Source organism: Amycolatopsis endophytica, from assembly GCF_013410405.1.
Classification (GTDB): Bacteria; Actinomycetota; Actinomycetes; order Mycobacteriales; family Pseudonocardiaceae; genus Amycolatopsis_E; species Amycolatopsis_E endophytica.
The window spans coordinates 2,316,369-2,372,964 of the sequence record NZ_JACCFK010000001.1; the positions used below are offsets into that span (position 1 = coordinate 2,316,369).

At 71.0% G+C, this 56,596-nt stretch carries 51 protein-coding genes, 1 tRNA gene, 1 pseudogene and 1 riboswitch (2 of these 54 only partly in view); of the genes and pseudogenes, 35 read left to right on the forward strand and 18 right to left on the reverse strand.

Annotation, left to right across the window (positions count from 1 at the left end):
• Positions 1-783, reverse strand: partial view of a Na+/H+ antiporter NhaA gene (nhaA, locus tag HNR02_RS11540; RefSeq protein WP_179773166.1) — the 5' portion only. It extends 408 nt beyond the left edge of the window; the window shows 783 of its 1,191 coding nt (coding positions 1-783); its start codon is at positions 781-783; its stop codon lies off the left edge, out of view.
• Positions 784-940: 157 nt separating this feature from the next.
• On the opposite strand from nhaA, the gene HNR02_RS11545 reads away from it, so the two are divergent.
• Both HNR02_RS11545 and HNR02_RS11550 read left to right on the forward strand, forming a co-directional pair.
• Positions 941-2,398 carry a peptide MFS transporter gene (locus HNR02_RS11545; protein WP_179773167.1) on the forward strand — a complete coding sequence of 486 codons (1,458 nt, stop codon included), beginning with the start codon at positions 941-943 and terminating at the stop codon, positions 2,396-2,398.
• An 86-nt stretch (positions 2,399-2,484) separates the two neighbouring features.
• Entirely contained in the window at positions 2,485-2,856 is a 372-nt protein-coding gene (locus HNR02_RS11550; protein ID WP_179773168.1) for a VOC family protein, read from the forward strand.
• Positions 2,857-2,858: 2 nt separating this feature from the next.
• On the opposite strand, the gene HNR02_RS11555 is transcribed toward HNR02_RS11550, so the two are convergent.
• The 3 genes from HNR02_RS11555 to HNR02_RS11565 all read right to left on the reverse strand — a co-directional run bounded on the left by HNR02_RS11555 (position 2,859) and on the right by HNR02_RS11565 (position 5,072).
• Entirely contained in the window at positions 2,859-3,557 is a 699-nt protein-coding gene (locus HNR02_RS11555) for a helix-turn-helix transcriptional regulator (protein ID WP_179773170.1), read from the reverse strand.
• A gap of 37 nt (positions 3,558-3,594) precedes the next feature.
• Positions 3,595-4,320, reverse strand: a complete 726-nt coding sequence (locus HNR02_RS11560; RefSeq protein WP_179773172.1) for a VIT1/CCC1 transporter family protein — start codon at positions 4,318-4,320, stop codon at positions 3,595-3,597.
• 80 nt (positions 4,321-4,400) lie between these two features.
• Positions 4,401-5,072: a DUF2848 domain-containing protein gene (locus HNR02_RS11565; protein WP_179773173.1), complete on the reverse strand. Its 672-nt coding sequence runs from the start codon at positions 5,070-5,072 to the stop codon at positions 4,401-4,403.
• Between the two features lie 115 nt (positions 5,073-5,187).
• Between HNR02_RS11565 and HNR02_RS11570 the strand changes: the two genes are divergently transcribed.
• Entirely contained in the window at positions 5,188-6,489 is a 1,302-nt protein-coding gene (locus HNR02_RS11570) for an MFS transporter (RefSeq protein ID WP_179773175.1), read from the forward strand.
• Here HNR02_RS11570 and HNR02_RS11575 read toward each other — a convergent pair.
• Positions 6,471-7,121 carry a GntR family transcriptional regulator gene (locus HNR02_RS11575; RefSeq protein ID WP_179773176.1) on the reverse strand — a complete coding sequence of 217 codons (651 nt, stop codon included), beginning with the start codon at positions 7,119-7,121 and terminating at the stop codon, positions 6,471-6,473. The genes HNR02_RS11570 and HNR02_RS11575 overlap by 19 nt on opposite strands.
• Before the next feature lie 121 nt (positions 7,122-7,242).
• A complete protein-coding gene (locus HNR02_RS11580) occupies positions 7,243-7,677 on the reverse strand; it encodes a DUF6319 family protein (protein WP_179773178.1) in 435 nt (144 codons plus the stop codon).
• A 447-nt stretch (positions 7,678-8,124) separates the two neighbouring features.
• On the opposite strand from HNR02_RS11580, the gene HNR02_RS11585 reads away from it, so the two are divergent.
• Positions 8,125-8,952 (forward strand): protein-sorting L,D-transpeptidase LdtCP, encoded by an 828-nt coding sequence (locus HNR02_RS11585; RefSeq protein WP_179773179.1) that lies wholly within the window; start codon positions 8,125-8,127, stop codon positions 8,950-8,952.
• Positions 8,953-9,086: 134 nt separating this feature from the next.
• Entirely contained in the window at positions 9,087-9,830 is a 744-nt protein-coding gene (locus HNR02_RS11590) for a choice-of-anchor P domain-containing protein (protein WP_312860976.1), read from the forward strand.
• 77 nt (positions 9,831-9,907) lie between these two features.
• Here the strand turns inward: HNR02_RS11590 and acs are convergent, their stop codons facing one another.
• A complete protein-coding gene (gene acs, locus HNR02_RS11595; RefSeq protein WP_179773182.1) occupies positions 9,908-11,872 on the reverse strand; it encodes an acetate--CoA ligase in 1,965 nt (654 codons plus the stop codon).
• Between the two features lie 110 nt (positions 11,873-11,982).
• On the reverse strand, positions 11,983-12,561 hold the full coding sequence (locus HNR02_RS11600; protein ID WP_179773184.1) for a GNAT family N-acetyltransferase: 579 nt from the start codon (positions 12,559-12,561) through the stop codon (positions 11,983-11,985).
• Positions 12,562-12,625: 64 nt separating this feature from the next.
• Here HNR02_RS11600 and HNR02_RS11605 point away from each other — a divergent pair, with 64 nt between their 5' ends.
• Positions 12,626-13,120 carry a phosphoribosyltransferase gene (locus tag HNR02_RS11605; protein WP_179773185.1) on the forward strand — a complete coding sequence of 165 codons (495 nt, stop codon included), beginning with the start codon at positions 12,626-12,628 and terminating at the stop codon, positions 13,118-13,120.
• Positions 13,117-13,842, forward strand: a complete 726-nt coding sequence (locus tag HNR02_RS11610) for a Fic family protein (protein WP_179773187.1) — start codon at positions 13,117-13,119, stop codon at positions 13,840-13,842. The genes HNR02_RS11605 and HNR02_RS11610 overlap by 4 nt, the downstream gene beginning before the upstream one ends.
• A 58-nt stretch (positions 13,843-13,900) precedes the next feature.
• On the opposite strand, the gene HNR02_RS11615 is transcribed toward HNR02_RS11610, so the two are convergent.
• The 6 genes and pseudogenes from HNR02_RS11615 to HNR02_RS11640 all read right to left on the reverse strand — a co-directional run bounded on the left by HNR02_RS11615 (position 13,901) and on the right by HNR02_RS11640 (position 21,959).
• Positions 13,901-14,824 (reverse strand): N-acetylmuramic acid 6-phosphate etherase, encoded by a 924-nt coding sequence (locus tag HNR02_RS11615; RefSeq protein ID WP_179773189.1) that lies wholly within the window; start codon positions 14,822-14,824, stop codon positions 13,901-13,903.
• Positions 14,825-14,847: 23 nt separating this feature from the next.
• Positions 14,848-15,840 carry a MurR/RpiR family transcriptional regulator gene (locus tag HNR02_RS11620; RefSeq protein WP_179773190.1) on the reverse strand — a complete coding sequence of 331 codons (993 nt, stop codon included), beginning with the start codon at positions 15,838-15,840 and terminating at the stop codon, positions 14,848-14,850.
• Positions 15,841-16,277: 437 nt separating this feature from the next.
• Positions 16,278-17,549: pseudogene (locus HNR02_RS11625) on the reverse strand (serine hydrolase domain-containing protein); the annotation flags it as partial.
• Between the two features lie 7 nt (positions 17,550-17,556).
• Positions 17,557-18,834 (reverse strand): exo-beta-N-acetylmuramidase NamZ family protein, encoded by a 1,278-nt coding sequence (locus HNR02_RS11630; RefSeq protein WP_179775858.1) that lies wholly within the window; start codon positions 18,832-18,834, stop codon positions 17,557-17,559.
• The gene (locus tag HNR02_RS11635) at positions 18,831-20,609 is read right to left on the reverse strand and encodes a glycoside hydrolase family 3 protein (RefSeq protein ID WP_179773193.1); all 1,779 of its coding nucleotides are present in this window, start codon (positions 20,607-20,609) and stop codon (positions 18,831-18,833) included. The genes HNR02_RS11630 and HNR02_RS11635 overlap by 4 nt, the downstream gene beginning before the upstream one ends.
• 507 nt (positions 20,610-21,116) lie before the next feature.
• Entirely contained in the window at positions 21,117-21,959 is an 843-nt protein-coding gene (locus tag HNR02_RS11640) for an HAD family hydrolase (RefSeq protein WP_179773195.1), read from the reverse strand.
• Between the two features lie 444 nt (positions 21,960-22,403).
• Here HNR02_RS11640 and ssd point away from each other — a divergent pair, with 444 nt between their 5' ends.
• From ssd to HNR02_RS11680, 8 genes are all read left to right on the forward strand, one after another.
• A complete protein-coding gene (gene ssd, locus HNR02_RS11645) occupies positions 22,404-23,477 on the forward strand; it encodes a septum site-determining protein Ssd (RefSeq protein WP_179773197.1) in 1,074 nt (357 codons plus the stop codon).
• A complete protein-coding gene (locus tag HNR02_RS11650; protein WP_179773199.1) occupies positions 23,474-24,637 on the forward strand; it encodes a TadA family conjugal transfer-associated ATPase in 1,164 nt (387 codons plus the stop codon). The genes ssd and HNR02_RS11650 overlap by 4 nt, the downstream gene beginning before the upstream one ends.
• Entirely contained in the window at positions 24,631-25,422 is a 792-nt protein-coding gene (locus tag HNR02_RS11655) for a type II secretion system F family protein (RefSeq protein WP_179773201.1), read from the forward strand. Before HNR02_RS11650 ends, HNR02_RS11655 begins: the two co-directional genes overlap by 7 nt.
• Complete coding sequence (locus HNR02_RS11660) at positions 25,422-25,994, forward strand: type II secretion system F family protein (protein ID WP_179773203.1); 573 nt, start codon at positions 25,422-25,424, stop codon at positions 25,992-25,994. The genes HNR02_RS11655 and HNR02_RS11660 overlap by 1 nt, the downstream gene beginning before the upstream one ends.
• 34 nt (positions 25,995-26,028) lie before the next feature.
• Positions 26,029-26,265, forward strand: a complete 237-nt coding sequence (locus HNR02_RS11665) for a DUF4244 domain-containing protein (protein WP_179773205.1) — start codon at positions 26,029-26,031, stop codon at positions 26,263-26,265.
• Positions 26,265-26,633, forward strand: coding sequence for a TadE family type IV pilus minor pilin (locus HNR02_RS11670; RefSeq protein WP_179773206.1), 369 nt, complete (start codon positions 26,265-26,267; stop codon positions 26,631-26,633). Before HNR02_RS11665 ends, HNR02_RS11670 begins: the two co-directional genes overlap by 1 nt.
• A 172-nt stretch (positions 26,634-26,805) precedes the next feature.
• Entirely contained in the window at positions 26,806-27,213 is a 408-nt protein-coding gene (locus HNR02_RS11675; protein ID WP_179773208.1) for an Rv3654c family TadE-like protein, read from the forward strand.
• A 361-nt stretch (positions 27,214-27,574) separates the two neighbouring features.
• Positions 27,575-28,201 (forward strand): bifunctional DNA primase/polymerase, encoded by a 627-nt coding sequence (locus HNR02_RS11680; protein ID WP_179773210.1) that lies wholly within the window; start codon positions 27,575-27,577, stop codon positions 28,199-28,201.
• Here HNR02_RS11680 and HNR02_RS11685 read toward each other — a convergent pair.
• Positions 28,183-30,564 (reverse strand): DNA 3'-5' helicase SftH, encoded by a 2,382-nt coding sequence (locus HNR02_RS11685; RefSeq protein WP_179775859.1) that lies wholly within the window; start codon positions 30,562-30,564, stop codon positions 28,183-28,185. The genes HNR02_RS11680 and HNR02_RS11685 overlap by 19 nt on opposite strands.
• A gap of 247 nt (positions 30,565-30,811) precedes the next feature.
• On the opposite strand from HNR02_RS11685, the gene HNR02_RS11690 reads away from it, so the two are divergent.
• The 3 genes from HNR02_RS11690 (at position 30,812) to HNR02_RS11700 (ending at position 34,569) form a co-directional block, all read left to right on the forward strand.
• On the forward strand, positions 30,812-33,106 hold the full coding sequence (locus tag HNR02_RS11690; RefSeq protein WP_179773211.1) for a sodium-translocating pyrophosphatase: 2,295 nt from the start codon (positions 30,812-30,814) through the stop codon (positions 33,104-33,106).
• 113 nt (positions 33,107-33,219) lie between these two features.
• Positions 33,220-33,834, forward strand: coding sequence for a hypothetical protein (locus HNR02_RS11695; protein ID WP_179773213.1), 615 nt, complete (start codon positions 33,220-33,222; stop codon positions 33,832-33,834).
• 147 nt (positions 33,835-33,981) lie between these two features.
• Positions 33,982-34,569 carry a hypothetical protein gene (locus HNR02_RS11700; protein WP_218903805.1) on the forward strand — a complete coding sequence of 196 codons (588 nt, stop codon included), beginning with the start codon at positions 33,982-33,984 and terminating at the stop codon, positions 34,567-34,569.
• On the opposite strand, the gene HNR02_RS11705 is transcribed toward HNR02_RS11700, so the two are convergent.
• Complete coding sequence (locus HNR02_RS11705) at positions 34,570-35,418, reverse strand: trypsin-like serine peptidase (protein ID WP_179773217.1); 849 nt, start codon at positions 35,416-35,418, stop codon at positions 34,570-34,572. It lies immediately after the preceding gene.
• Positions 35,419-35,650: 232 nt separating this feature from the next.
• Here HNR02_RS11705 and topA point away from each other — a divergent pair, with 232 nt between their 5' ends.
• The 5 genes from topA (at position 35,651) to HNR02_RS11730 (ending at position 43,398) form a co-directional block, all read left to right on the forward strand.
• Positions 35,651-38,419, forward strand: a complete 2,769-nt coding sequence (topA, locus tag HNR02_RS11710) for a type I DNA topoisomerase (RefSeq protein ID WP_179773219.1) — start codon at positions 35,651-35,653, stop codon at positions 38,417-38,419.
• A 58-nt stretch (positions 38,420-38,477) separates the two neighbouring features.
• Positions 38,478-39,269: a hypothetical protein gene (locus HNR02_RS11715; protein WP_218903806.1), complete on the forward strand. Its 792-nt coding sequence runs from the start codon at positions 38,478-38,480 to the stop codon at positions 39,267-39,269.
• A 111-nt stretch (positions 39,270-39,380) separates the two neighbouring features.
• Positions 39,381-39,887, forward strand: a complete 507-nt coding sequence (locus tag HNR02_RS11720; protein ID WP_218902793.1) for a hypothetical protein — start codon at positions 39,381-39,383, stop codon at positions 39,885-39,887.
• A 206-nt stretch (positions 39,888-40,093) separates the two neighbouring features.
• The gene (locus HNR02_RS11725; protein ID WP_179773224.1) at positions 40,094-42,193 is read left to right on the forward strand and encodes a bifunctional MFS transporter/dTMP kinase; all 2,100 of its coding nucleotides are present in this window, start codon (positions 40,094-40,096) and stop codon (positions 42,191-42,193) included.
• Positions 42,190-43,398 carry a DNA polymerase III subunit delta' gene (locus tag HNR02_RS11730; RefSeq protein WP_179773226.1) on the forward strand — a complete coding sequence of 403 codons (1,209 nt, stop codon included), beginning with the start codon at positions 42,190-42,192 and terminating at the stop codon, positions 43,396-43,398. The genes HNR02_RS11725 and HNR02_RS11730 overlap by 4 nt, the downstream gene beginning before the upstream one ends.
• 54 nt (positions 43,399-43,452) lie before the next feature.
• On the opposite strand, the gene HNR02_RS11735 is transcribed toward HNR02_RS11730, so the two are convergent.
• The gene (locus HNR02_RS11735; RefSeq protein WP_246338542.1) at positions 43,453-45,087 is read right to left on the reverse strand and encodes a hypothetical protein; all 1,635 of its coding nucleotides are present in this window, start codon (positions 45,085-45,087) and stop codon (positions 43,453-43,455) included.
• A 114-nt stretch (positions 45,088-45,201) separates the two neighbouring features.
• On the opposite strand from HNR02_RS11735, the gene HNR02_RS11740 reads away from it, so the two are divergent.
• The 5 genes from HNR02_RS11740 (at position 45,202) to glyA (ending at position 48,700) form a co-directional block, all read left to right on the forward strand.
• A tRNA-Thr gene (locus HNR02_RS11740) sits at positions 45,202-45,275 on the forward strand.
• A 90-nt stretch (positions 45,276-45,365) separates the two neighbouring features.
• Positions 45,366-46,142, forward strand: a complete 777-nt coding sequence (locus tag HNR02_RS11745) for a class I SAM-dependent methyltransferase (protein ID WP_179773228.1) — start codon at positions 45,366-45,368, stop codon at positions 46,140-46,142.
• A 67-nt stretch (positions 46,143-46,209) separates the two neighbouring features.
• Entirely contained in the window at positions 46,210-46,791 is a 582-nt protein-coding gene (locus HNR02_RS11750) for a TetR/AcrR family transcriptional regulator (protein WP_179773230.1), read from the forward strand.
• Positions 46,792-46,801: 10 nt separating this feature from the next.
• Positions 46,802-47,323: a gamma carbonic anhydrase family protein gene (locus HNR02_RS11755; RefSeq protein WP_179773231.1), complete on the forward strand. Its 522-nt coding sequence runs from the start codon at positions 46,802-46,804 to the stop codon at positions 47,321-47,323.
• A 5-nt stretch (positions 47,324-47,328) separates the two neighbouring features.
• A riboswitch (ZMP/ZTP riboswitch) is annotated at positions 47,329-47,414 on the forward strand.
• A gap of 17 nt (positions 47,415-47,431) precedes the next feature.
• Entirely contained in the window at positions 47,432-48,700 is a 1,269-nt protein-coding gene (glyA, locus tag HNR02_RS11760) for a serine hydroxymethyltransferase (protein WP_179773232.1), read from the forward strand.
• 96 nt (positions 48,701-48,796) lie between these two features.
• Here the strand turns inward: glyA and HNR02_RS11765 are convergent, their stop codons facing one another.
• Positions 48,797-49,312, reverse strand: a complete 516-nt coding sequence (locus HNR02_RS11765) for an inorganic diphosphatase (protein WP_179775861.1) — start codon at positions 49,310-49,312, stop codon at positions 48,797-48,799.
• Between the two features lie 164 nt (positions 49,313-49,476).
• On the opposite strand from HNR02_RS11765, the gene dacB reads away from it, so the two are divergent.
• From dacB to HNR02_RS11800, 7 genes are all read left to right on the forward strand, one after another.
• Positions 49,477-51,342: a D-alanyl-D-alanine carboxypeptidase/D-alanyl-D-alanine endopeptidase gene (gene dacB, locus HNR02_RS11770; protein ID WP_179773233.1), complete on the forward strand. Its 1,866-nt coding sequence runs from the start codon at positions 49,477-49,479 to the stop codon at positions 51,340-51,342.
• Positions 51,343-51,361: 19 nt separating this feature from the next.
• Complete coding sequence (locus HNR02_RS11775; protein ID WP_179773234.1) at positions 51,362-52,414, forward strand: Rv3626c family coenzyme F420 biosynthesis-associated protein; 1,053 nt, start codon at positions 51,362-51,364, stop codon at positions 52,412-52,414.
• On the forward strand, positions 52,411-53,370 hold the full coding sequence (gene tilS / locus HNR02_RS11780; RefSeq protein WP_179773235.1) for a tRNA lysidine(34) synthetase TilS: 960 nt from the start codon (positions 52,411-52,413) through the stop codon (positions 53,368-53,370). The genes HNR02_RS11775 and tilS overlap by 4 nt, the downstream gene beginning before the upstream one ends.
• 3 nt (positions 53,371-53,373) lie before the next feature.
• Positions 53,374-53,928, forward strand: coding sequence for a hypoxanthine phosphoribosyltransferase (hpt, locus tag HNR02_RS11785; RefSeq protein WP_179773236.1), 555 nt, complete (start codon positions 53,374-53,376; stop codon positions 53,926-53,928).
• Positions 53,929-54,064: 136 nt separating this feature from the next.
• Positions 54,065-54,433: a hypothetical protein gene (locus HNR02_RS11790; protein ID WP_179773237.1), complete on the forward strand. Its 369-nt coding sequence runs from the start codon at positions 54,065-54,067 to the stop codon at positions 54,431-54,433.
• 19 nt (positions 54,434-54,452) lie between these two features.
• Positions 54,453-55,787, forward strand: coding sequence for a WXG100 family type VII secretion target (locus HNR02_RS11795; RefSeq protein ID WP_179773238.1), 1,335 nt, complete (start codon positions 54,453-54,455; stop codon positions 55,785-55,787).
• 37 nt (positions 55,788-55,824) lie between these two features.
• Positions 55,825-56,596, forward strand: partial view of an ESX secretion-associated protein EspG gene (locus tag HNR02_RS11800; RefSeq protein ID WP_179773239.1) — the 5' portion only. 29 nt of this gene lie beyond the right edge of the window; only the first 772 of its 801 coding nucleotides appear in the window; the start codon lies at positions 55,825-55,827; the stop codon falls past the right edge of the window.

Here is a 56,596-nt window from a genome sequence, read left to right on the forward strand (position 1 = left end):
CAACCGGTGCTCCAGCCGGATCGCCGGCGCCTCCTCCTCGCCCTCGTCCGGACGCACGCGCGTGAGCAGGCCCAGCGCGACGCCCGCGATCGTGGCGTGCACGCCGGCCGAGTGGACCGCGACCCACACCACGACCGCGAGCGGCACGTAGATCCACGCCGTGCGCACCCGCCTGTGCTGCAGGAAGGCGTACAGCGCGAGCCCCGCCACCGCGACCAGCGCCGCCACCAGGTCGAACCCGCTGGTGAACAGCACCGCGATGAGGATGATCGCGCCCAGGTCGTCGACCACGGCCAGGGAGAGCAGGAACACCCGGGCGCTGCCCGGCAGGTTCGACGCGGTGAGCGCGAGCACCCCGAGCGCGAACGCGATGTCGGTCGCGGTCGGGATCGCCCACGCCCGCTCCATGCCGTCCGCGCCGCCACCGACGGCGAGGGCGACCAGCGCGGGCACGACCATGCCGCCGGCCGCCGCGACGATCGGCAGAATCGCCTTCTTGGGCCGCGACAGCTCGCCGACCACCAGTTCGCGTTTCAGTTCCAGTCCGGCGACGAAGAAGAACAGCGCCAGCAGGCCGTCCTTGGCCCAGTCGCCGACGGACAGGTCGAGGTGCAGCAGGTGCGGGCCGATCTCGAAGTCCCGCACCACGCGGTAGGACTCGGCGATCGGCGAGTTGGCCCAGATCAGGGCGAGGGCGGTGGCGGCGAGCAGGATCATGCCGCCGGTGGTCTCGGTGCGCAGGTACCGCACGAATTCGGCGGCAGGATTGCGGGGCTGACCCACGGGCGCTTCCTCCAGGAACGGTCGGATCGAGTCTTGCCGACCAGACTTCCCGGCGCACCTGGGACCATCGTACCTTACGGGCCGGTAACATGATCCCCTGCAAGAGGCATATCATGTCGGTCGCCAACGTTGTCTAGACCATAAGAAGGCTGCGGCAGTGACGACCTCCACCGAGGCGAAGCGGGACACCCGGTTCTTCGGGCACCCGATCGGGCTCGCGAACCTGTTCGGCGTCGAGATGTGGGAACGCTTCTCGTACTACGGGATGCTCGGCATCCTGCCGATCTACCTCTACTACTCGGTCGCCGAAGGCGGCCTCGCGATGCCGGAGGCCACCGCCACCAGCATCGTCGGGGCCTACGGCGGTCTCGTGTACCTGTCCACCATTCTCGGCGCGTGGGTCTCCGACCGCCTGCTCGGTTCCGAGCGCACGCTGTTCTTCAGCGCGGTGCTCATCATGATCGGGCACATCAGCCTCGCGTTGCTGCCCGGATTCCTCGGAATCGGGATCGGCCTGGCGTGCGTCGCGATCGGCAGCGGCGGGTTGAAGGGCAATGCCACCGCGGTCGTCGGCACGCTCTACGGCGAGAAGGACGAGCGCCGCGACGCCGGTTTCACGATCTTCTACATGGGCGTCAACCTGGGCGGGTTCGTCGGGCCGCTGCTGACCGGGCTCGCGCAGAGCGAGGTCGGCTTCCACCTCGGGTTCGGCCTCGCCGCGATCGGCATGGCGATCGGGCTGGTCCAGTACACGATCTTCCGCCGCAACCTGCCCGACACCGCGCGCGAGGTGCCCAACCCGCTGCCGTCGCGGCAGCTGCCCGCCGCGGGCGGGGTCCTGGTGGTGCTCGCGGTCGTGATCGTGGTGGCCTTGCTGACCGGGATCGTCACCGCGGCCAACCTGTCCGATGTCGTGGTCTGGATCGTCGGCATCGCCTCGGTCGTCTACTTCGCGGTGATCCTGACCAGCCGCAAGATCACCGCGATCGAGCGTCGCCGGGTGCTGTCGTTCATCCCGATGTTCATCGCGAGCGCCGCGTTCTTCGCGCTGTACCAGCAGCAGTTCACCGTCGTGGCGATCTACTCCGACCAGCGGCTGGACCGCAACCTGTTCGGCTGGGAGATGCCGGTGAGCTGGGTGCAGTCGATCAACCCGGTGTTCATCCTGGTGCTGTCGCCGATCATCGCCGCGATCTGGATCAAGCTGGCCGACCGGCAGCCGTCGACGCCGATCAAGTTCGCGCTCGGCACGTCGATCATGGGTGTGGCGTTCCTGCTGTTCCTGTTCTTCGCGGGCGGCACCGGCAACAGCACCCCGCTGCTCGCGCTGGTCGGGATCCTGCTGGTGTTCACGGTCGCGGAGCTGATGCTGTCGCCGGTCGGGTTGTCGCTGTCGACGAAGCTGGCGCCGGAGAAGTTCCGCACGCAGATGGTCGCGCTGAACTTCCTGTCGGTGTCGCTGGGCACCGCGCTGTCGGGCTCGCTGGCCGAGTACTACGGCACCGACCACGAGGGCTTCTACTTCGGGATCGTCGGCGCCGTGGCCGTCGTCATCGGCGTCCTGCTGGCCCTGATCAGCCCCTTCGTGCGGAAACTCATGTCGGGCGTTCGCTAGGAAACACCGACAGGGGGGTGTCGCCGCCGCCCGCCAGTCTGGGTGTCGAGCCGGGACGGTCCCGGCTCGACACCAAGGAGGCGGGCATGCCCGGATTCAACGGCATCGGCTGGTTCGAGGTCGGCACGGACGACCCGGAGGCCGCGGAGCGGTTCTACGCCGAGGTGTTCGGCTGGACGGTCGAGCACGACGACACCAAGAGCACCGACCCGGCGTACCGGATCTTCACCACCGGCGACGGGCAACGCGGGGGCCTGTTCGACACCAAGGGCGCGATGCCCGGTTACGCCGTTTTCACGGTGCTGGTCGAGGACGTCGACGAAGCCTGCCGCCGCGCCGAGGAGGCGGGCGGCAAGGTGCAGCGTGCGCCGCAGGTCAACCCGGTGGGCGTGACCTTCGCGCACCTGCTCGACCCGGCCGGCAACCATTTCGCGGTGTTCCGGCCGCCGCTGGGCTGAGGTCAGTCCAGGCTGAGCCGCCGGATCGGCCCGTACGGGATGTCGAGGTCGTCTTCGGACAGCGGGCGCGGCGCGGGCACCTCGGCCGTCACGGCGACCGAGGTGATCCGGTCGGTGCGGAAGGCGCGCAGGGCGTCACGCAGACGGCACCAGGCCACGAGGTACCAGTGCGCCTCCTTGCCGACGTAACCGAGCGGCTCGACCTCCCGCAGGGTCACCGCGCCCCCGCGATCGCTGTAGCCGATGCGCAGGACGCGGCGGGTGGCCAGCGCGTCGATCACCATGCGCGGGACCGGTGGCTCGCGGTCGGCGTCGGTGAGCAGGTGGATCCGGCCTGCCAGCTCGCGGGCCGCGGTGGCGTCGTCGTTCTGCATCGCCGCGACGAGCTTGCGCAGCGCCGAAGCGGCGGTGGTGCGAAACGGCGTGCCCTCCAGCCGCTGCAACGCCACCGCCATCGCGACCGCCTCGTCCGGTGTGAGGTTGACCGGCGGCAGCGTGCGGGCCTTGTCCAGGCAGTAGCCGCCCGTGCGGCCGGGTTCGGCGTAGACCGGCACGCCGGACTGCTGCAGCGCGCTGATGTCCCGCTCCACCGTGCGGACGCTGACCTCGAACCGCCCGGCCAGCCAGCGCGCGCTGCGCGGACGCGGCGCGACGGCCCTGAGCTCCTCGACCAGGGCGTAGAGGCGGTCGGTGCGGTTCACCCCGGCGATGTTAGCCGCGGGGTAGGACAGGAACCGGTCACGTGGCGATGCCGAACAGCGCGCCGACGTAGTAGGTGACCAGCATCGTCAGCGCCCCCACCCCGACGTTGCGGATCACCGCGCGGCGCGTGCCCGCGCCGCCCAGCCGGGCGCTGGTGTAGCCGGTCAGCGCCAGACCGGCCACGACCGCGATGACGCACGACCACACCCGCCACGACGTGGGTGGCAGCGCGATCGCGAGCAGCGGGATGAGCGCCCCGGCGGAGAACGAGACGAACGACGCCCACGCGGCCTGCCACGGACTGGTCAGATCGTCCGGGTCGATGCCGAGTTCGGCCTCGGCGTGTGCCGCGAGGGCGTCCTTCTGCGACAGCTCATGGGCGACCTGCTCGGCCAGCTCCCGCGACAGGCCGCGGTTCTCGTAGATGTCGGCGAGTTCGCGTTCCTCCGCCTCGGGCATCGTCTTCAGCTCGTGCTTTTCGAGCTTGAGCGCGGCCTGTTCGGTATCGCGCTGGGTGCTCACCGAAACGTATTCCCCGCCCGCCATGGAAAGCGCACCGGCGACCAGCCCCGCTATTCCGGCCATCAGGATCGCACCGTGATCCGTGGTGGCCCCGGCGACGCCGACGACGAGCCCGGCGACCGACACGATCCCGTCGTTGGCGCCGAGAACCCCGGCACGCAGCCAGTTCAGCCTGCTGCCCAGGCTCTCGCGATGGGGTTCGTGCGGATGCGCCTCGGTGGCGTCCCTGGTTTCGGTCACCCCGTCATTGAAGCATTCCGCGGCGCATTTCCCGCATTAACTGAGGCTTGCCTGAATCGCGCCAAGGTCCCGGTTTTCCGTCAGCCGATCGCCTCCGGAAGACGCCGCACGCGGTACGCCGCCTCGATCGTGTCCCCGGTCTTCGGATCGCCCAGTTCCACGCGCCACTCGCCGGCGAACTGGTTCACGCCCGGCACCATCGGGATCGTGCCCGAGATCAGCACGACGCCGGGCTCGGCGAGACCGCGCTCGCGCAGCACGTCCAGCCAGTGCCGCGGCGTCAGCAGCTCCGCGAGGGTGCCGTCCTGGATCAGTTCGCCGTCGGCCCACGCGCGCAGCGTCAGCGAGTCCAGCCGGTCTTCGACGTCGTCCAGCCGCCACGCCTTGCGGCCCAGCACGTCCGGTGCCGCGTTCTTGCTCCAGGCCACCCCGTGCACTTCGAGCTCCCGGTCGGTGTGGTCGCAGGCGACGGTGAGCAGGACGCCCTCCGCGGTGATCACCAGGGCCCACTCCGCCTCGCCCGACGTGCGGTCGTGCTGTGCGGGCACCTCGTCGGTCTGCGCGGCCAGGTACGGCGCCACCGGGTAGAGCGCCGGCGTCACCTTGGGGGCCGGGACACCCAGCTCGGCCAGTTCGGCGACGTGCGCGGCGATGTCGGCCTGGTCACGGCCCGCGTACCCGGCGTTGAGCAGGGTCGTCACCTCTGTGGTCACCGCCGTGCCGTCGGGCAGGTTGAAACGCAGCGTCGGCATGTCGTCCTCCGTAATTTCGGGTAACCCAGTTCTTACCTGCGAGGGCTTGCGCATGCAGGCTGTATACAACGAGTATTACCGCATCAGGGCCACCGAAGAGATCAGGATGTGAGCAATGACCTCGGTAACGCCGACCGTCGACCGTGGGTCGCTGCGCCGTGCCTTCCTGGCGAGCCTGTCCGGCACGTCACTGGAGTGGTACGACTTCGCCGCGTACTCCGTGGCCGCCGCCACCGTGTTCGGGCACCAGTTCTTCCCGGCAGGCGATCCGCTGGTCAGCACGATGGCCGCGTTCTCCACCTACGCCGTCGGTTACCTCTCCCGCCCGCTCGGCGGCTTCGTGTTCGGGCGTCTCGGTGACGTGATCGGCCGTAAACGCGTCCTGGTCATCACCCTGCTGCTCACCGGCACCGCCACCTTCCTCATCGGTGTCCTGCCCACGCACGCAGCCATCGGCGGAATGGCCGCGGTGCTGCTGGTGCTGCTGCGGTTCGCGCAGGGTGTGGGCATCGGCGGCGAATGGGGCGGCGCGGTGCTGCTCTCCAGCGAGTTCGGCGAACCGGGCAAACGCGGGTTCTGGGCGTCGGCGGCGCAGATCGGCCCGCCCGCGGGCAACCTGCTGGCCAACGGCGTGCTGGCGCTGCTGTCGCTGCTGCTCACCGAGGCCCAGTTCGAGTCGTGGGGCTGGCGTGTCGCGTTCCTGCTGTCCGCCGCGCTCGTCGGGTTCGGGCTGTGGATCCGGCTCAAGCTGGAGGAGACACCGGTCTTCAAGCGCCTCGCGGAAACCGGTGACCGGGCCAGCGCGCCCATCTCCGAGGTCTTCAAGTACGAGCGCCGCGCGCTGCTCGCCGCGATCTTCGTGCGGGTCTGCCCGGACGTGCTGTACGCGTTGTTCACCGTCTTCGTCCTGACCTACATGACCCAGGAGCTGGACATGTCGCGGGGCCAGGGCCTGGCCGCCGTCATGATCGGGTCCGCGTGCCAGCTCGTGCTGATGCCCGCGTTCGGCGCGCTGTCGGACCGCATGAACCGGCGCCGCCTCTACCTGATCGCCACCATCGCCGCCGCGATCTGGCCGTTCGTGTTCTTCCCGATGGTCGCCGGGCGCTCGTTCGGCCTGCTGCTGGTCGGGATCGTGATCGCGCTGGTCATCCACGCGGCGCTGTACGGCCCGCAGGCCGCACTGGTCACCGAGCAGTTCACCGAGCGCCTGCGCTACACCGGCAGCTCGCTCGCCTACACGCTCGCCGGAGTGATCGGTGGCGCGATCGCGCCGCTGCTGTTCACCTCGCTGCTGGCCGGTTTCGACAGCTGGGTGGCGCTCGCGCTGTACGTGGTGGTGACCGCGGTGGTCAGCGTCGTCGGCGTGGCGCTGGCGCGCGAGGCACGGGACGAGATTCAGGTCGTCGAGAGCTGATGCCGCAGCGTCCGCGCGTGGTGGTCGTCGATGGCGGCGAGTGCCGCCTCGACCTCGCCGTCGGCCAGCGCGGTCACGATCGCTTCGTGTTCGCGGATCACCTCTGCGTGCCGGGTGCCCGATCGCCGCAGCGCGACGAGACCGGCCCGGACCTGCCTGGCGCGCAGCGCGACGTAGGTCCGGCTCAACATGGCGTTGCCCGCGGCCTCGACGAGCAGTGTGTGGAAGTGGGCGTCGAGCTCGATGAACTCCTTGGCCGACGCCGGATCGTCACAGCGCGACTGCTGTTCGAGGACCTCCTGCATGGCCCGCCACGGCACCGTTCCGGTGGCCAGCACCTGCTCGGCGGCGAATCGTTCCAGCAGCCCGCGCAGCTGGACCAGGTCCCGCAGGTCGCGTCCGGTCAGCGGGGCGATGTAGGCGCCGCGGTTGGGCACCAGCTGGACCAGTTCCTCGGCCGCGAGCTGCAGCAGCGCTTCCCGCACCGGTGTGCGTGAGACGCCGACGTGCTCGGCGATCTCCTGCTCGCTGATGAACCCGCCTTCGGCGTCCGGGTCGGCGAGCACGGTGTTCTTCAGGTAGTCGTAGGCTTTCGCGCGCCCGGACCGCGCGGGCCTGCTCGTCGACGACATCCGCGCTTACCTCCATACACGTTGTATACGGATGGTACGCGGAACGTGTCCGGGCAAGAAGAACGCCGGGGCGGATGCCTGATCGAGGGACATCCACCCCGGCGCGTCCGGGGGTGACGGGTCAGCCGTCGAGTTCGGCCAGCGCCTGCTTGGCCTGCTCCAGCTCGGCCTCCAGCGCGGCGACCTTGGCCTTCTGCTGTTCGACCGCGGCGTTGATCACCTCGTCGATCGGCGCGGACAGCTCCTCGTGCAGCTCCTTGGCGGCGCGGGACACGGCGGCGGCCGGGATTTTCAGCCCCTGTGCGACCCACTTCGAGCCGTGCTTGAGCTCGGCCTGCCACTCGCCGTCGGCGGTGCCGGTGACGGTCAGGGTCAGCTCCACGGTGCGGGTCTTCTTCGCGGCGGCGCTCTTCGGGCGGCCGCGCTTGGGCTTGACCTCTTCGGTCTCGGCGGGAGCGGGGGCGGGAGCGGGAGCGGCGGCGGAGTCGTCGGCGACCGGTGCCGGCGTGGCGGGGGTGTCCTGCTCCTGCGGGGTGGTCGTGGTGTCCAAGCTCATCGGTGCTGCGGTCTCCCTCTCGTGGGGTCCGGCTACGTCGACCCAGATTCTAGAACAGGCGTTCGATAGCCGCTCGCTGGGGTGTCCGCCGATTGTCCCCTGTTACCTACTTGCAGGTACCCCGGGGTGGTCGTGGGAAGGCCCCGCCAGTACGCTGCCGCCATCACCCGCTCGGGTGAAGAAGCGATGTCGCTCGATGGGGGTACTCGACAGTGGCGTTACTGATTCCTACTCGATCGGGTGTATCTCAGGTTTTGCGGCGAGCTGGGCAAATGCAGTGTTTGCCCAGCTCTCCCTCATCGATCCCCGTCGCCCGAAGGTTTGATCACCTAGGGGGCTCCTGATAGCAATGAGGCCCCAGGGCGCACCTGCGGTGCCGCATGTCTTCGGGGGAGACGGCCTTGGTGATGAATTCTTGTCCGATGTAGGTCCTCAAGGATTGTGGTAATGCGCATGACGTGCAGCTCGCGCGTGCAGAAGGCTTCCGCGCGCCGCGGCAGGCTCCCGGTGCGGCTCCTCGCCGTCGCCGGGGTCTCGACTCTGGCTCTGCTGACCGGAGCGTGCTCCGGCGACGAAGACGGTGTGAAACCCGCGGCGGTGAGCCAGGAAGACCTGACCCAGCTGCCGGAGGCGACGACGTTCGCCACGGTCGCGAACGCCCCGCTCGACCCGCAGGCATCCGGCGGTGCGACCGGCGGCCGCGTGATCCATCCCAACGCCGACGTCGTCGTGTACGACTCCGTTGGGGGCAAAGCGATCGCGAAGCTCCCCGCGATCCAGATGGGATCGCCGACGTGGGTCCCAGTGGTCGCCGAGCAGGGCGACTGGGCTCAGATCCTGTTGCCCACCAGGCCCAACGCCGCCTCCGGCTGGGTCCACCTCAGCGAGGGCGTCGCCGAGTCCGCGCAGAACGACTACGTGGTCAATGTGGACCGTGCCGCGTTCAGCCTGGAAATCCTCGAAAACGGCTCGTCCAAGGGAAAGTGGACGATCGGCACCGGCAAGGCCGAGCACCCGACCCCGGCGGGCCGGGCGTACATCATCGCCTCGATCGAGGAAACGAAGAACACCTACAGCCCGATCGTGCTGCCGCTGAGCTACCACTCCGACTCGCTGGAGACCTTCGGCGGCGGTCCGGGCACGGTGGGCCTGCACACCTGGCCCAACAACAGTTTCTCCGGGGAAGCCAACAGCGACGGGTGCATCCGCGTCCCGTCCGAGGCCCTCGACGAGCTGGTCAAACTTCCGCTCGGCACGATCGTGAACATCACGTGACGGCCTGAGCCTCCCCTGGTCACCGGCGGGCTGGAATGCGCAACGGGGGGTCCGCCGGCGATGCGTTTCCGCATTTCCATTTCACGAAAGGGAATTCCTTGTCTCGAAAGAAGGCTGTGGCCGGCGGTGTCGGCGTGCTCGCGACCGCACTCGCCACCTCGGTGCTGCTCGCGCCGACGGCCGGTGCGACCACGACCACGACGACCTCGGACGGCGTGAACTCCGCCTACGCGATCGCCGCCAAGGGCCTGCTCGGGATCGACCCGAGCCCCTACGTCACTGACGAAGAGGGCTTTTCCCAGGAGTCGCTGGCGAAGCTGAACGTCCCGGGCCTGGCGCAACTGCACCTGCTCAACGCCTCCGCGGGTGCGGGCCAGGCGCGTGCCAGCGTCGCCGACGTCAACGTCGGCCTCGGCGTGGGCAAGCCGCTGCTGGCCGCGTCGGCCATCGAAACGGAGTGCGACGGCAGCGAGGGCAGCTCCTCACTGGCCAAGGCGAAGATCGGTGACATCACCCTCGACGTCAAGGCGCCGACCAACACCACGGTCGCCGTGCCGGGCCTGCTCTCGGTGGTCCTGAACAAGCAGGTCAAGAAGGACGACGGCACGCTCACCGTCACCGCGATCTCGATCAAGATCGACCACCTCCAGACCCTGGACATCGCGTCGGTCACCTGCGCGCCGGGCGAGGACGACGGCGACGACGACACCACCCCGACCACGGAGCCGACCGCGACGAGCACGAAGTCGAGCGCTCCGTCCACGACGAAGAGCAGCTCGGGCGGCGGCGCCGGCTCGGGCGCGGGCGACAAGGCCGACGCCAACGGCAAGGCCCCGCGGCCGACGCCGGTGAAGGCCCACCTGGACGTCACCCACTGATCGCGCTTCTCCCCGGGTTCCCATGACGAGGGGCCTGCACCGATCGCGGTGCAGGCCCCTCGTTCGTGCCCGGGGTGTCAGTCCTCCTTACCGGACTGCAGGCCGCTGGAGATCAGCTCCATGACACTGGAGTCGGCCAGCGTGGTGACGTCACCGATCTGACGGTTCTCGGCCACGTCACGCAGCAGACGGCGCATGATCTTGCCGGATCGGGTCTTCGGCAGCTCGGGCACGACCATGATCTGCCGCGGCTTGGCGATCGGACCGATCTCCTTGGCGACGTGGTTGCGCAGCTCCTGCACCGCCTCGTCCCCACCCTCGGCCGCGGAGCCGCGCAGGATCACGAACGCGACGATGCCCTGCCCGGTGGTCGGATCGGACGCGCCGACCACCGCGGCCTCGGCCACGGTCGGGTGCGACACGAGAGCGCTTTCCACCTCCGTGGTGGAGATCCGGTGGCCGGAGACGTTCATGACGTCGTCGACGCGGCCCAGCAGCCAGATGTCGCCGTCGTTGTCGTACTTCGCGCCGTCGCCCGCGAAGTAGTACCCCTGGTCGCTGAAACGGGACCAGTAGGTTTCGCGGAAGCGCTCGTCGTCGCCCCAGATGCCACGCAGCATCGACGGCCACGGCTTGTCCAGCACGAGGTAACCGCCGCCGCCCTTGCCGACCTCGGTCGCGGTGTCGTCGACGACCTTCGCCGAGATGCCGGGCAGCGGACGCTGCGCCGACCCCGGCTTGGTCGAGGTGACACCGGGCAGCGGCGAGATCATGATCGAGCCGGTCTCGGTCTGCCACCACGTGTCCACGACCGGGGTCCTGCCCGCGCCGATGTGCTCGCGGTACCAGACCCATGCCTCGGGGTTGATCGGCTCACCGACGCTGCCCAGCACACGCAGGCTCGACAGGTCGTACTTGGCCGGAATGTCCTCGCCCCACTTCATGAACGTGCGGATCAGCGTGGGGGCGGTGTAGTAGATGGACACCTTGTGGTTCTGGATGATCTCCCAGTGCCGTCCCTCGTGCGGGGTGTTCGGCGTGCCCTCGTAAACCACCTGGGTGGCGCGGTTGGACAGCGGTCCGTACACGATGTAGGAGTGCCCGGTCACCCAGCCGATATCGGCGGTGCACCAGTAGACGTCCTCACCCGGCTTGTGGTCGAACACCGTGTGGTGGGTGTAGGAGGTCTGGGTCAGGTAGCCGCCCGAGGTGTGCAGGATGCCCTTCGGCCTCCCGGTGGTGCCGCTGGTGTAGAGGATGAACAGCGGGTGCTCGGAGTCGAACGCCTCGGGGGTGTGCTCGGCGGAGGCGCCGTCGACCAGTTCGTGCCACCACACGTCGCGCTCGCCCATCGGCACGTCGTCGCCGGTGCGGCGCACGACGATGACCTTCTCGACGCTCGCGGCGCCGTCGAGGGCCTCGTCGACGTTGGTCTTCATCGGCGCGGCCTTGCCACGGCGGTACTGCCCGTCGGAGGTGATCACGACCTTGGCCTCGGCGTCGTCCACCCGCGACCGCAGCGCCGCCGGGGAGAAACCGCCGAAGACGACGGAGTGCATCGCGCCCAGCCGCGCGCACGCCAGCATCGCCACGATCGCCTCGGGGATCATCGGCAGCTGGATCGCGATCCGGTCGCCCGAGGTGACACCGAGTGAGATCAGCGCGTTGGCGGCCTTCGACACCTCGTCCTTGAGCTGGGCGTAGGTGATGTCACGGGTGTCGCCGGGCTCGCCGACCCAGTGGATCGCGACCTGGTCACCGTGCCCGGACTCGACGTGCCGGTCCACGCAGTTGTAGGCGACGTTGAGCTTGCCACCGACGAACCACTTCGCGACGGGCGCGCCGGACCAGTCCAGAACCTGCGACCACTTGGTGTCCCAGTGCAACCGCTCGGCCTGCTCGGCCCAGAACGCTTCGCGGTCGGCGTCCGCCTTGGCGTACCAATCGGCCTTCGCGTTGGCCTGCGCCGCGAACTCGTCGCTCGGCGGGAACGTCCGGTTCTCGGTGAGCAGGTTGTCCAGCGCGGGGGACTGCTCTGTCATGGTGCACGGCCTCCTGAATCCACTCATCTCTGGCTGACGCCGGATGCACGGTAGCGACGTTAGCCCCCGTGACGAAAGAGCGCAGCCCCTCACGGCATGTTCTGGCCCCGCTACCGCACGCGTTCGGCGAGTCGGCGCTGTGTCGTGGGCCACTCGTCGGCCAACAGCGAGTAGACGACGGTGTCCCGGATGCTGCCGTCGGGGCGAATGCGGTGGGAGCGCAGAACCCCCTCGCGCGTGGCGCCGAGCCGTTCGATCGCGCGCTGTGACTTCTCGTTGCGATGGTCGGTGTGCCAGGTGACGCGGTGCGCGCCGAGTACATCGAACGCGCGTTCCAGCAGCAGGAGCTTGGATTCGGTGTTGAGCGGCGTGCGCTGCCACGGGCTGCCGATCCAGGTGTAGCCGATGGCGATGATCCGGTGGCGCGGGACGATCTCGTAGTAGGAGGTGGTGCCCGCGACCCGGCCGGTCGCCGCGTCGATCTGGGCCCACGCCACGCGGTCGTGCTCGGCCAGGATGTCGTCGATCATGGCGCGGGTGTCGTCGAGCGTGTCCGGTCGTTGCAGGCTGAGCCAGCGCCAGACCTCGGGATCGCGGCCGGCTTCGTGCAGGCCCTCCGCGTGCTCTGCCGCGAGTGGTTCGAGGTGGACGTGCTTGCCCCGCAACGCGGGCCGGTCGTGCCAGGTCATGCCCGAGACGCTACGGCGCTGATCGCACCTCATATGCTCGCGGTAGGTGTCGAAGGAGGTCGGTGTGGCTGAGCGGGAAGAGCTCACCTGGGAGTTGTTCGGTTCGGCCAGCCGGGAACTCGCGCAGCGGATAGCGGACGACGGGTACGAGCCGGACGTCATCCTGTCCATCGCCCGCGGCGGCCTGTTCGTCGCCGGTGCGCTCGGTTACGCGCTCGACGTCAAGAACCTGCACGTCATGAACGTCGAGTTCTACACCGGGGTCGGCGAGCGCCTGGAGATGCCGGTGATGCTGCCGCCGGTGCCCAACGCCGTCGATCTGACCGGCGCGAAGGTCCTGGTGGCCGACGACGTCGCCGACACGGGCGGAACGCTCAAGTTGGTGCGGGACTTCTGCGCCGGCCACGTCGCCGACGTGCGCTGCGCGGTCGTCTACGAAAAGCCCTGGTCAGAGGTCAAGTGCGAGTACGTGTGGCGGCGCACGGACCGGTGGATCAACTTCGCCTGGTCCCGGGAACGCCCGGTGGTCCGGCACGAGGGGCAGGTGCTGGACGCGTGAGTGACCCGTTGGCGCCACTGCTCGAACTGGACGGGGTCGCCGAGGCGGCGAAGAAGGCGCAGGACGCGGTGTTCGCGGTGCACCGGCTGCCCGCGAACCTGCGTGGCGGCTCGGCCACCGCGGCGGAAGCGTCCGTGCGAGCCGCCCGCGCCTCCGCTGCCCTGGACGGCGCGGATCCGGAAATCCCCGCCGACGCGGCGGTCAAGGATCCGGTGCTGGCCGGGTCACTGCGGGTCGCGGAGGCGGGCGAGTCGTTGCTGCCGACGTGGCGCCGCGCGCCACGGCAGGCGCTCGCGCGGATGCACGTCCTCGCGGCCGCGGACCTCGTCGACGACCGGAACTCGCTCGGCCGTCCCGGTCCGGCCGCCGGCGCGCGACTGGACCTGCTGACCCAGCTGGTCACGGGCGCGACCTCGGCACCGGGACCGGTCCTGACCGCGATCGTGCACGGTGAACTGCTGACGCTGAAGCCGTTCGGCACCGCCGACGGCGTCCTCGCTCGTGCCGCCGCGCGCCTGACCATGACGGCCACCGGCGTGGACCCGAAGGGGCTCACCGTGCCCGAGGTGGCGTACTTCCGCCGGGCGGAGCGCTACCGCGACACCGCCGGTGCGTTCGCCACCGGAACACCCGACGGCGTGCGCGAGTGGCTGCTGTTCTGCTGCGAAGCGATGGAAACAGGCGCACGGGAAGCCCGGAGCATCGCCGACGCCGCGGGCTGACCACGCACGGCCCCGCCGAAGGTGCGTCATGCCCGGCGCACCTTCGGCGGACGCGCGATCAGAGGGTCGCGCAGGCGAGGAGCGCCTCGCGCACGTGACCGCCGCTCGCGGCCAGCATGTCGGCCGCCGTCCGGGCGTCCACGCCGCACAGCAGGTGCACCAGCGCCACCTTGAGATCGCCGCCCGCTTCGGACAGGGCCTCCGCGGCCTCCTGCTCGTCCGCGCCCGTCGCCTCGCTCAGGATCCGCAGCGTCCGGCCGCGGAGCTTCGCGTTGGTGGCCCGCAGGCTGACCATCAGGTTCGAGTAGGTCCGGCCCAGCTTGACCATGGTGGCCGTGGAGAACGCGGTCAGCAGGATCTTCTGCGCCGAGCCCGCCTTCATCCGCGTCGAGCCCGCGATCACCTCCGGGCCGGTGTCCACCGCGATGAACACGTCCACCCCCGACGGGCGCACCGACCGCGCGTTGCCCGACACCAGACCGGTGGACGCGCCGAGACGGCTCGCCGCCTGCAGCGCACCGATGACGAACGGGGTGCGGCCGGACGCGGTCAGGCCCAGCACGAAATCGCCTGCCCGCACCGAGGTCGCCATCTCCGCGGCACCGGCCGCCGCGTCGTCTTCGGCGTTCTCGACCGCTTCGCGCAGCGCCCGCGTGCCGCCCGCGTGGTGGGCGACGAACCAGTCGGACGGCACGTTGAACGTCGGCACGAGCTCGGCCGCGTCCAACGTGGCCAGGCGGCCCGACGTGCCGGCACCGACGTAGTGCACGCGGTGACCGGTGCGCAGCGCCTCCACCGCGTGATCGACCGCGTCCGCCAGGTCGGGCAGGACCTTCGCGACCGCGTCGGGGACCCGGCGGTCCTCGTCGTTGATCGTGGTCAGGATGCCGAGCGTCGACATCCGGTCGATGTCGGTGGTGCTGGGGTTGCGCTGCTCGGTCGGGGAATCCACCTGGACCACCGGACTCGGCACCGTCATCATGCGTCTCACCGTTTCCTTCGTGCTCACTTGCCGGTCTCTCGCGGACGCCTCCGGCCGTCCGGCCGCACGCCGAGCCGATGTCCGCCGACGGCGTCCCTGGTGGCCTCCAGCGCCGCCGAAGCGCTGTCCATGTGCCGCTGCGCGACCCCGATGAACAGGCAGTCGATGACCGTGAGCTGGGCGATCCGGCTCGCGGTCGCGCCCGAGCGGAACGTCGTCTCGCGGGCGGCCGTGGTCAGGACGAGATCGGCGACCTCGGTGATCGGCGAGCGCGGGAAGTTGGTCAATGCGACCGTCGTGGCGCCGTGTTCGCGGGCGACGCGAAGTGCTTCGACGGTGTCGGTGGTCGCGCCGGTGTGCGAGATGCCGATCGCCACGTCGCCGGTGCCGAGCACCGCGGCCGAGGTCAGCATGATGTGGGTGTCCGACCACGAGAACGACACCCGCCCGATGCGGTGCAGCTTCTGCTGCAGGTCGGCGGCCACGAAGGCGCTGGCCCCGACACCGTAGACGTCGATGCGGCCCGCCTCGGCGAGCAGGTCGATGATCCGCTGGAGGGTGGCGACGTCGAGCTGGTCGGCGGTCTCCTCGACGGCGCGCGCGTCGGCGAAGCTGACCTTCCCGACCACCGCGGCGAGGTCGTCGTCGATGCCGATCTCGCCGCCGAGGTTGCGGGTGGACCGCGCCTCCGAGCGGGCGGTGTCGGCCGCGAGCGCGATCCGCAGCTGCGGGTACCCGCCGACGCCGACGGCCTTGCAGAAACGGGTCACGGTGGTCTCGCTGGTGTTCGCGGCGAGAGCGACCTCGGTGATGCTGCGGCGCGCTACTGCGGACGGGTCATCCAGGACGACCTTGGCTACGCGCTGTTCCGCCCGGGCGAGGCCGGGGAGCAGCGAGCGGATCCGGACCAGCGGGCTGGCTTCGGACTCCCGCGCAACCGATCCGATCCCGCTCGGTGCCTGCGTGGTTACGGAATCGACATCCGATTCCGTGGGAAAGTTACTAACCGTAGGCATTTGAGACAAGGTTACCCACATCCTTAGGGATGATCGCAACTCCGGCGCCCTGCACGTCCGAGCTGCGCTACTCAGTTGCCCGGAAAGTCGCCAACCACGTCCGAGTTGTTAACGTCATCGAGTTAACGACTTGGCAACTTAGTGTGGTTCCCGAAACAGCCGACGATCGTTGGTGGCCCACCCCGCGCCCCAGTGGTAGGGGCGCACCCACTCGCGATCCTAAGTCGCTTTCCCGCTGACTTTCAGTACCGATGGAGCAGCCGGGTTGTCGCACACCGTGACGAGTCGCGTCATCGGAATCACGCGGAATGCCGTTCGTGCTGGTAACTCGCACACAGCGGAGATGTCCGCGCCGCGTCGCACGGAGCGGTGCGGCGGATCCCGTCAGTGGAAGATCACCTGGACGGCCGGGGCAATTTTGCCCACAACTACTTCGGCTGGGCGAGTGCGCTCGCCCACTGTTCCCTGGCCGGATTGATCGAACCCCAGTCACGCGTCGGGTGCACCCGGTTGGTCAGCAGGATCGCGAACGACCGGGAGACCGGATCGATGACGAGTGAGGTTCCCGTGAAGCCGGTGTGGCCCGCGGTTGTCGGCGCCGACAACTCGCCCATGTAGAACCGCTGGTCCAGTTCGAAACCGAGACCGTGCGCGTCGCCGGGGAATGCCTGGTTGTAGTCGGTGAGCATGTCCCGGACGGTTTCCGCGCGCAGGATGCGGGCACCGCGGTAGACACCCCCGTTCAGGACGGTCTGCGCGAGCACCGCCATATCCGGCGCCGTCGAGAAGAGGCCCGCGTGCCCGGACACGCCGCCGAGGGACCAAGCGTTCTCGTCGTGGACCTGGCCCCGGACCATGCCCCGTGGCGGATCCGCCTCGAACTCGGTCGCCGCGATCCGGCCGAGCTTTTCCGCGGGCGGGTTGAACCCCGTGTCGGCCATTCCGAGTGGCTGCGTGATCCGCTCTCGCACCACGACGTCGAGCGGCTGCCCGGTGATGCGTTCGACGAGGAAGCCGAGCGTCATCAGGTTGATGTCGGAGTACAGGTACGTCGAACCGGGCGGGTTCTTCAGCGAACTGTCCAGTACGGCCTGGCGCCGCGACGGGATGTCCGGATAGCCCTCCCAGAGCGAGGGCTGTGGATCGGCGGCGAGCCCCGAGGTGTGGGTGAGGAGCTGCCGCACGGTGACGGCCTGCTTGCCGTTCGCCGCGAACTCCGGCAGGTACGCGGCGACCGGCTGGTCCAGCGTGACCTTGTCCTGCTCGACGAGCTGCATCACCGCGATGGAAGTGAACAGCTTGGTGATCGAGGCCATGTCGAAGATCGTGTCGGCCCGCATCGGGATCTGCTGCGCCGCGGGCAGCTCGGTACCCGCCGCGTCGGCGTACCGGAGCGCACCGCCGGTGGTGAACTCGTCGACGAGCACGCCGTCGTGACCCAGAACGCCGACCGCACCCGAGAAGCGCGGATGCCCCGTCGTCGGATCGGGTTTCGCCCAGTTCGTCAGGAACTGATCGGCGGACCGCAGCGGCGCCGGGTCGAGACCGACGTCCGCGGGCGCGCCGGGCCGCAGCACCGTCTCGGGCGGTGCGAACTCGTACTGCGGGCGCTCGAAGCGCCCCGTGAACGTCGTCGTGGCACTCGCTCCGGGAACGGTCAGGGCAGCGGCGGTCAGCGCCGCCGCGAGCAGGAGTTTGCCGATGCGCATACCGGCATCACCAGTAGAGCAGGTAGGGACGGCGGCGGGCGGTGAACTCGTCGAGTTCGCCGGTCCAGGACCCGACGACCTCGTCGACACCGGCGCCGGAGTCGATCATCGTCCGGAGCCGGTCCGAGCCGGTCAGCTTGTCGATGCCGTTGTCGGCACGCCAGCCGAACAGGTCCGGGTGCAGCTTCTTGGCCGTCACGAGCATCGCCACCGCGGTGCGGATGGCGTCGAACGCGGCCGGGTCGGTGACCGTCAGCTGCACGCCGCCGCAGGTCTGGTCGGCGAACTTGCCGAACGTCGGCACGAAGTAGGTCTCGCGGAACCGCACACCGGCAAGGCCCTGTGCGGTCAGCTCGTCACGCCAGCGCCAGTCGAGCCCGGGAGCGCCGATGATCTCGAAAGGCCGCGTCGTGCCGCGCCCTTCGGAGAAGACGGTGCCCTCGAACATCCCGGTGCCGGGGTAGACGAGCGCGGTGTCGGCGGTCGGCATGTTGGGGCTCGGCGGTGTCCAGTGCAGCCCGGTGCCGTCGAAGAAGGTGTCCCGCCGCCAGCCGTCGACCTGCACGATCTGCAGGTCCGCGATGTGCACGTCCTCCGCGGGCAGCAGTTCCGCGGCGAAGAACCCGGCCAGTTCCCCGACGGTCATGCCGTGCTGCTGGACGATCGGCTTCAATCCGACACCGGAGGAGAACTCCGGCCGCAGCATCGGGCCGTAGGCCTTGCCGCCGATCGGGTTGGGCCGGTCGAGCACGACGAACGCCGCGCCGGTGCGGCCCGCCGCGACCATCGCCGTGTACATCGACCAGATGTAGGTGTAGAACCGCGCCCCGACGTCGGCGATGTCGAACACGACGGTGTCCACGCCGGCCTTCGTGAACATGCCCGCGAGCTTCGTGGCGTCCGAGCCATAGGCGTCGTAGACCGGGATGCCGGTGCGCGGATCCGTGTAGTCGCCCTCCGAGCCGCCGGCCTGCGCGCTGCCGCGGAACCCGTGCTCGGGCCCGAAGGCGGCGACGGGCCGGACACCCGCGGCGATCATCGAGTCCACCACGTGCTCGCCGCTCGCCAGGACACCGGTGGGGTTCGACAACACGCCGATCTTGCGCCCGGCCAGCGTGCGCCAGCCCTGACCGGCGAGCGCCTCCGCGCCCGTGACGACCGGTACCCGTGGCGCCGACGAGTTGCGGCCGCCCGCGAGGCCCGGCTCCGCCAAGGCGGACCCGCCGGTCAGCAGGGGTGTCGCGAGGGCTCCCGTGACCAGGAAACCGCGCCGGTTCAGGTTCACCATGTCAGTCCCGTGCCGAAGGGGTAGCGGATCTGCCCGGCGTCCTCGCCTGCCGGGATGCCGACCGGCAGCTGGCCCTGCGGAGCGATCTCGCCCCGCAGCACCTTCGCCAGTGAAGTCATCGTCACATCCCGCCAGTCGTAGGTCGCCACCCAGGTCGGCACGTCGGCGAACCCGGCGTCGTACGGTTCCTGGATGCTCACGGCGATCACCGGTTTCCCCGTCGCGAGCAGTTCACGCACCAGGTCACCCTGAGCGGTGTCGGTGCGCAGGCCGTTGGTGAGCACGACGATCGTGTCGGCTTCGCCTGCCGCCGTCACCGCTTCCTCGATGGTGTCCGCGCCGGGTTTCGCCCCCGTCGACACCGCCGTTCCGCCGAGCCGGTCGGCCAGTGTCCGGACCGGTTCCGCCGGGTAACCCGGGTAGCCTGGGTTGTTCCAACCGGTCACCAGTACCTTCCCGGATTCCCGCAGGGGGAGCAGCCCGGCGTCGTTGCGCAGTACGGTCGTCGTCCGGTCGGTGATGGCCTGGATCTTCTCCAGGTTGCCCGGGCTGCCCACCTGCTTCACCGCGCGGGTGCTGACGATCGGCTTCGCCACGATGCCGCGCTTCTCCTTCAGCCGGAGGATGCGCAGCACGCTCTGGTCGATCCGCTCCGCGGTGATGCGGCCGCTCTGCACCGCGTCGAGCACGCTGGTCACGGCGAGCTCCAGGTCGGGCGGCATCAGCATCTGGTCGACGCCCGCCTCCAGCGCCAGCACCGGGATCTCGGCGTCGGTGTGCAACTCGCGGACGCCCTGCATCTGCAGCGAGTCGGTCACGACCACGCCGTCGTAGTGCAGCTCGTCCCGCAGGATGCCGGTCAGGATCGGCTTCGACAGCGTCGCGGGCTCGCCGGAGGGGTCCAGGCTCGGAACCGTGATGTGCGCCGACATGATCGCGTCGGTGCCCGCGTCGATCGCGGCCTGGAACGGCGGCAGGTCGATCCTGCGCCACTCCTCCTCGGTGCGGTTGATGACCGGCAGCCCGGTGTGGCTGTCCGTGGCGGCGTCGCCGTGGCCGGGGAAGTGCTTGGCGGCGGCGGAGACGGTTTCCGTCGGCGGGCCGGAGTTCTGGTAGCCGTCGACCTCCGCGGCGACCATCTGCCCCGTCAGCGCGGGGTCGGCGGAGAACGACCGCGAGCCGATCACCGGGTTGAGCGGGTTGGAGTTGACGTCGGCGTCCGGCGCGAAGTCCTGGTTGATGCCCATCGCCCGCAGCTCGTGACCGTTCACCGTGGCGAGCTGCCGCGCGTCCTCGGCGTTGCGCCCCGCGCCGACGGCCATGCTCGACGGGTACTCCGTGGCAGGCGCGGCGATGCGCGTGACCCGGCCGCCTTCCTGGTCGGTCGAGACGATCAGCGGCACCTTCGCGCCCGTGCCGAGGGCGGCGCGCTGCAGGCCGTTCGAGAAGTTCGCGAGCTGCGCCGGATCGTCGACGTTGTCGGTGCCGGAGTTGTTGAAGTAGATGACCCCGCCCGGGTGGAACCGCTCGACCACCTGCGCGGGTGTGTCCACTCCGTACTTCTCCTGGTTGCCGGGGTCCGGCTGGTCGGCCGCCTTGCCCCAGACGTCGGCGACGAAGAGCTGCCCCACCTTGTCCTCGAGCGACATGCCCCGCAACGTCTGCTCGGCCCAGCTCTCCTGCCGCGCGGGTGCGGCGGAGGCCGCGCTGAGCGAGCTCACGCCGAGAACACCCACGACGATCGCGGCAAGCGCATGACTCCTCCGGCGCATCGCAAACCTCCCCTGTGGTGACCGCCGGCGGATCGAGCCGGCATTGGGGGAAGCTACTCAGTCGTTCCGGAGCAGGTCAACGACTGTCTTACTTTCGGACGAGCCCGAAAGTGTCTTTCGGCGCCGGTCGCTCGATCGGCCCAACACCGAGGTGCGCACAGAAATGCGCGGGCGCCGCCAGTGGTGTCACTGGCGGCGCCCGCCCGCGCGGACTGCTCGGGTGACCAAGCTGCAACTCGTGTCGTACCTGGTGGGGTCTCGGCGTCCGGCGTCCCGGTACGCAGTCCCTCGACGACAAGCCTCCCGCGGCGCGCTGCGCGTGGGTGCCCGGAGTCCGCGCACGGAGTTCTTCGGGGAGGAACGAGGCTCATCTTCGTCTCGTCCTTGGCCGCAAGATGTCCGCTCTCACTTTGTAGCCCAGTGACCGCGGTCACTTCAAGGGGTCGGACGGGTGCACCGGTACAGACGCTCGATCCGGTGATGAGAGCACCGTCAGCGACTAGGATTTCAAGCTCCGCCACGACGTTTGCGCGCCAGGCCGTACCAGGTCGCCCCCGCCGCGGCGACCGCGCCGAGGCCCAGTCCGACCGCGAGGGTGGCAGGTGACGGCGCGGGGAAACGGGTGCGCAGCGACACCGGCTTCGTGAACTCCAGAACGGCCCAGCCGCGCTCGGCGGCGGACCGGCGCAGCAGGCGGTCGGGGTTCACGGCGTGCGCCTTGCCGACGGTCTCCAGCAGCGGCACGTCGGTGCTGGAATCGGAATAGGCATAACACTCCGCGAGGTCGTAGCCGTTTTCCGCGGCCAGTTGTTTCGCGGCGACCGCTTTCTGTTCCCCGTAGCAGTAGAAAGCGATTTCCCCCGAATAACGCCCGTCCACGATACCCATCCGGGTGGCGACGCTCCCGGTCGCGCCGAGCATCGCGGCGATCGGGGTGACCACCTCCTCGCCCGCGGCGGACAGCACGATCACGTCGTGGCCCTGCTCCTGGTGCCACGTGATCAGCTCGGCCGCCTCCGAGTAGACGAGCGGGTCGACGATGTCGTGCAGCGTCTCGTTCACGATCGCGCGTACCTGCGCGACGTCCCAGCCCGTGCACAGCGCGGAGATCTCGGCCCGCATCCGCTCCGTGCGGTCCTCGTCCGCGCCGGAGAGCGAGAAGACCAACTGCGCGTACGCGCTCTTCAGCGCCGCCCGCTTGCTGATCAGCCCCTCCCGCAGCAGCGGTTTGCTGAACGCGAGCGCGCTGGAGGAGGCGATGATCGTCTTGTCCAGGTCGAAGAAGGCCGCGACACCGGCTCCGGTCGCGGCGGGGAGATCGTTCGGCGGCGAGCTGGGAGGTTCTTCCACGGCTTCAGGATAGGAGCAGGCGGGGCGTGCGCCCGTCAGGCGACCACGAACGGTCGCGGCCGGTCGGAAATTCGTTGTCCTGGCGGGAAATCGATTGCTGGTGCCGTTACCGAATTGTGGGTGTCGGAAGACACGTTGGGCGCCCGTCGCCGGAGTTACAGTGGACCGCATCCGGTGTTCCCACCGGCGGTTCAGCCCAACCCCCCGGGGCTGAACCCACGGCGACCCCCGTCCCTCCCCCCTGGCGGGGGTCGCCCCTTTGGTCACGCGCGGGCGCGAATCCTGCCACGGCCCACCGACAGTTCCGGTGCCGAACGCCGCCGCGGGCACGAGTTGTCCACATGACCCCGGTTGTCCACAGGCGCGCCCGCCGCTTCTTGTGACGGCGCGGCGCCGGCACGACGGTGGAGTCAGGTCCGACACCGAATCCACCTGGGGGCACTCGTGAACCACATCCGTCCGCTCGTCGTCGCCCACGACGAGGTCATGCTCGACGAAATCCTGCGCGTCGCCGCGGCCGTCGGCTGCGAAACCCAGCGCGCGCCCGATCTGCTCGCCGCGCGGCCGCGCTGGCCGGACGCACCGCTGGTGCTGGTCGACGAACAGGCGGTCGACGGCGACGTCGAGCTGCCGCGCCGCCCCGGCGTCCTGCTGGTCACCAGAGGCGCGCCCGACACGCAGACCTGGCAACGGGCCTTCCGGGCCGGGGTCCAGGACGTCGTGTCGCTGCCCGCGGACGAGACCACACTGGCCGCCGCGCTGGCCGACGTCGTCGAGGGGCCGGGAGCACCCGGCGGCCAGATCATCGGTGTGGTGGGCGGCCGCGGCGGCGCGGGCGCGTCCTGCCTCGCGGCGGTCACGGCACTGACCGCGTGCCGCCACGAGCCGGGTGGCCTGCTCGTGGACTGCGATCCGCTGTCCGGCGGGGTGGACGCGATGCTCGGGGCCGAGCACGCGGAAGGTCTGCGGTGGCCGGAACTCCGGCCCGGCGCCGGACGGCTGTCGATGCCCGCGCTGCTGAAGACCCTGCCCGAGTTCCGGTGCCGCGGTCTGCGGCTGCCGTTCCTGTCGTGCCACCGCAACGGCGATGGGCCGACCGGGCAGTCGGTGGCGGCCGTGGTCGAGGCGGGCCGCAGGGCCGGGCGCACGGTGGTGTGCGACCTGCCGCGGCATCTGGACGGGCCGGGTCTGGCCGTCGTCGCCCGCGCCGACCTCGTGGTCGTGGTGATCCCCGCCGAGATGCGGGCCTGCCTCGCGGCCAAGCGGGTCCTGCACCAGCTGGGCGACCCGGCCGACCGGGTGCGGCTCGTCGTGCGCGGCCCCGCCTCCGGCGACCTCGAGCCGAGTGTCGCGGCCGGCGCGGTGGGCGTGCCGCTGCTGACGTCCATGCGTGCCGAACGCCACCTCGACCGGGAGATCGAGGCGGGCCGGTTCGCGCCCCGTCCGCGCGGCGGTCTGTTCGACGCCGCGAGGCTGATCCTGGCCGAGGCTCAGGCCAAGCAGGTGGTGGCGGCGTGAACTTCGAACTGGTCGAACGGGTTCGCCTCCGGCTCGCGGGCAGTGGCGCGGGCACCGATCCGGCGACGATGGCGGACGCGGTCCGGGCCGAGGCCGGCCGTCCCGTCGGGCACGCGGAGGTGCTGGACGCCCTGCGGGTCGTGCGGCAGGAGCTGGCCGGTGCCGGCCCCCTGGAACCGTTGCTCGCGTTGCCCGGGGTCACCGACGTGCTGGTCACCGGGCCGGACGAAGTCTGGGTCGACGGTTCCGAGGGGCTTCGCCGAACCGGTGTCCGGCTGCCGAGCGAGGATTCGGTGCGCCGCCTCGCGCAGCGGTTGGCGCTGGCTGCCGGGCGGAGGCTCGACGACGCGCAGCCGCACGTGGACGGCTGGTTGCCCGGAGTCGGGCCGCACGGTCGCGTCCGCCTGCACGCGGTGCTGCCACCGATCGCGGCCGACGGCACGTGCATCTCGTTGCGGGTCCTGCGCCCCGCCGTGCACGACCTGGCCGCGCTCCGCGAACTCGGGACGTTCGGCGACGACGGCGCCGAACTGGTCGAGTCCGTGGTCGCCGCCCGGCTGGCCTTCCTCGTCACCGGTGGCACCGGCGCGGGCAAGAGCACCCTCCTCGCGGCGATGCTCGGGGCGGTTCCGCCGTCCGAGCGGATCGTGTGCGTCGAGGACGCGGCCGAGCTCCAGCCGGCGCATCCGCAGTTCGTCCGGCTGATCGCCCGGCCCGCGAACATCGAAGGCGCGGGCGAGGTGGGCCTGCGGGAGCTGGTCCGCCAGGCGCTGCGGATGCGGCCGGACCGGCTCGTGGTCGGCGAGGTGCGCGGCCGGGAGGTGTGTGAGCTCCTGGCGGCGTTGAACACCGGTCACGACGGCGGTGCGGGCACCCTGCACGCGAACTCCACGGCCGAGGTCCCGGCCCGGCTGGAAGCGCTCGCCGCGCTGGGCGGCCTGTCCCGTTCCGCGCTGCACAGCCAGCTCGCGGCGGCGGTTCAGGTCGTCCTCCACATGCGCCGGACCTCTTCCGGGCTGCGGGTGCTGTCCGAAGCCGGCGTGCTGAGCCGGAGCGACAACGGGGACGTCCGGGTGCTCCCGGTCTGGCAGGACGGTCAGTGGACCAAGCGGCGCGTGTTGTTCTCCGCCCTGATCGGACGAGGCAGGGGCCCATGCTGACGCACACCGTGACCTGTGCGGCCGCGGCCCTCGCGTGCTGGCCGTCCGCGCGGGGTTCGACCGGGCGGTTGCGCGCCCTCGCTCCGCCGGTGACGGCGCGAATCCCGTTGCCTAGGAAAGCGCTTGCGCTCGGGCTGGTCCCGTTGTTGTTCCTGGTACCGCCCGCGGTGTCGATGGCGGGTGCGTTGCTGGGCTGGTCGGGGTGGCGACACTGGCGCGCCCGCCGTCGCGCGGCGTCGAGCCTCACGACGAGACGCGCGATGGCCGAGGCACTGCATGCGATGGTGGTCGACCTCCGGGCCGGAGCTCCGCCCGACCTGGCCGCCGAATCCGCCGCGGCAGACGCGCCGCGGCCGGTCGCGGAGCTCCTCGAAGTGATGGCCGGGGTGGTCCGGTTCGGCGGTGACCTCGCCGGCGCGCCGGCCTCCGTCGCTACCGCCGAACCGCTGGGCCAGGTGCGGGGACGGCTGGTGCGGGCCTGGGCACTGAGCCAGCGACACGGCCTGCCCCTGGCCGAACTCCTCGATGCGGTCCGCCGCGACATCACCGCTCATGTCCGGTTCGCCACGCAGGCCGGGGCGGCGATGTCCGGGCCCCGGTCCAGCGCGATGGTGCTCACCGCGTTGCCCGTGGTCGGGCTGCTGCTGGGCGAGGGGATGGGCGCACGACCGGTGCACGTCCTGTTCGCCACCCCGGGTGGGCAACTGCTCCTGCTGCTGGGAACCGTCCTGATCATCGCCGGAGTGGGCTGGAGCGCCCGCATCACGAGCGGTGGTGCGCGGTGATGAGTGTCGTCGTGGCGCTGGTGGCCGCCGCGCTGCTCACCCTGCCCGGGCGGCCGGTTCCGGGACTACGCCTGGCCGCCCTGTTTCCGCGGCCGAGAGCTCCCGCGCCACGGCGGCGGCGCCGGGCGAAGTCCGAGCCACTCGAACTCGCCGCGACCTGGGACCTCCTGGCCGCGTGCCTGCGAGCCGGGCAGCCGGTGCCTGCCGCGCTGAGAGCGGTGACCGAGGGTGTGAGCGGCCCGGAAGCGGACGCGCTGCGTGCGGCGGCCGGCCTGCTCGAACTCGGCGCCGACGCGGACGAGGGCTGGGCGCCCGCGATGGAATGCCCCGGCACGGCCGGGTTCGCTCGCGCCGCAAGACGAACCGCGCGCAGCGGAACAGCTCTCGCCGACGCGGCATCCGACCTGGCGCGCGAGATCCGCGCGGCGATGTCCGACCGGGCCGAGGCGCGGGCCCAGCGAGCGGGAGTGCTGATCACCGGGCCGCTGGGGCTCTGTTTCCTTCCGGCGTTCGTGTGCCTGGGAGTCGTCCCGGTCGTCCTCGGCCTCGCCGGACGCCTGGACGTGTTCTGACGATCCATCCACAGTAGACAAAGGGGAAAACGCCATGTTGTTCCGCACCAAGCCCGCGGGCCGTCACGCCGCACCATCGCGCGCCCGGTGGTGGCGCCGCTGGTTCCGGCCGCTCGTCGCCACCGACGACGGGATGAGCACCGCCGAGTACGCGATCGGCACGATCGCCGCCGCGGCCTTCGCCGCGTTGTTGTACTCGGTCGTGACAGGGGACTCGGTGGTGGCTGCGCTGACCGGCCTGGTCCAACAGGCCCTGACAGCGAGCTTCTGATGGTGACCCACTCCCGTGCGGGCCCGGACCGGGGCGCCGTGACCGTCGAAGCGGCGATAGCGCTGTCCGCCCTGACGGTGTTCGTCGGCTTGGTGCTCGCGGGCTTCACGGCGATCACCGGACAACTCCGCTGCATCGACGCTGCTCGCGAGGCCGCGCGCCTGATCGCCCGTGGCCAACCCGAACTGGCGACACAGGCCGTCGCGGAGATCGCGCCGCCCGCCGCGCGGCTGTCGGTGACGACCACCGGCGACGCCATCACCGTCGAAGTCCGGGCCGATCCGGCCGGTGCGCTCCTGCCCGGCCTGCACCTGCGCGGCAGCGCCTTCGCCGTGCTCGAACCCGGAGCGCCGTATGCCGGCCCCTGACCCACCCCGCCGGGGAGGTGCCTGCCGAGGCCGGTGGGAAACCACCGGCGGCCGAAGCGCCCAGCCCCGCGCGTGGCCGGGCCGCCGCGCTGGACCGCCGCGCGTGGCCGGGTGCCTGTGCGTGGCCGAGCCTTCGCGCGTGGCCGGGGCCCCTCCGGGAGAGAGGCCGTCCATGGCTGTGGTGGACACGGTGATGCCCATCGACCGCGCCCGGCGGCGGGCCCCAGCCGATCGGGACCTGGTCGACCGGGACCCCGCCGACCGGGACCGGGGTGCCGCCACGGTGTGGGCCGCGGGCGCCATCGCGGCGCTGGCCGCCGTGGTGCTGCTGTTGTGGGGCTTCGGAGCAGCGGCGGTGACGCGGCACCGCGCGGAGGGGGCCGCTGATCTCGCTGCTCTCGCCGCCGCGGGGCAGGCGGTGCACGGGGTGGACGTGGCCTGTGGGCGGGCGGCGTGGGTCATCGGCCGGATGGGCGGGCGGATGGTGAGTTGCCGGTTCGACGGGTGGGACGCCCTCGTCGAGGTCTCGATGAGCGGTGGCGTCGGCAGCGCCTACGGGCGGGCCCGCGCCGGGCCCTGATGCGACGAGCGGTCACTGCCGCGCCGAACGGTAGGGCCGTCATCGGCGGGTGGGCGGTCGGTCCGGCGCGCCGAACGGTCACCGAGCGTGGTCGAAAACAGCGCCGAAGCCGGGGGGAAACTGTTGGCACGCAGGCAAAAGCTGTGCCGGAGATCACGATCGGCGGCACGGTCCCGGTGCTGCTCGTCGGCGCGCGACGGTCGGCGAATGACGTTCGGCCGGGCCGAGCACGGCCGGTTCGCTCGTCGTCCCCGATCGGCCGGTTGTCGCGCGGTGGCTTCCGGCACTTTGCAAATTGCCGTTTATTGGACACAGACAGCCACCGCGGGACGGTGGAACCAGCAAGGAGTTGTGGACGAAAATGTTGGACACGGACTGGTCGGACAGCTGGCGGGGCGCCTTCCGCATCGAACTGCGTGCGGAGGCTATCGGCCTCGCCTGGCACGGGTGGCCGGTGCTGCCCGGCACCTTTCCGGCGCACACGGACACCGCGGGGTCATGGACCGGCCCGGCGCCCGTCCACCAGGACTGGGCCGACCGCCTCGGCGCCCACCCCAACGAGGTGGCGACCTGGTGGAACGGCCAGCCCTACAGCCTCCTGGTCGCGACCGGCACCGTGCTGGACGCCGTCGAGGTCCCCGATGAACTGGGCAAGCGCGCCGCACGCCTGCTCCGCGCGACCGGCCACCCCGCGCCGATCGTCGCGACGCCGGACGGCCGCTGGCTGTTCCTGACCACGGTCGCCGACCGTATCCCGGAGGAACTCGCCACCGCCGGAACGGTCCGCTGGCACGGCCAGGGCAGCTGGATCCCGCTCCCCCCGACCCCGTTCGCGCACGGAGTCGTCCACTGGCGCGTCAAGCCGGACGTGTGGAGCTGGCGGCTGCCGACCGCCGACGCCGTGCACTCCGTGCTCACCCGCGCCCTCGACCAGCAGGGTTCCGACCGGGACGCCCTCGTCGGCGCCGGTCAGTTCGCCGCAGCCTGAACCACCCCGTGGTCGTGCTGGGCACTGTGAAGACTCACCGCCCCGAGCACGGTTCCCAGCACGGCCACCGCCCCCGCCTTGTCCAGTGGATCGTTACCGTTCCCGCACTTCGGTGACTGCACACAGGACGGGCATCCCGCCGGGCACTCGCAGGAGATGATGGCCTCCCGCGTAGCGGCCAGCCAAGGGACAACAGCAGCGAAACCGCGATCGGCGAATCCCGCGCCTCCGGGATGGCCGTCGTGCACGAACACCGTCGCCTCCCCGGTGTCCGCGTGCCAAGCGGTTGACACGCCGCCGATGTCCCAGCGGTCGCACGTTGCGAACAGCGGTAGCAGGCCGATCGCCGCGTGCTCGGCGGCGTGCAGGGCGCCGGGGATGCGCGCCGGATCCAGACCGGCGCCCCCCGGCGCCCCGCCGACCTCCAGCAACTCGGGCGAAACCGTGTACCACACCGCCCGCGTTTCCAAGGTCTGCGCGGGCAGGTCCAACGGCACCTGGTCCAGCACCTCACCCGACGGACGGCGACGCAGATACCCCACCACCTGCGACGTCACCGCGACCTCACCCAGGCACACGCTCACCCCGCCGTAATCCACCCGCTCCTGGGTGGACAGCACGGTGATGTCCGCGTGCTCCCGCGCCGACGTGTTCCACTCCGGATCCTCCGCGTGCACCAGCGCGATCCCGGACTCCAGATCCAGCTCGTCCACCACGTACGACGAGCCCTGGTGCAGGTACACCGCGCCGGGATGCACCGTCGAGCACGCCGAACCCGGGTCGACAGTGCCCAGCAGCCGCGACGTGTCCGCCTCGACCACCGCGATCTGCTCCCCGCCCGACCCGCGGATGTCGACCTCGTAATGCGGTCTGTCCCGCGAAGTCCAGTACCAGCCACTCGGACGCCGCCGCAGCAGCCTGTCCGCCACCAGCCGGTCGAGCACCTCACGCGCCGCCGCGCCACCGAACGTCTCCAGCTCACCGGACGTCAACGGCAACTCCGCCGCCGCGCACGCCAGCTGCGGCGCCAGCACGTACGGGTTCGACGGGTCCAGCACCGCCGACTCCACCGGCCGCTCCAACACCGCCGCCGGATGGTGCACCAAGAACGTGTCCAGCGGATCATCCCGCGCCACGAACACCACCAGCGCGTCTTCACCCGAGCGCCCCGCCCGGCCCGCCTGCTGCCAGAACGACGCCAGCGTGCCCGGATACCCGGCCAGCACCACCGCGTCCAGCCCCGCGATGTCCACGCCCAGTTCGAGCGCGTTCGTCGTCGCCACGCCCTTCAACTCACCCGACAGCAGCGCCCGCTCCAGCGCCCGCCGCTCCTCGGGCAGGAACCCCGCCCGGTACGCCGCGACCTGCCCGGGCAGCTCACCGTCTACTTCGGACAACAACCGCCGGGCACCCAGCGCCGTCAGCTCCGCACCCCGGCGCGACCGGACGAACGCCAGCGTCCGCGCGCCCTCGATGACCAGCTCAGCCAGGATCCGGCTCGTCTCCGCGCCCGCCGACCGCCGCACCGGCGCGCCGTTCTCGCCCTGGTGGTCCTCCAGCAGTGGCGGCTCCCACAGCGCCACCGTCCGCGCCCCGCGCGGCGAAGCGTCCTCCACCACCGGAGCGCAGTCCGCACCGACCAGACGGCGCGCGAACTCGCCCGGCTCCGCCGTGGTCGCCGACGCCAGGATGAACACCGGCGACGACCCGTAGTGCCGCGCCACCCGCTGCAGCCGCCGCAGCAACAGCGCGACGTGCGAACCGAACACGCCGCGATAGCTGTGACACTCGTCGATCACGACGTAGGAGAGCTTGCGGAACAGCCGCGCCCACCGCGAGTGCGCCGCCAGGACGCCCCGGTGCAGCATGTCCGGGTTCGTGAACACCCAGCGCGCGTGCGCCCGCACCCAGTCGCGCTCCGCCATCGGGGTGTCCCCGTCGTACGACGCGGCCCGCACCCCCGGAACGTCCAATGCGGACACCGACCGCAACTGGTCGGCGCCCAGCGCCTTCGTCGGCGACAGGTACAGCGCGCACGCCTTGTCGTCCCCGGCGAGCGTCGAGAGCACCGGCAGCTGGTAGCACAGCGACTTGCCCGACGCGGTGCCCGTCGACACCACGACGTGCCTGCCCTCGAACGCCAGTGAGGCCGCTTCGGCCTGGTGCTCCCACGGCTCGTCGACGCCGGTCGACCGCAGCGCCGTCACCACGCGTTCGTCCGCCCAGGACGGCCACTCGACGTGCCGCGCCTCCCGCGCGGGCAGCTCGGCCACGTGGGTCACCGGGTTCGCCGCGTCCGGAATCCCTGCGGTGACCCGGTGCAGCAACCGCCGCGCCCGTTCGGTTCCCGCCACAGCGTCCACGGCATCCACGGCAACCAGCTTCGCACACCAGTACGACGGAACCGCCGACGTGTGAAAAGATCATGAACCGTGAGCAGACTCACATGCACGGAGCGTGTTCGTAACGGGACGCCCTGACCGTGCGCGATCCTCTACCAATACACTCCCCGCAACCGGCACCACTTGTGGTGTAGATCCCATGCCAGCGTCGGCACGGCTTTCGGAAGGCGAGCTGTCACTGGCGACAGGAACGTTTCCAGGAGGACGGATGTCCCGGCAGACCCTCGCGGAGGGCCTCGAGTTTTCCGGAGGTGACTACGGCATCGCGGCCGTGGTCGCCGTCATCGCCCTGGCCGCACTGGTCATCGGCTGGCTCCTGCTCAAGGAGGTGCTGGCCGCCGGCCAGGGCACCACCAAGATGCAGGACATCGCCAAGGCGGTTCAGGAAGGCGCGGTCGCCTATCTCAACCGGCAGCGCAACACCCTCTCGATCTTCGGTGTCGTGGTGTTCCTGCTGCTGCTCGCGCTCCCGGCGGAGGACTGGAACGAGCGCATCGGCCGTTCGGTGTTCTTCCTCGTCGGCGCGGTGTTCTCGTTCGTCATCGGGTACACCGGCATGTGGCTGGCCACGCGGGCGAACCTGCGCGTCGCCGCCGCCTCCCGTGAGCCGGGTGGCCGCGAGAAGGCCATGCGGGCCGCGTTCCGCACCGGTGGCGCGGTCGGCATGTTCACCGTCGGCCTCGGCCTGTTCGGCGCCGCGGTCGTCGTGCTCGTCTACACCGGTCAGGCGCCGAAGGTGCTGGAGGGCTTCGGTTTCGGTGCCGCGCTGATCGCGATGTTCATGCGTGTCGGCGGTGGCATCTTCACCAAGGCCGCCGACGTCGGCGCGGACCTGGTGGGCAAGGTCGAGCAGAACATCCCCGAGGACGACCCGCGCAACGCCGCCACCATCGCCGACAACGTCGGTGACAACGTGGGTGACTGCGCCGGCATGGCCGCCGACCTCTTCGAGTCCTACGCGGTGACCCTGGTCGCCGCGCTGATCCTGGGCAGCACCGCCTTCGGCGTGCACGGCCTGCTGTTCCCGCTGATCGTGCCCGCCATCGGTGTCATCACCGCGGTCATCGGCGTCTACATCACCCGTGCCCGCTCCGGTGAGAACGGCCTGGTGACGATCAACCGCTCGTTCTACATCTCGGCCGTCATCTCGGCGGTCCTGTGCGCGATCGCCGCGTTCGTCTACCTGCCCGGTTCCTTCGCGGACTTCGGCCCGGAGCAAGCAGGCATCGACGGCAACCCGGCGCTGATCGCGTTCATCGCCGTGATCATCGGCATCGTGCTGGCCGGCGTCATCCTCAAGCTCACCGGTTACTACACCGGCACCGAGCACGGCCCCGTGAAGAACGTCGGGGAGACCTCGCGCACCGGTGCGGCGACGGTCATCCTGTCCGGTATCTCGGTCGGTTTCGAGTCGGCCGTCTACACCGCCCTGGTGATCGGTGCCGCCGTGTTCGGCGCCTACCTGCTCGGCGGCGCGGTCGCCCTGTTCGCGGTCGCGCTGGCCGGTACCGGCCTGCTGACCACGGTCGGCGTCATCGTCGCGATGGACACCTTCGGCCCGGTGTCGGACAACGCGCAGGGCATCGCGGAGATGTCCGGCGAGGTCGACGAGGACGCCGCGCAGATCCTGACCGAGCTGGACGCGGTCGGCAACACCACGAAGGCCATCACCAAGGGCATCGCGATCGCCACCGCCGTGCTGGCCGCGACCGCGTTGTTCGGGTCCTACCAGGACTCGATCACCAAGGCGCTCGGGGACATCGGTGAGTCCGCCGCGGGCGTGAAGTCGTTCGTGGACACCATCGTCAGCCCGAACACCCTCGTCGGCGTGATCGTCGGTGCCGCGGTGGTCTTCCTGTTCTCGGGCCTGGCCGTCAACGCGGTGTCCCGCGCCGCCGGTGCGGTGGTCTACGAGGTGCGCCGCCAGTTCCGTGACATCCCGGGGATCATGGAGGGCACCACGCGGCCCGAGTACGGCAGGGTCGTGGACATCGTGACCCGCGATTCGCTGCGTGAGCTGGCCACTCCGGGTCTGCTCGCGGTGTTCGCCCCGATCGCCGTCGGTTTCGGCCTCGGCACCGGCGCGCTGGCCGGGTACCTGGCCGGTGCGATCGCCACCGGCACCCTGATGGCGATCTTCCTCGCCAACTCCGGTGGTGCCTGGGACAACGCGAAGAAGCTGGTCGAGGACGGCCATCACGGTGGCAAGGGCTCCGACGCCCACGAGGCGACCATCATCGGCGACACCGTCGGTGACCCGTTCAAGGACACGGCGGGCCCGGCGATCAACCCGCTGATCAAGGTGATGAACCTGGTCTCGGTGCTGATCGCGCCCGCCATCGTGCAGTTCTCGATCGGCCCGGACGCCTCCACCGGCGTGCGGATCGCGATCTCGCTGGTCGCGGTGGCGGTCATCGTCGCGGCGATCGTGGTGTCGAAGCGGCGCGCGAGCGTCATGACCGACACGCCGAGCGAGGACGCCACCCCGGCGAAGACAGCCTGATTTCGCTCCACGGCCGGGCCCGTCGCGCACGCAGCGTGACGGGCCCGGCCTTTTTTGCGGCCCGGCAGTTGCGATCCGCAATCGTCTCGGTACGGTCGGGAAGGAGCTTCGCGTTGGCAGGAGGTGTCTGGGTGCGGCCCGGCAAGTCCGTGTTCCTGGTGGTACTGACCGGGCTCTGCGTGAGCCTCTCGTCGTGCGGCCAGCAACCGGCGAGAACCACCGAACCGGCCGGCCCCGGTATGTCCCAGCAGGACGTCCAGCGCCAGGACGCGGCAGCCCTGTGGGCCGACGACTACTGCGGAGCGGTCGGTTCGCTGGTCCAGGGGCTGGCGACGATGCCGAGCGTCGACCCGAGCAGTCCGCACCGGGCGGTGCGGACCTCCAGCGATCTGCTCGGTTCGGTGATCGACGGCCTGGACCGTGCGCTGGACGGGCTGCACAAACTGCCGCCGTCCCCTGTCGCCGGGGGCGACCAGGTGCGGACCCAGGTCGTGACCGACTTCCAGGGTGTGCGCGACCGCGCGTCGGCCGCCCGCGAGCGGCTGGACACCGCCGACCCGGACCGTCTCGACGCGGCCACGCTCGGGCAGGCGAACGGCCCGCTGGACGAGGTCTCGCACCTTGACCTGCTCGACCGGTTCGACGCCGTGCCCGAGCTGGCCACGGCCGTCGCGCACGCTCCGGTGTGTCAGCAGCTCACGATCCAGGCGACCAGCGCACCCCGCTAGCTCATCCGCACGGCCCCGGCGGGAACCCCTCTCGCCTCCGTCCGAATCGACGGTAGGGATTGACGTCGCGTCAACTTCGGGAACTTTTTCCGCGCGACGACTCGCGGGAAATCGAACGGGTGTTCTACCCTGTCCGCTGTGGATCAGATGTCGTTCTTCTCGGCGGAGGCGAGCGGCCCGGAGATCGCCGACCTGTGCGGTGTCCTGTGCGGGCAGGGGCAGGTCACCGGCTTCGCGCGCACGGCCGCCCGCCTCACCGTCGAGGTGGACGAGGGGTGGCGGGCGCGGGTGCTGGCCGCCGAGTTCGGCAGGCGCGGGGTGTCGGCCGAGCTGGGGCGCACCGAGGACGGCAGGCCGTCACTGCGCACCGCGTTCCGGGCCGATCTGATCGGGCTGGCCAACGGGTGGCTGTCCGGCTCGGTGAAGACGCTGCCGGGCCGCTTCCGGCTGACCGGGGCGGCGTTGCGGCTGTGGGCGCTCGCGGCGGGCAGGCCGGGCGTCCACGGATACCTGCTGGCGGTCGACGAGCAGGCGCCGGACATGCACGAGCCGCTGACCGCGGCGTTCCGGCAGCTGGGGCTGCCCGCCCATCTGGTCGGGCCGAAGGGCGGCGGGCCCGCGGTGCGGATCACCGGCCGCCGGAGGCTGGCGACGCTGGCCGAACTGATCGGCATGCCGCCGCCGGGCGCCGAACCGGTGTGGCCGGGGCACGCACCGGCCCGGCAGGCCGTCTGATCAGGCGGGGAGGGGGATCGGCAGGCCGATCGCGGCGGGCTTGGGCAGCATGCACTCCTCGCGCGTCAGGCTGACCTGGTTGTCGCGGGAGAAGCAGGCCGGGATGCGGTAGGTCTGCTGCCCGTAGGTGAGGCCGCGGCGGGCGAACACGGCGCCGTTCTCGTCGACCTCGCACGGGTTGTTGAATGTGCAGACCTCGCCGTCGTCGTTGCCCGTGTTGTTGATGCCGACGACCTCGTGGCTGCCGTCGTCGACGATGGGCGAGCCGGAGGTGCCGTGGATGGTGTCGCAGCCCGGTGCGTACCGGATCGAGTCCTTCCAGGTCCAGCCCGCTTCGCGAACCGAGTAGACGACACGCTCGATCGAGCAGTTCCAGGTGCGGGTGAAGTACCCGGACACGACGCTGACCGGTGTGCCGACGTCGGCGGGGGAGGCCGCCACGGTCAGCGGGTGCCCGCCCAGGTTGCGGGCGATCTCGCGGTAGGAGGAGTCGAGCGCGTAGATGGCGACGTCGGTGTCCGTCATCGTGGCGTAGACGAGCTTTGTCGCGCGCAGCTCGCCCAGTTCCGCACCGTCGTCGCCGAGCAGCAGCATCCGCCGGTTCACCGGCTGGTCGACCAGCACCTGCCCGGGCTCCGGCATGCCCGACTCCAGGCAGTGACCGTTGGTCAGGACCAGCGCACGGTCGTACTCGTCCGACTGGGGCAGCCGGATGAGGGAACCGGAGCAGTTGCTGAGTTTGACGATCCCGTCGTAGTCGGGCGGCGGCGCGGCGAAAGCGGGGCTGACCCCGGCCAACGCCGGAACTGCGAGCAGAACGGACAGGACGGTGAGCAGGCGGCGGAACATGACGCGGAGCGTAGCGGAACGGTCACGCGGAAGCCCCGGGCGGCGTGTGTCCGGTATCACGTGCTAGGTGTGGAAAGGGGTGGACGTCGCATGTCGTCGGCCACGGGCATGGTGAAGGCGTGCGGCGTGTTGCGTCACCTCGGGGGACACGAGCGACCGCCAGCGTGCACACTTGCTGGTTGAACAGGCGCCGCTGCGGCAGCGGCGGGGATGAAGCAGGAGAGCGGACAGCGTGGCTGGATCGACGAAGACGAAGAAGAACGACGCCGGGGCGAACGGCGCCGGTCGTCGACGGCTGGTGATCGTCGAGTCGCCCGCCAAGGCCCGCAAGATCGCGTCGTACCTCGGACCGGGCTACGTCGTGGAGTCCTCCGTCGGGCACATCCGTGACCTGCCGTCGCGCGCCGACGATGTCCCGGCCAAGTACAAGGGCGAGTCCTGGGCGAAGCTCGGCGTGAACGTCGACCACGACTTCGAGCCGCTCTACGTCGTCTCCTCGGACAAGAAGTCCAAGGTCACCGAGCTCAAGGGTCTGCTCAAGGACGTCGACGAGCTGTTCCTCGCCACCGACCCCGACCGCGAGGGCGAGGCCATCGCCTGGCACCTGCTGGAGACCCTCAAGCCGAAGGTCCCGGTGCGCCGCATGGTGTTCCACGAGGTCACCGAGCAGGCCGTGCGTGCCGCCGCCGAGGACACCCGTGAGCTGGACGGCGACCTCGTCGACGCACAGGAAACCCGCCGCATCCTGGACCGGCTCTACGGCTACGAGGTCTCCCCGGTGCTGTGGAAGAAGGTCATGCCGCGGCTGTCGGCGGGCCGTGTGCAGTCCGTCGCGACGCGGCTGGTCGTCGAGCGCGAGCGGGAGCGCATCAAGTTCACCTCGGCCTCGTACTGGGACATCTCGGCCACGATGGACGCAGGTGAGGACGCGGCTCCCCGCCAGTTCCCGGCGCGCCTGGTGTCGGTCGACGGTGCGCGCCTGGCCACCGGTAAGGACTTCGACGCCTCGGGGCAGCTCAAGGGCAACGCCCGCGAAGGCGTCCGGGTGCTCGACGAGGCGGGCGCGCGTGCGCTGGCCGCCGGTCTGCACCAGCGGGACTTCAAGGTCACCAGCGTCGAGGAGAAGCCGTACACGCGGCGCCCGTACGCGCCGTTCATGACCTCGACGCTGCAGCAGGAAGCGGGCCGCAAGCTGCGGTTCAACTCCGAGACCACGATGCAGATCGCGCAGCGGCTCTACCAGAACGGGTACATCACCTACATGCGTACCGACTCGACGACGCTGTCGGAGTCGGCGCTGGCCGCGGCGCGCAGCCAGGCGACGGAGCTGTACGGCTCCGACCACGTGTCGCCGAGCCCGCGCCAGTACAACCGCAAGGTCAAGAACGCGCAGGAGGCCCACGAGGCGATCCGGCCCGCGGGTGAGGTGTTCCGTACGCCGGGCCAGGTCGCGGGCGAACTGGCGGCCGACGAGTTCCGGCTCTACGAGATGATCTGGCAGCGCACGATCGCCTCGCAGATGGCCGACGCCAAGGGCACCACGATGTCGGTGCGCATCACCGGCACCGCCACCAGCGGCGAGGAGTGCACGTTCGCCGCTTCCGGCCGGACGATCACCTTCGCCGGTTTCCTGAAAGCCTACGTCGAGGCGGTGGACGCCGACTCCGGCGCCGAGGCCGACGACAAGCAGAGCCGTCTGCCGCGGCTGGTCGAGGACCAGCCCCTGACGGCGAGCGAGTTGTCCCCGGACGGCCACGCGACCACGCCGCCCGCCCGCTACAACGAGCCCAGCCTGGTCAGCAAGCTGGAGGAACTGGGCATCGGGCGCCCGTCGACGTACGCGTCGATCATCAAGACCATCCAGGACCGCGGCTACGTGTGGAAGAAGGGCGCCGCGCTGGTCCCGTCGTGGGTGGCCTTCGCCGTGGTCGGGCTGCTGGAGCGGCACTTCGAGCGGCTGGTCGACTACGACTTCACCGCCGCCATGGAGGACGAGCTCGACCGCATCGCGGCGGGCAACGAGCAGCGCACCCGCTGGCTGTCGCGGTTCTACTTCGGTGGTGAGCAGGGGGTCGACGGCTCGATCGGGCGCCTCGGCGGGCTCAAGAAGCTGGTGGAGGGCGGTGTCGAGGACATCGACCCGCGTGAGATCAGCCGGATGCCGATGTTCGACGACAACGACGGCCGCACGGTGTACGTGCGGGTCGGTCGCTACGGTCCGTACATCGAGCGTGAGGTGGACGAGAAGCCGCAGCGCGCCAATCTGCCCGAGGACCTGGCGCCGGACGAGCTGACCGCGGAAATCGCGGAGGAGCTGTTCGCGACGCCGCAGGAGGGCCGTTCGCTGGGAGTGGACCCGGTCAGCGGGCACGAGATCGTCGCGAAGGCCGGGCGGTACGGGCCGTACGTGACCGAAGTGCTGCCCGAGCCCGAGGAAGCCGGGACCGGCAAGAAGACCAGCAAGGCGAAGAAGCCGAAGCCGCGCACGGGTTCGCTGTTCCAGTCGATGGATCTGCAGACGGTGACGCTGGACGACGCGCTCAAGCTGCTGTCGCTGCCGCGGGTGGTGGGCAAGGACCCGTCCTCGGGTGACGAGATCACCGCGCAGAACGGGCGCTACGGGCCGTACTTGAAGAAGGGCACCGACTCGCGGTCGCTGACGAGCGAGGACCAGATCTTCTCGATCACGCTCGACGAGGCGTTGAAGATCTACTCCGAGCCGAAGCAGCGCGGTCGCCGTGGTGTCGCCAAGCCGCCGTTGAAGGAGCTGGGCGAGGACCCGATCTCGAAGAAGCCGATGATCGTCAAGGATGGCCGGTTCGGGCCGTACGTGACCGACGGGGAGTACAACGCGACGCTGCGCAAGGGCGACAGCATCGAGGGCCTGACGTCGGAGCGGGCGTCCGAACTGCTCGCCGAGAAGCGGGCGAAGGGGCCGGCGCCGAAGAAGAAGGCACCGGCGCGTCGCGCCCCTGCGAAGAAGGCCGCGGCCAAGAAGTAGGTCTCGAACAGCAGTTCGACCAAAACTGTCGTACCCCCGGGGCACACTGCCCCTCGTGATGACGATCGACGAACTGCTGACCGAGGCCGCGCGGCCGGTGCTGGACGCCGTGCCGGAGCGTGCCAGCCCCTGGGACCTGTACGCGCCGTACGCGACGCACGACGATGTCGAGCGGATCCGCTACCCGCTGAGCCGGTCCGACGATCCGGACGACCTCGTGGCCGAGGTGGAGGAACACAACGCGTGGATGGCGCGGCTCCGGGATTCACCGTTCGTCGACGGCGGTGACCTCACCGAGGACGCGATGCGGGCGTTCGCGCTGATGCTGCGCGGTCCGATCCGGATGGTGCTCACCGGCGTGCACAGCGGGCTGGACGGGCCGCTGGACGTGCGGGTGTACGCCGACACCGAAGCCGGCGTGCTGTGGAGCTGGCGTCCGGACACGACGCAGGTCGGCGGCTGGGGGTTCCGCGAACTGCGGTTCCTGTTCGACCGGGTCGTCGGGTTCGTGCCCGAGCAGCGCCGGGGCCGGTTCGGGTCGCTGATGCTGCGTGCCGGTACCCGCGGCGAGCTGACCGGGCGGGACGCCGAGCGGGCGGCGCTGGTGCGGGAGTTCCTGCGGAGGCCGCGCACCGGCACGACGGTGGTCGACCTGATGGCGTTCGACCGGCGGTGCGCCCAGTTCCCCCGGCTGGGCTACGTGGTGGTCGACAACGACCTGGGCCGTCACGTGCTGGCCACGGTCACCGAACCGGGTACGGACACGCAGTTGTTCCTGGTGCCCTCCGATCGCGGCGGGCTGGCGCGGTGGATGACCGAGGCGGTGGAGGCGGCGATGACCTGCGCCTGAACCGGTGGTTGCACACAGTGATCCCAGGGTGGCCCGGATGGGCGCGTGCCCGGCGCGAAAAGCCCACTACGCTGGAGTGAGGTGTCCTGAGCAAGCACGGGAGTGGTCAGCATGAGTCCGGCCAAGGACGACGCTCGCTTCGACGGCGACGGCACGCAGTCCGGCCTGCAGCCCCTGACGTTCAGCGATGCCGTGTCGGGGTCGGTGAGCGACGACGAGGGCTATCAGCCGTTGAAGGTGGCCAAGCCGGTCGAGCCGGACCCGGAGAAGGTGCGCCAGATGATCGAGGCGATGGCCGACAAACCACTCGCCCCGGTCGAGGTCCCGTCGGACGACCTCCCGCCCGCCGCGCCTGCTCCGGCGGTGCCGCCCGCGCCTCCCCTGGGCATCCTGCCCCGCCAGCGCACGTGGCGCGGACGGCCGAAGCTCGGCTCGTGGTCGCGCCCGTCGCTGCGGCTGCCGCGCCCCGGCCAGAACGGCGGCACGGTCCGGCGGGCCAAACCGTCCAGCGGCTCTGCGGCGTTCCTCGTCGCGGTCGTGCTGATCGTCGTGTTCGGCGTGCTGGCGATCCAGTTCCTGGCGAGCCTGATCGACACGCTCACGGGCATCTTCGACTGACCCTTCACCGAGCCGCTCGCGGCATCGAAGCAGCTCGCACCCGGTCAGTCACGATCAGTGCGTGTTCCGGGGCGAGCGTCGTCCTGCGGACGCTTAGTGGCGACCACGGCGGGCACCCTCAGGGAGGCAGAGCTACCCTGGCTCCACGGTTGGGGGACACCGGATCGTTATGCCAGGGGTCTCCCGGCGCCACGGGAGTGAGTGGGGTGGGTCCGATCAGCGAGGTCGTGCACGTGGAACCCGGCGCGGGAAGCGAGGCGCCGGCGGGGCGTGATGCCTCGACGATCCACCGCGCGCGCCGTGTCCTCGCGATCAGGCCGTTCCGCCGGTTGTGGGGTGTCACCTACCTCTGCAGCGTCGCCGACTGGCTCACCATCCTCGGCCTCACCAGCCTGGCCGCCCAGCTGGCGTCGAGTTACACCGCCAAGAACTTCGCGTTCACCGGTGTCCTGCTCTCCGCGCTGCTGCCCGGACTGATCTTCGCACCGCTGGGTGGCCTGCTCGCCGACCGCTTCGACCGGCGCAAGGTCATGTTCGTCGCGGACCTGTTCCGCTGCGGCTTCCTGCTGTCGGTGGCGTTCGTCGGCACCTGGTGGTGGCTCTACATCGCCAACTTCCTGGTCAGCGCGAGCGCGATGATGTGGATCCCGTCGAAGGAGGCGGCGGTCCCGAACCTGCTCAAACGCCCGGATCAGGTGGAGACGGCCAACCAGCTCGGCCTGGTGATGACCTACGGGCTCGCCACGGTCTCCGCGGGTGCCCTCTACGCGGTGGTCACGCGGATCGCGGCGTCGGTCGGCCTGCCCGCCGGCTTCTTCGGCGAGCTGGGCGTCGCCAAGGTCATCGTCGTGCTGATCGCGTCGCTGTACCTGGCCAGCGCGATACTGGTGCTGACCCGCGTCAAGGAGCTGTCGATCCGCAAGCCCAGGATGGCCGCGGTCACGCACGAGCAGGCCGAACAGGCCGCGAAGCCGGTCAAGGAGGCGGACAAGCCAGGGCTGGGCGCCCTGGTCAAGGACGCGGGCAAGTACGTGCGGAGCACCCCGCTGGTGCGGGGCCTGCTCATCGGGGCCGCGGGCGCGTTCGCCGCCGGTGGTGCCGTGGTCGGGTCCGCGAAGCCGTACGCGACCAGCCTGAACGCGGGTGACTCGACCTGGGGCCTGCTGGTCGTGGCCGTGTTCATCGGGCTCGCGACCGGGATGGGTGGTGCGCCGAAGCTGGCGCACCGGCTGCCGCACGACCGGTTGTTCGGCATTTCGATCGTGCTCGCCGGTCTGGGACTGATCCTGGTGGCCCTGTCGCCGCACCTGACCGTGTCGCTGGTGGCGGTGGCGATCGTCGGGGCGTGCGCGGGCGCGGCGTTCCTGACCGGTATCACGATCATCGGCTCGCAGGTGGACGACGCGATCCGCGGCCGGATCAACGCGATCTACCAGGCGATGATGAAGATCATCGTGTTCGGGTCGGTCTCCGTGGTCCCGCTGCTGATCGGACTGACGAAGCCGCACCAGGTCACGGTCTGGGGCAACGAGATCACCATCGACGGCACCCGCCCGGTCATGCTGGGCGGTGGTGCGCTCGCCGCGGTCGTCGGCATCATCGCCTACCGGCAGATGGACTCACGCCGCTCCGAGCCGATCATGGCCGATCTGCGCAACGCCATCCGCCGCCGCCCCCGGCGCGTGAACGGCCTGTTGATCGCGCTGGAGGGCACCACGGTCGCCGACACCGCGGCGCAGGCCGCGAAGCTGTCCGAATGGCTGCGGTCGATCAGCCCGCGCCCGGTGGTGCTGGCCGCCGACCCGGCGCTCGACGACGGACGGCTGGCCGCGATCATCGGCAACGCCTCGCTCTCCGGTGCGCGGGCCCAGGCGCTCGCGGCCGCGGCGGTGCGGGCGGACATCGTGGAGCGCAACGTCCAGCCGGCGCTGGACGGCGGTTCGATCGTGGTGATGGAACGCTTCGTCGACTCGCCGCTGGCGCACCTGTCCGCCGTGGCCGGGCTGGACGCCAAGGAGCTGGAGGGCCTGGCCGACTGGGCCACCGGCCGCCTGCGCCCCGACGTGACCGTGCTGCTGGACGCCGATCCCGGAGCCAACGCGCCCGGTCCGATCTCCGCCGAGGAGCAGTGGCGGGTGCAGAACCTGCTCAGCGAAATGGCCGCCGCCGATCCGGACCACTACGTCGTGGTGGACGCCGACGGGTCCGCGGACGAGGTCACCGAGCGGGTGCGCACCGCGGTGCGTGCCGTGCTGGCCCAGCGCAAGCTCGGTCTCGCCCCGCTGGCGGAGGCGGAGGCCGGGTGACGGCTGTCGTCACGCCGACCGGGGTGTGGTCCCAGCTGGTCGGCCAGGACCACGCGGTCGAGGTGCTGTCCGCCGCTGCCCACGCGGCGGCGAAGATCGTGGCGGGCGAGCCCGCTCCGGCTGGCGCGATGACGCACGCGTGGCTGCTCACCGGGCCGCCGGGGTCGGGCCGGTCGGTGGCGGCGCGGGCGTTCGCGGCCTCGTTGCAGTGCATGATCGGCACCGGCTGTGGGCAGTGTCCCGGCTGCCGGACGGCGATGCACGGCACCCACGCCGACGTGCGGCTCGTCATCCCGGAGGGGCTGTCGATCTCGGTGGCCGAGATGCGGTCGCTGGTCCAGGCCGCGGCCCGCCGCCCCACGACGGGCCAGTGGCAGGTCGTGATCATCGAGGACGCCGACCGGCTCACCGAGGGCGCGTCGAACGCGCTGCTCAAGGCGGTCGAAGAGCCGCCGGAGCGGACCGTGTTCCTGTTGTGCGCGCCGTCGGACCACCCCGAGGACATCTCCGTGACCATCCGGTCGCGCTGTCGCCTGGTCACCCTGCGCACGCCGGCCGCCGAGGCGATCGCGCGGGTGCTCGTCGATCGTGACGGTGTCGACCCGGAGCTGGCCGGGTGGGCGGCGTCGGTGTGTGGCGGCCACGTGGGCCGCGCCCGTCGCCTGGCCACCGACGACAACGCCCGCAAACGCCGGTCCGCGGTCCTGCGGATCCCGCTCGGGCTGAGCCGTCCCGCGGACGTGTTCCGCTGCGCCGACGAGCTGATCACCGCGTCCGAGGCGGACGCGAAGGAGGCGAGCGAGGTCCGCGACGAGGCGGAGAAGTCCGAGCTGCGCAACGCCATGGGCGGTGATGCGACGGGCAAGGGCGTCGCCGGGGCCAAGCGGGCCGCGGAAGCGGCGGTCAAGCAGCTGGAGAAGCGGCAGAAGTCGCGTGCGACGCGTACCCAGCGGGACACCCTGGATCTGGCCCTGGTCGACCTGGCGGGCTTCTACCGGGACGTGCTGGTGGCGATCAGCGGCGCCGACGCGCGGTTCAACCACCCCGACCACGCCAACGACATCACCACCGCCGCGCGCCAGTGGACCGCGGACTCGACCCTCAACCGGCTGGAAGCGGTGCTGGCCTGCCGCGAGGCGATCCTGTGGAACGTCAAGCCCCGCATCGCCGTGGAAGCCATGGTCACGGCCCTGCGCCACGGCTGAAACGACCGGGGGCGGCACCGGCCGGAGCCGGCACCGCCCCCAGCGGTCGGTTCGTCAGTCGCGTGGCTTCGGTGAGGGCTTCACGACCGCGGCCTTGATGCGCTTGCGTGCCGGGAAGGCCGCGACCAGCACGACGCCGAGCAGCAGCATCGCCGTGCCGGTCCAGAAAAGCGGAACCGCCGAGTAGGCCCCGGCCGTGTAGGCCAGCTTCTCCGGCACACCGGGCGCCGCGTTGCCGGGCGGGGCCGCCGGTGTGGTGCTGCCGCAGACGACACCGCCCTCGGGGGCGTACGCGCGGCCGATCTGCTCGCCGAGCGACACCTGCGCCAGCGACGAGGGCAGTGCGTCGCTGCCCGCCGGGAGCAGGTCCTTCAACCCCGAGGTCGGCAGGATCTCCAGGTCGAGCATGCGGGCGGAGGCACCCAGCTGGAAGCCCTGGAACGGGTCGGTGAGGTTCTGGCCCTTCTGGGTCAGCTCGGCGATGCTCAGCCGCAGCACACCGAGGTCGATCACCTTGCCCGCGGTCTCGGAGACCTGCTGCAGGCCCTCGTCGGCGGTCGCGACGAGGCCGCCGACGACCGGCAGGTCCCGCAGCGGTCCGAACTGGTCCGACAGGCTGGACAGCGGCAGCCCGATCGGAATGTCTTTGGTCGGGTTGGTCGCGTCCAGCGTGTACAGGACCTTGCCCTGGCGCTCGATCGTGATGACCGGCGCCGTGTACTCGACCTTCGAGGTCTTCTCGTCGCCGGTCGAGGTGACGGTCAGCGTCGGCTGGCTGACGACCTTGAGCGACAGTTCGAGCGGCGTGCCCTTGAGGATCTCGATGTCGGCGGCCTGCAGGGTCGAGGTCGACTTGACCGCCTTGTTCGCCGAGCCCGGCATGTCGACCAGTTCGACCGTCGACCGGGAGGACAGCGTGTTGGGCAGGCTCACCACCGAGTTCGTGCCGTCCGCCTTGGTCCCGGTGCCCCCGGAGAGCAGGCCGCCGAGCGTCTGCAGGCCCTTGGCGGGGTCGAACCCGTCCGCGAGCTTGACGTCGGTGAGGTCGAGGTCGCCGAACGGCAGGTTGGGCAGCGACGGGATGACGTTGAGCAGCGACAGGCTCGCCATCGACGTGCTGGCGTCGGCGATGGTGCCGACGCACGGCCCGAGTGTCGGGCTGTAGCGGGCGTGCACCTGGCCGTTCAGCAGGCCCAGGTTGAGCAGCGGGTTCTCCGGCGCGTTGAGGCCGCCGGTCAGGGGCTGCTCGTTGTCCGGCAGCGCGGTCTGCACGAGGCTGCCCGGCGCCTGCGGCGCGTTGCCCCCGATGGCGAGGCCGAGCGGCGACGACTGCGCGATCGACTTCTCGTAGCTGAGCAGCGCCTCGGAGTTCGCCTGGGCGCTGGACAGGCCCATCCCGGCTTCGAGCGCCGACTGCTTGGGCAGTTCCTCGCCGAAGCCGGGGAGGATCGTGCTGGTCGGCACGGAGTTCGGCAGCAGGCGCAGCACTCCGAGCGCGGCGGCCGCGTCGGCGACGGCGTGGCCGAGCGGTTGCGGCCCCTCCTGGCCCACGAACGGTGGCTGCCCCGGATCCGCCGGCTGTGGTGTCGGCGTGGTCGGGATCGTCTGGGCCATGGCCGGGGTGGCCGAGAGCACGAGGACGGCCGCGGCGACCGGCAGCGCCAGCGCGCGAGGCATGCGTCGACGCATGTGGTGGGTCCCTCCGGAAACGTCGGGGGCCGATCTTCTGTGACCGGCGTCGCAGATCCTAACGACACAGGGGGTCGCAAGTGACGCGAGAGGGGTCGCTACACTGTTCGTGTTGCCGCCTTAGCTCAGTCGGCCAGAGCGGCTCACTCGTAATGAGCAGGTCAGGGGTTCGATTCCCCTAGGCGGCTCCGGCAACAACCAGGGCCTTCCCGGATCTCCGGGGAGGCCCTGGTGCGTTGTGGAGCCAGGTCGAGGCCGTGCGCCTAGGCTCTCCGGACATGACGCGCCGCCCGGAGAAGATCAGTCCCACCGCGCACTACACCGGCCAGGTGTGGGTCGGCAACGGGCTGTCCGATCCGGCTTTCGCGACCGCCGAGGGGCGCCTCCTGCATCGTCTCGTCGCGCCGGTCATGGCGGTCAGTGGCGCGCTCGGCGGGCCGACCCTGGACGGCTTCCTCCTGGCCCGGCACCGGCTGATCGACGCACTGCTCACCGATGCGATCGAGCGGCACGGCGTCACTCAGGTGGTGGAGGTCGCGGCCGGGCTCTCCGCGCGCGGTCTGCGTTTCAGCCGCCGCTACGACCAGCTCACCTACCTCGAAGCCGACCTGCCCGCGATGGCCCAGCGGAAACGACGATCGCTCCGGCGCGCGGGCGCCACCCACCAGGTCGTCGAGCTGGACGTCCTCCAGGAGGACGGCCTGGACCGGCTGGCCGCGGGTCTCGATCCGGAGCGGGGGCTGGTGATCGTCACCGAAGGGCTGGTCAACTACTTCGACGAGACGGCCGTCCGCGCGATGTGGTCGCGGTTCGCGCGCGTGCTCGGCCGGTTCGCGCACGGCCGCTACCTCTCGGACCTGCACCTGGCCACGCCGGACTTGGCCGTGCGGGCGTTCACGCAAGCGCTTTCGGTGTTCGTGCGCGGCAGGGTGCACCTGCACTTCGCCGGTGGGGCCGACGCGCGTGCCGCTCTCCTCGACGCCGGGTTCGCCGACGCGGTTCTGCACGCACCAGCGGAAACACGACTCGTGCGCGTGATCGAGGCGGTGCGCTGAGGCGCCCTCAGGACACCGGTCCTGACAGGTAGGCTGGCTGACCTCGTCGCTTCAGGAGGACACCCCAGTGACCGTCACCCCGCCGGGGCAGCGCGAGCGGCTCTCACCGAACCAGCTCGCCAAGCAGGAACAGATCGTGGAAGCCGCCCGGCGTGTGCTCGCCAGGGACGGGCTGGCCGGGTGCACCGCCCGCGCCATCGCCGACGCGAGCCCGCTCACCAAGAGCGCCATCCACTACTACTTCTCCGACACCGACGTTCTCGTCGACCGCGCCATGGCCGCGCACGTCACCGCGTTCCTGGACGGCCTGCGCCGGGTCGCGGCCCGTCACGACGATCCACGCGAGCGGCTGTGGGCCGTCCTCGAAGACTGCCTCGCCACCTTCACCGCGGAACCGAACTCGGCGTTCCTGTGGTTCGAGTACTGGATCGCGGTCGTCCGCGCCGACCATCCGGAAGCCATCGAGGCGATGCTGCGCTCGGTCACCGAGCTGTTCACGGAACTGCTGGCCGACATCGGCGTCGACGATCCGCGGGCGCGGGCCAGGGCGCTCACGTCGTACCTGCTCGGCGCGGTCGTGCAGCAGCGCGTCCGGCGCCGCCCGTTCGCCACCCTGCGTGAAGAGATCGAATCGCTCTGTCTGCCCTAAGGTTTCGGGCATGCCTCTGTTTTCCTTCGAGGGCGTCAGCCCCACCGTGCACCCGGACGCCTGGATCGCGCCCACCGCGACCCTGATCGGCGATGTCGTCATCGAGAAGGACGCCTCCGTCTGGTACGGGGTCGTGATCAGGGCCGACTTCGGCAAGATCATCGTGCGCGAAGGGGCCAACATCCAGGACAACAGCGTCGTCCACGTCAACACCGGCGTCTGCGAAATCGGCCGCAACGTGACGGTCGGGCACATGTGCCTGGTGCACGACTGCACGATCGGTGAGCAGGCCCTGATCGGCAACGGCTCGACCGTGCTGGACCAGTCGGTCGTCGGTGAGCGGGCGCTCGTCGCGGCCGGTTCGACGGTCACCCCGGGCACGCAGGTGCCGCGGGAGGTCATCGCGATGGGCAGCCCGGCGAAGAAGTTCGTGCCGCTGACCGACTCCGCGAAGGGCTGGGTCGACCACAACGCGGCCATCTACCAGCAGCTCGCCAAGCGGCACGCGGAAGGCGCCGCACCGGTCGACTAAGCTGGGCTCATTCGAGCGACTGGCGCCGTAGAGGTGGAGCACCACCGGGAAGCGACCGACGAGGCCGGCACCGCGCGCCTGGGTGTGGCCGGAGTCAGGAGTAGGAAGATGACGCACCAGCCAGCCATCCCGACGCTCACCGCCGCCGACCCGGAGATCGCCGGGCTGGTCGAGGACGAGGCGCGCCGCCAGGCGGAGAAGATCCGGCTCATCGCCTCCGAGAACTACGTGTCCGAGGCGGTACTGGAGGCCACCGGGTCCGTCCTCACCAACAAGTACTCCGAGGGCTACGCCGGCAAGCGCTACTACGAGGGCCAGCAGTTCATCGACCAGGTCGAGCAGCTCGCGATCGCCCGCGCGAAATCGCTGTTCGGCGTCGACCACGCCAACGTCCAGCCGTACTCGGGCTCGCCCGCGAACCTGGCCGCCTACCTGGCCTTCGCCCAGCCCGGCGACACCGTGATGGGCATGGCGCTGCCCGACGGCGGTCACCTCACGCACGGCTGGTCGGTGTCGGCGACCGGCAAGTGGTTCAACCCGGTCCGCTACGGCGTGCGCAAGGAGACCGGCCGCGTCGACCTCGACCAGGTCCGCGACCTGGCACGCGAGCACCGGCCGAAGCTGATCTTCGCGGGCGGCACCGCCATCCCGCGCACCATCGACTTCCCCGCCTTCGCCGAGATCGCGCAGGAGGTCGGCGCGGTACTGGTGGCCGACATCGCGCACATCGCCGGGCTGGTCGCCGGTGGCGCGCACCCGTCGCCGGTGGGTCACGCGCAGGTCATCACCACGACCACGCACAAAACCCTCCGCGGCCCGCGCGGCGCCATGATCATGACCGACGCCGAGCACGCGAAGGCCATCGACAAGGCCGTGTTCCCCGGCCTGCAGGGCGGCCCGCACAACCACACCACCGCCGCGATCGCCGTGGCGCTGGGCGAGGCGTCCAAGCCGGAGTTCCGCGACTACGCGCACGCGATCGTCGCCAACGCGAAGGCGCTGGCCGAGGCGCTCGTCGAGCGCGGGTTCGACCTCGTCTCCGGCGGCACCGACAACCACCTGCTCCTGGTCGACCTGACCAGCAAGCAGATCGGCGGCAAGCCCGCCGCGCAGGCGCTGGACCGCGCCGGCATCGAGCTGAACTACAACACGGTGCCGTTCGATCCGCGCAAGCCGTTCGACCCGTCCGGCATCCGGCTCGGCACAGCGGCCATCACCACCCGGGGCCTCACCCCGGAGCACCAGCCGCAGATCGCGGAGTGGATCGACCGTTCCGTCACCGCGGCGGCAGCCCAGGACGAGGCCGCGATCGGCAAGATCGCCGGCGAGGTCCGCGACCTCCTCGCCACCCACCCCATCCCCGGTTACCGCGCCTGACCACACTTCCCCAATGCCACATTGGGGAACGCTCGGCCACCCGACGCAGAGCGCCCCTTCCCGCGTGGGGAAGGGGCGCTCCGCGTGGTGAAGCACTCAGTGCTGGCCGCCCTCGGCGGCCTCCTTCGCGATCCGGTCGATCTCGCGCTGGTAGGAGCGCTTGATCTCGGCCTCCGCCTCCGCGCGGCCCACCCAGTTCGAGCCCTCGACGCTCTTGGCGGGCTCGAGGTCCTTGTACACCTGGAAGAAGTGCTCGATCTCCAGCTTGTGGAACTCGTTCAGGTGGTGGATGTCGCGCAGGTGCTCCAGCCGCGGGTCGTCCGTCGGCACGGCGAGGACCTTGTCGTCCGGGCCCTTCTCGTCCGTCATCCGGAACATGCCGATCGCGCGGCAGCGGATCAGGCAGCCCGGGAACGTCGGCTCCTGGACGAGCACGAGCACGTCGAGCGGGTCGCCGTCCTGCCCGAGGGTGTCGTCGATGAAGCCGTAGTCGGCCGGGTACTGGGTGGCCGTGAACAGCGTCCGGTCCAGGCGGATCCGGCCCGTCTTGTGGTCCACCTCGTACTTGTTGCGCTCCCCCTTGGGGATTTCGATCGTGGCGTCGAACTCCACGGCTTCCTCGCTGACCTCGTCTTTTCCCACCGGAACCGGCGGCTTACGGTATCGCTAACTTGTTCTCACTAGTGTGGACCACGCGCCGTTGGGAAGTCGCACCGATGTCGTCTTGACAACAGTGAGTTTGCCCGCGGCGGTCCGCAGGCGAGGAGGAGGGGTGCGTGCCGAGCAACGACCAGCCCGAGTGGCCGTCCGAAGACATCGACGTCCCGGACGTCTCCGCCGAGGAGAAGCCCGCCGACGGCGGTGCGACGGCCCAGCTGCCGGTGCCGGACAAGGTCTCCCTCCCCGAGCAGCCCACGCTGTTCGTGCCGGGCGAGCCGGCGCGGGATGTCGAGAAGACCCAGTTCATCGCCACGCCGAAGCCGGACGCCGAGAGCACCCAGGTGATCGACCTGCGGCAGGCTCCGCCGCCGGAGGAACAGCAGACCGAGCCCCGGCCGGTCCCGCGCCCGCAGCAAACCCCGCCGCCACGGCCGCAACCTCCCGAGCAGCACCAGCCGCCCCGCCCGCAGCCGGTGCAGCCCGCCGCCGTCCCGCTCGTGCAGCCGATGCGCATCGAGCCCGGCGGCGATGTCCACCCCGCCGAGGCGACCACCGGCGAGGAGCCGCCCCCGCCCGCGCCGCGGGCGGAACCGAAGCCGAAGCGCCGCAAACGGGTGCTGCTCACCGGCGTGGTCGCGCTCGTCCTCGTCGTCGTGGTCGGGGCCGCGCTGGCGATCCCGTACGTCTCCAACCGGCTCGGCCTGCCGTGGGCGCCGAACCTGCCCCAGGGTGACGCGCCCGACCCGGTCCCGGTCGCGCTGTCGCTGCAGGCTCCGAGCGAGTCGGCGCCGGAGCCGACCGCGGCCGGGGTGTCCTCGGCGCTGGCTTCCGCGGCGTCCGCGCCCGCGCTGGGCACGCTCACCGGCGCGGTGATCGACCCCGCCACCGGTGAGCTGCTGTGGAACCGCAACGCCGGCCAGTTCCGGACCCCCGCGTCGACGACCAAGCTGCTGACCACCTCGGCCGCCCTCCTCGCCGTGGATCCCGGCACGCAGCTGAGCACGAAGGTCGTCCAGGGCTCCTCGCCGGACACCGCGGTGATCGTCGCGGGCGGGGACATCACCCTGTCGTCGCTGCCCGCCGGGCAGCAGTCGGTGTACTCGGGTGCCGCGCACCTCGACGACCTGGTCGCGCAGGTCAAGCAGGCCAGCGGTGGCGCGATCAAGAAGGTGCAGATCGACACCTCGGTGTGGTCCGGCGCCCAGACCGCGCCGGGCTGGGCCGCCGACGACGCGCCGCTCTACACCGCCGCGATGACGCCCGTGATGCTGGACGGCGGTCTCACCGATCCGACGAACGACCACTCGGTCCGCGTGGCGCAGCCGGCGACCACGGTGCTGCAGACCTTCGCCAACCGTCTCGGCGTGACCGCGGCCGGGAACGGGACGGCGCCGCAGGACGCGAAGGTGCTCGGTGAGGTCAAGTCGGCGCCGTTGAGCGAACTGATCGCCCACGCCCTCGAAGCGTCCGACAACACGCTCGCCGACGCGATCGGACGCCTCACCGCGACGGCGACCGGTGCGCAGGCGTCGTTCGCGGGCGCGGCGCAGGCGACCCTGTCCGTCCTGTCCCAGAACGGGTTCGACGTCTCGCAGGTCAAGCTCAGCGACAACAGCGGGCTCTCCCCGCAGAACGCCGTGCCCGCGAAGCTGCTCGCGGAGATCCTGTCGGTGGCCGCGGGGCCGGACGGCAAGGACCCTCGGACGGCGAAACTGCGCCCGATGCTGGCGGGGCTCCCGGTGGCGGGCGGCAGTGGCACGCTCGACGACCGCTACGACGCGCCGGGCTCGGAACCGGGCAAGGGGTGGGTGCGCGCCAAGACGGGCACTCTGTCCGGGGTCCACACGTTGGCAGGGGTAGTGCTGGACTCCGACGGCCGGGTCCTGGTGTTCGCGTTGATGTCCGACGGCGCCGACCAGGATTCCGCCCGCGCGGCACTGGACGTCGTCGCGACCTCGATCAGGGGTTGCGGCTGCCGCTGACTCCCGGAAGGTGGACACGATGAGCGAGGTGGCGACCAGGCCGGTCGTGGACTGGTCACTGGCCGCGTCCACGGGCGCCTTCCTCGCCCGCGGCGGGCCGGTGGTCTCCCGCGAGGAGGCCACGCTGGCCGTGACCGAGTTGCGGGATCTGACCGTGGACGCCGAAGCGCACGTCCGCGATCTCACCGGTCTCGGCTCGGGGCTGCCGCTGCTGCCCGGTGACGTGGTGGACCGGCCCGGCTGGGTCCGCTCGGCCGCCGCCGGGCTCGACGCGCTCACCGCGAAGGCCCTGCCGCCCAACCCGACCGGGCCGCTCGCGCCCGTCCTCGCCGGTGGCGCCGGCGTGCAGACCGGTGTGGTGCTGGCGTTCCTGGCCTCCAGGGTGCTGGGCCAGTACGACCCGTTCGGCGGGCCGGACCGCGACGGCAGGCTGATCCTGGTGGCGCCGAACGTGGTCACCGCGCAGCAGGCGCTGCGGGTGCCCGGCCGCGATTTCCGGATGTGGGTCTGCCTGCACGAGTCCACCCACCGGCTGCAGTTCACCGCGGTGTCCTGGCTGCGTGACTACTTCGCCGACGAGGTCGAGCGGTTGGTCGGCGGGCTGACCGGGGACGATGACGGGGTGGCCGACCTGCTCGGGCGGCTGCCGGACGCGTTGCGGGAGGTCAAGCGGGCCAGGGCCGACGGGATCGTCGCGGTCGGGCAGTTGCTGCGCTCGCCCGAGCAGCGCGAGGTGTTCGACCGCCTGCTCGCGCTGTCCACACTGCTCGAAGGGCACGCGGACTACGTGATGGACGCGGTGGGGCCGAGCGTCGTGCCCACGGTCGAGACCATCCGGGCGCGCTTCACCGACCGCCGTCAGGGCGGTGGCCTGCTGGACCGGTTGCTGCGGGCGCTGCTCGGCGTGGACGCCAAGATCCGCCAGTACGCGCAGGGCGCGGCCTTCACCCGGCACGTGGTCGGCCGGGTCGGGATGGCCGGGTTCAACGCGGTCTGGACCTCCCCGAACACCCTGCCGACCCGGTCCGAGATCGCCGACCCGGAGGCGTGGGTGCGGCGCGTCCACCCGTGACCGGGCCGCACCCCGCGGTGGCGGAGGTCCGCCGCGCGGTGCGGAAGCTGCTGGCGGGCTGCCCGGATCCGGCGGGGATCGACGTCGCGTTGTCCGGGGGAGCCGACTCGCTCGCGCTCACCGAGGCCGCGGTGTTCACCGGGCGGCGTCTCGGGCTGCCGGTGCGCGCGCTGGTCGTCGACCACGGGTTGCAGGAGGGTTCCGCGCGGGTGGCCGCCGAAGCGGCCGCGGTGGCGCGCGAGCTCGGGGTGGACTCCGCGGAGGTGCTGGCGGTCGAGGTGACCGGTCCGGGCGGACCCGAGGCGGCCGCCCGGTACGCCCGGTACGCGGCGCTTCGCGAACATCACCGCGGCATCGTCCTGCTCGGCCACACGCGCGACGACCAGGCCGAGACCGTCCTGCTCGGACTCGGCCGCGGGTCCGGTCCGCGCTCGATCGCGGGCATGCGTGCTGTGGATCATCCGTGGGGTAGGCCACTCCTGGACGTGCCCCGGGAGACGACGCGGGCGGCCTGTCGCGCGCTCGGGCTGACCCCGTGGGAAGACCCGCACAACAGCGATCCGCGCTTCACCCGCGCCCGCCTGCGCGCGGAGGTACTGCCACTGCTGGACGAGGTGCTGGGCGGCGGCGTCGCCGGGGCGCTGGCCCGCACGGCCGCCCAGCTCAGAGAGGATTCCGAGGCCCTCGACGCGTTCGCGGCGGACTTCCTGGCGCGGCACGGAAAACCGGACATCGAAGCGCTCGCGCCACTTCCGGCCTCCCTCCGGCGAAGGGTCCTGCGCGACTGGCTCGTCGCGGGCGGCGCGCGCGGACTCACCGACGCCCACCTGCGGTCGGTCGACGCGCTGGTCGGCGAATGGCGCGGTCAGGGCGGGGTCTGGCTACCCGGCGGCTTGGTGGTGACCCGCACGCATGGCAGGCTTGCCATGAATCCACCGGAAACAAGAGGGGACTGACCCGTGTACGAAGGCGAGATCGCCTCCGTCCTCATCACCGAGCAGCAGATCGAAGACAAGGTCACCGAGCTCGCCAAGCAGATCGCCGCGGACTACGAGCGCGAGACGTCCGCGGGCGACCTGCTGCTGGTGGGGGTGCTCAAGGGCGCCGTCATGTTCATGACCGACTTCGCCAGGGTGCTGCCGATGCCGGCGCAGCTGGAGTTCATGGCCGTCTCCTCGTACGGTTCGTCCACGTCGTCCTCCGGCGTGGTGCGGATCCTCAAGGACCTCGACCGCGACATCACCGGGCGTCACGTGCTGATCGTCGAGGACATCGTCGACTCCGGGCTCACGCTGTCCTGGCTGCTGAAGAACCTGGCGAGCCGCGACCCGGCGTCGCTGGAGGTCGTCACGCTGCTGCGCAAGCCGGACGCGGTCAAGGTCGACGTGCCGGTCCGCTACGTCGGGTTCGACATCCCGAACGAGTTCGTCGTCGGGTACGGGCTGGACTACGCGGAGCGCTACCGGGACCTGCCCTACATCGGCACCCTTGATCCGAAGGTGTACGGAGCCTGAACACGGTGCGTGAGCACCGGGAATTCCCGAACCGGATCGGGCCGGAACGCGTCATAACCGTCGGTGGGGTGCGTTAACCTGTGCGAACGAGGGTGACGCGCCGCGTTGCGGTACGAACATGGGGTAGGGAGAACTGATGGGGAGCTACGCGGACGCCGCGGCGTTCCGGAACGCCGCTGTCAACGGCCAGCTGGGGGTCGACCCCGACGCCGCGCAGACGGTGCTGAAGAAGATCCGCCTCGGCAAGGACCAGGTGGAGAACCTGCTGAACAACGCCGGATCGCTGGCCGAGGCGCCCAAGCTCGGGAACAACCCGGTCGGCAACGCGATCGCCGCGAAGTTCGTCGAGCGCGCCGACGGGGGCGGTGAGTCGTACGTGACCGCCCTGCGCAACCTCTACAGCCAGTACCAGCAGGCCGAAGAGGCCATCATCGCGGCCATGAGCCACTACGACAGGATCGACCAGGACGCCGTGGACGCGCTCGCGCCCGGGCGGCAGGCCTGACCGGGGGGTATTGATCACCATGACTTCTCCGAGCAGCGACTTCAGAGGCGGGTCCGTGCAGCTGGGCGACAACGGCGAGTCCGCCGCGCTCGTGCAGCAGGCTCGCAGCGGCGCGGGTGGCTTCACCTACGGCGGCGACCGCGCCATCGGCAGCCCCCCGAACTGGGCCTCGCAGGAGAGCAACCAGCTCTACCTCGGCGCCACCCAGAACAACGATCCGGCCACGGCCGAGGCCACCGGGCGCGCCTGGCAGTCCCACGGCACCAACCTGCACCAGGCGGCCGACGACCTGTACAACGCGATCACCGAGCTGGGCAACGCGTGGGTCGGCCAGGGTGCCGGTTCCGCGCAGGGCGCGCTGGTGGGCATCGCGAACTCCAGCAGGCAGGCCGGCGACGCCGCGCACACCATGTCCAGCCGCATGACGCAGCAGGCGACCGCGGCCGCCGAGGTCAAGAAGATGCCGGCGCCGAAGGACTTCGACCCGGCCAAGCAGACCGCGGCGATGCTCGCGGGCGGTCCGGCGGCGATGGTCGCGGACATGAAGCAGCAGGCCGACGAGGCGCGCGCCGTGCACGCCCAGCAGGTCCAGTACTTCAACGCCTACACGCAGGCGATGTCCGAGGTGGACGGCGCGACCCCGAGCTTCGGCCCGGAGTCGCTCGGCCTGCCGGCGGACGGCCGCATCGGCGGCACGTCGGCGCAGTCCGTCGGCGCCTCCACGGGTGCGGTCCCCGGTGCACTGGGTGCCACGGGTGCCGGTCCGGTCGGCGGGATCGCCGGCGGGATTCCCGGTGGCGGCGGGGCCGGCTTCGCGGCGGGCGGCGTGCCCGCTGGCGGGCCTGCTCCGCACGGCGCTCCGGTTCCGGCCCCGGCTCCGGCGCCGGGTGCCGTCTCGGGCGCCGGGCAGCCTGCCGTGGCGGCGCCCTCCGGCGGTGGCGGTTCCGCCGCGCTGGGTGCGGCGGCCGGTCTCGGTGCGGCGGGCCTCGCCGCGGTGGGCGGCAAGGCCGCGCTCGGCCGGGGCAGCAAGTCCGGGGCCAAGGAGCGTCCGGCCGACGAGACCGCGGCCAGCTCGGACCAGTCCCAGCAGCACGCCCAGAGCGCCGCGCAGCAGCAGGCCCAGCAGCAGGGCCTGATGTCCAGCGGTGGCACCATCGGCGGCGGCAGCACCACCCCGCCCGCGTCCGGTATGGGTGGTGGCATGGGTGCCGGTGGCGCGCACGGCGCGGAGGACGAGGAGCACACCCGTGCGTCCTTCCTCGTCGAGGCCGACCCCGACGAGGCGTTCGGCGCCAACGTGGCGACGGCGCCGCCGGTCATCGGTGCCTGGAACGACGACGAGGACGACCGCTGACCCGGCGCACGCGCGCGAACCCGAAAAGAGGGACTTGATGGTGCGAGCGGAGCTGCTCACTCCGCTGGAGCTGGACTTCCTCTGGGAGTCGTTCGGAGCAGGCGAACTGCCGTATCCGCTTGAGGTGCGCTCGCACGGTGCGACCATGGATGAGCGCGCCGACCTGCGACGGCAGACCCTGGACCGGCTGGCCGCGCGCGGCGCGGCCGACGGCAGGGGCCGTCCCGCGCCGCACCTCGAGGAGTTCTTCGAGGTGCTGGCCGGTGCGGACACCAGCCTGGACAGCGTGCACATCACCGCGCCCGACGCGCACCCGCTGCTGGCGGTGGCGGCGTCGCTCGCCGGGCGCGGTGTGCTCGCGGTGCGCGACGACAGGGGCTTCCACTTCCAGCCGATGCCGTCGGACGGTCTCGCCGGCGGGATCGTGTCCCTGCTGCCCGCCGCCCCGCGCGGCACCGAAAAGTCCATCACGGTCCCGCTCGAACAGCTCCTGACCACCACGGGCGCGGATTTCCTGCAGCGCCGTCCGGCGGGCGGCGGCCGCGCGAGCGCCGACGACGACCGCAAGGCGCTGGCGCGCCTGCAGGCCCAGCCGCGACTGCGGGGCGGGCAGATCGGCGCCAATGCACGCACCCGCGGCGGCGCGAAGAACCGGCCGCCGGTGCTGAGCTGGTTCGACACCGACGCGGGCCGCTACTTCACGCAGGCCAGCCGGGGGCACGACGGGCGCGACTGGATCACCATCGCCCCCGCGGACGCCGCCACGCTGCGGCACCGGCTCGGCGAGATGCTGGTCAGCGCGGCCGGTA

What these genes read in the sequence shown, in the direction of transcription:
- HNR02_RS11550 (WP_179773168.1), top strand. Translation starts at nt 2,485, where the DNA reads ATGCCCGGATTCAACGGCATCGGCTGGTTCGAGGTCGGCACGGACGAC.
- HNR02_RS11565 (WP_179773173.1), bottom strand. Translation starts at nt 5,072, where the DNA reads ATGCCGACGCTGCGTTTCAACCTGCCCGACGGCACGGCGGTGACCACA.
- HNR02_RS11570 (WP_179773175.1), top strand. Translation starts at nt 5,188, where the DNA reads ATGACCTCGGTAACGCCGACCGTCGACCGTGGGTCGCTGCGCCGTGCC.
- HNR02_RS11575 (WP_179773176.1), bottom strand. Translation starts at nt 7,121, where the DNA reads ATGTCGTCGACGAGCAGGCCCGCGCGGTCCGGGCGCGCGAAAGCCTAC.
- HNR02_RS11580 (WP_179773178.1), bottom strand. Translation starts at nt 7,677, where the DNA reads ATGAGCTTGGACACCACGACCACCCCGCAGGAGCAGGACACCCCCGCC.
- HNR02_RS11585 (WP_179773179.1), top strand. Translation starts at nt 8,125, where the DNA reads ATGCGCATGACGTGCAGCTCGCGCGTGCAGAAGGCTTCCGCGCGCCGC.
- acs (WP_179773182.1), bottom strand. Translation starts at nt 11,872, where the DNA reads ATGACAGAGCAGTCCCCCGCGCTGGACAACCTGCTCACCGAGAACCGG.
- HNR02_RS11600 (WP_179773184.1), bottom strand. Translation starts at nt 12,561, where the DNA reads ATGACCTGGCACGACCGGCCCGCGTTGCGGGGCAAGCACGTCCACCTC.
- HNR02_RS11615 (WP_179773189.1), bottom strand. Translation starts at nt 14,824, where the DNA reads ATGATGACGGTGCCGAGTCCGGTGGTCCAGGTGGATTCCCCGACCGAG.
- HNR02_RS11620 (WP_179773190.1), bottom strand. Translation starts at nt 15,840, where the DNA reads ATGCCTACGGTTAGTAACTTTCCCACGGAATCGGATGTCGATTCCGTA.
- HNR02_RS11635 (WP_179773193.1), bottom strand. Translation starts at nt 20,609, where the DNA reads ATGCGCCGGAGGAGTCATGCGCTTGCCGCGATCGTCGTGGGTGTTCTC.
- HNR02_RS11655 (WP_179773201.1), top strand. Translation starts at nt 24,631, where the DNA reads ATGCTGACGCACACCGTGACCTGTGCGGCCGCGGCCCTCGCGTGCTGG.
- HNR02_RS11660 (WP_179773203.1), top strand. Translation starts at nt 25,422, where the DNA reads ATGAGTGTCGTCGTGGCGCTGGTGGCCGCCGCGCTGCTCACCCTGCCC.
- HNR02_RS11665 (WP_179773205.1), top strand. Translation starts at nt 26,029, where the DNA reads ATGTTGTTCCGCACCAAGCCCGCGGGCCGTCACGCCGCACCATCGCGC.
- HNR02_RS11670 (WP_179773206.1), top strand. Translation starts at nt 26,265, where the DNA reads ATGGTGACCCACTCCCGTGCGGGCCCGGACCGGGGCGCCGTGACCGTC.
- HNR02_RS11675 (WP_179773208.1), top strand. Translation starts at nt 26,806, where the DNA reads ATGGCTGTGGTGGACACGGTGATGCCCATCGACCGCGCCCGGCGGCGG.
- HNR02_RS11680 (WP_179773210.1), top strand. Translation starts at nt 27,575, where the DNA reads ATGTTGGACACGGACTGGTCGGACAGCTGGCGGGGCGCCTTCCGCATC.
- HNR02_RS11690 (WP_179773211.1), top strand. Translation starts at nt 30,812, where the DNA reads ATGTCCCGGCAGACCCTCGCGGAGGGCCTCGAGTTTTCCGGAGGTGAC.
- HNR02_RS11700 (WP_218903805.1), top strand. Translation starts at nt 33,982, where the DNA reads ATGTCGTTCTTCTCGGCGGAGGCGAGCGGCCCGGAGATCGCCGACCTG.
- HNR02_RS11705 (WP_179773217.1), bottom strand. Translation starts at nt 35,418, where the DNA reads ATGTTCCGCCGCCTGCTCACCGTCCTGTCCGTTCTGCTCGCAGTTCCG.
- HNR02_RS11715 (WP_218903806.1), top strand. Translation starts at nt 38,478, where the DNA reads ATGACGATCGACGAACTGCTGACCGAGGCCGCGCGGCCGGTGCTGGAC.
- HNR02_RS11720 (WP_218902793.1), top strand. Translation starts at nt 39,381, where the DNA reads ATGAGTCCGGCCAAGGACGACGCTCGCTTCGACGGCGACGGCACGCAG.
- HNR02_RS11735 (WP_246338542.1), bottom strand. Translation starts at nt 45,087, where the DNA reads ATGCGTCGACGCATGCCTCGCGCGCTGGCGCTGCCGGTCGCCGCGGCC.
- HNR02_RS11745 (WP_179773228.1), top strand. Translation starts at nt 45,366, where the DNA reads ATGACGCGCCGCCCGGAGAAGATCAGTCCCACCGCGCACTACACCGGC.
- HNR02_RS11755 (WP_179773231.1), top strand. Translation starts at nt 46,802, where the DNA reads ATGCCTCTGTTTTCCTTCGAGGGCGTCAGCCCCACCGTGCACCCGGAC.
- glyA (WP_179773232.1), top strand. Translation starts at nt 47,432, where the DNA reads ATGACGCACCAGCCAGCCATCCCGACGCTCACCGCCGCCGACCCGGAG.
- HNR02_RS11775 (WP_179773234.1), top strand. Translation starts at nt 51,362, where the DNA reads ATGAGCGAGGTGGCGACCAGGCCGGTCGTGGACTGGTCACTGGCCGCG.
- HNR02_RS11790 (WP_179773237.1), top strand. Translation starts at nt 54,065, where the DNA reads ATGGGGAGCTACGCGGACGCCGCGGCGTTCCGGAACGCCGCTGTCAAC.
- HNR02_RS11795 (WP_179773238.1), top strand. Translation starts at nt 54,453, where the DNA reads ATGACTTCTCCGAGCAGCGACTTCAGAGGCGGGTCCGTGCAGCTGGGC.